Here is a 41,711-nt window from a genome sequence, read left to right as displayed (position 1 = left end):
CTCCCCGTCCCGACCTCTCAGCGACCACCCTCCACGTCCACCCCGTTCGCCGCGTCCGCCCCCTGTGGGCACCCCCCACCGAGGAGGCCCGATGGGCTCGTCCGAAACCGAACCGCTGCTGGAGATGCGCGGCATCGTCAAGCAGTTCCCCGGCGTCCGCGCGCTGGACGGCGTCGACCTCGACGTGCGTCCGGGCGAGGTGCACTGCCTGCTCGGGCAGAACGGCGCCGGGAAGTCGACGCTGATCAAGGTTCTCGCCGGCGCGCACCAGCCGGACCAGGGCGAGATCGTGTTCGCCGGGGAGCCCGTCCGGCTCGCCGGGCCCACCGCCGCGATGCGGGCCGGCATCGCGACCATCTACCAGGAACTCGACCTCGTCGACGGGCTGTCGGTCGCGGAGAACATCTTCCTCGGCCACGAGAAGGCCACGTTCGGCTTCACCCGGCGCGGCGACGACGAGCGGGCGGCGCGCGAGCTGCTCGGCCGCCTCGGGCACGCCGAGATCCCGCCGCGCCGCGAGGTGGGGCGGCTCCCGGCGGCGGGCAAGCAGGTCGTCAGCATGGCCCGCGCCCTGTCGCACGAGGCGCGCCTCCTGGTGATGGACGAGCCGTCCGCCGCACTCGCCCACGACGAGGTGGACAACCTCTTCCGCATCATCCGGGAGCTGACCGCCGCCGGCGTCGCGGTCGTCTACATCTCGCACCGCCTGGAGGAGATCCGCGAGATCGGCGACCGGGTGACCGTCCTCAAGGACGGCAGGGCCGTCGCCGTCGGGCTGCCCGCCCGGACCACGCCGACCGGCAGGATCGTGTCGCTGATGACCGGGCGGGACGTCGAGTACGTCTTCCCCGAACGCCCCGGGCCCGCACCGGACGACGACCGGCCCGAGGTGCTCCGCGTCGAGAACCTGACGCTCCCCGGCGCCTTCGAGGACGTGTCGCTCACCGTCCGCGCCGGGGAGATCGTCGGGCTGGCCGGGCTGGTCGGCTCCGGCCGCTCGGAGATCCTGGAGACCGTCTACGGGGCGCGGCGTCCCGCGCGGGGACGGGTGCTCGTCGACGGCCGCCCCGTCCGTCCCGGAGACACCGGCGCGGCGGTGCGGCGCGGCATGGGCATGGCGCCGGAGGAGCGCAAGAGCCAGGCGCTGCTGATGAACGAGACCGTCGCCGGGAACGTCAGCGTCGCGGGCCTGTCCCGGTACGCCTCGTTCGGCTGGCTCAGCCGCCGCCGGGAGCTCGCCGACGTGCTCGACCAGATCAAGGCGCTCGACATCCGCCCGCCCGATCCGGGACGCCCGGTCGCGACGCTGTCGGGCGGCAACCAGCAGAAGGTGGTGCTGGCGCGCTGGCTGGCCGGCGCCGCCGGCCTGCGGCTGCTGATCCTGGACGAGCCCACCCGCGGCGTGGACGTCGGCGCCCGCGCCGAGCTGTACGCGGTGATCCGCGAGCTGGCCGGGCGCGGGATCGGGGTGCTGCTGGTGTCCAGCGAGGTCCCCGAGGTGCTCGGGCTCGCGGACCGGGTCCTGGTCGTCCGCGAGGGACGGATCGTGCACACCGCCGGCGCCGGCGACCTCGACGAGGAGGCCGTGCTCAACATGATCATGGAAGGGAGTGCCCTGTGACAGGGTCGCTGACCAAGCACGTCTCGCTGGGGAAGGCGGACGGCGGCGGGCCGTGGCGGCCGTTCGGCAAGGGCGGCGCCACCGCGCGGGGGCCGGGGGAGATCCGGCACCTCGGGCTGGTCGTCGCGCTGCTGCTGCTCGCGGGCGTCGGCCTGGTGACCGAGCCGGACAACTTCGCCACCTCCGGGAACCTGGTCGCCATCCTGGTGCTCGCCGCCACCATCGGCGTCATCACCGTCGGCCAGACCTTCGTGATCATCGGTGGCGGGATCGACCTGTCCGTCGGGTCGGTGATGGCGCTGGCCTCGGTGTGGGCGACGACCGTGGCGACGCAGTCGTACGGCCCGGTGGTGATGGCGATGTGCGCGATCCTCGTCGGGACCGGCACGGGCGTCGTGACCGGGCTGCTGATCTCCTACGGGCGGCTCGTCCCGTTCATCGCCACGCTCGCGATGCTCGTCGCCGCACGCGGCCTCGCGCAGCGGATGTCGGACCGCAAGACCCAGCTCGTCAGCGCGGAGAACGACTCCATCGTGGCGCTGTCCACGACCAAGGTGCTCGGGCTGCCGCTCGTCGTGTACCTCTTCGCGGCCGTCGCGCTCGCCGGCTGGCTGCTGCTCAACCGCACCACGTTCGGCCGCCGGACGTTCGCGGTCGGCGGCAACGCCGAGGCGGCGCGGCTGGCCGGCATCGACGTCCGCCGGCACACCCTGATGCTGTACGCGCTGTCGGGGTTCTGCTGCGGCATCGCCGCGCTCATCATCATGGCGCGCACCACCACGGGCTCCAGCACCCACGGCGACCTGTACGAGCTGGACGCGATCGCCGCCGTGATCATCGGCGGCACGCTGCTCACCGGAGGGCGCGGCACCATCGTCGGGTCGATCCTCGGCGTCCTGGCGTTCACCCTCATCACCAACCTGTTCATCCTGAACGGCCTGCAGACCAGCGACCAGCTGATCGCCAAGGGCGCGATCATCGTCGTCGCCGTGCTGCTGCAGCGCCGCGGGCTCCGCTCGCCCACCTGACCCCGCTCGCCCACCCGACCCCGCCAGTCCACCTGTTCCGTGCCAGCCACCCCCTCAACCAGGAGCACGTCATGCGTGAACAGCGCCCGAATCAGCAGGGCCCCCGTCCCACCCGCAGAGGCATCCTGCTCGGCGGCGCCGTCGTCGCGGCCGGCAGCCTCGCCGCGGCCTGCACCAGCAACACCGAGGACGACCCGGAGCCCGCCGCCGGGGGCGGCACGCTCGCCGGTGACAACGACAAGGCGGGCAAGCAGGTCACCCTCGGGTTCTCCGCGCCCGCCGCGGACCACGGCTGGATCGCGGCGATCGCCAAGAACGCCGAGGAGCAGGCCAAGAAGTACTCCGACGTGACGTTCAAGCCGGTGGAGCCGACCAACGACATCAACCAGCAGATCTCCGCCGTCGAGTCGCTGATCAGCGCGAAGGTCAACGTGCTGGTGATCCTGCCCAACGACGGCGAGCAGCTCAACCAGGTCGGCCGCAAGGCGATGGACGCCGGCATCCCCGTCGTCAACCTCGACCGCGTCTTCCCCGACAACCTGTCGTACCGGACGTGGATCGGCGGCGACAACTACGGCATGGGCGTCTCCGCCGGCAACTACATCGGCAAGAAGCTCAAGGACAAGGGCGTCGCCGACCCGGTGATCGTCGAGATCCAGGGCATCGCGACGCTGCCGCTGACGCAGGACCGCAGCAAGGGCTTCGAGGACGCGCTGAAGTCCCACGGCTTCTCCGTCACGGCCAAGCAGGACGCGAAGTTCACCGTCGAGTCCGGCAACCAGGTCGCCTCGAACCTGCTCCAGGCGCACAACAAGATCGACGCCATGTGGAACCACGACGACGACCAGGGCGTCGGCGTGCTCGCCGCGATCAAGCAGTCCGGGCGCGACGAGTTCTTCATGGTCGGCGGCGCGGGGTCCGCCAACGCGATGCGCGAGATCAAGGGCGGCGGCGTGCTGGAGGCGACCGTCACCTACTCGCCGTCGATGGCCGCGTCCGCGATCAAGCTGGCCCGGCTGATCGCGCAGGGCAAGGGCATGACCGACCTGGTCGAGCTGCAGGTCCCGCAGTCGATCACACTGGCGTCCGAGACGATCACCAAGGACAACGTCGACCGCTACATGCCGCTCGGCTTCGAGTCCTGAGCGACGGGGGCGCCGGCGCGCCCGCCCCGCGCGGGCGGGCGCGCCGGCCAGACAGAGAGGTGAGCAGAACATGACGACCGTCGGAGTCGGGATGGTCGGGCACGCGTTCATGGGACGCGCCCACTCCCAGGCGTGGCGCAGCGTCGGGCCGTTCTTCGGGCCGCCGCTGACCCCGGTCATGACCGCGCTGGCCGGCCGCTCCGCCGAGCGCGCCGGCGCCGCCGCCGCGTCGCTCGGCTGGGCGTCGGTGGAGACCGACTGGAAGGAGCTGCTCCGCCGCGACGACGTCCAGCTCGTCGACATCTGCACGCCGGGCGACGGCCACGCCGAGATCGCGGTCGCCGCGCTCGACGCGGGCAAGCACGTGCTGTGCGAGAAGCCCCTGGCCAACTCCGTCGCGGAGGCCGAGGCGATGGCGGCCGCCGCGGACCGCGCCCGGGAGCGCGGCGTCCGGTCGATGGTCGGGTTCAACTACCGGCGCGTCCCGGCGGTCACCCTCGCCCGGCGGCTGGTCGCCGAGGGGCGGATCGGGACCGTCCGGCACATCCGGGCCCAGTACCTCCAGGACTGGCTTGCCGACCCGGAGGCCCAGTTCAACTGGAGGATGGACCGTGACAGGGCCGGGTCGGGCGCGCTCGGCGACATCGCCTCGCACATCGTCGACACCGCGCAGTTCATCACCGGGCACACGCTGACCGAAGTGTCGGCGACGCTGGAGACCTTCGTCCCGGAACGCCCGGCGCCCGGGGGCGGCACCGCCCAGGTGACCGTGGACGACGCCGCCCTGTTCATCGGGCGCACCGACGCCGGCGCGCTCGCCTCGTTCGAGGCCACCCGCGCCGCCACCGGACGCAAGAACGCGCTGCGGATCGAGGTCAGCGGCTCGTCCGGCGCCCTGTACTTCGACCTGGAGTCCCTGAACGAACTGTGGTTCCACGACGTGGCCGAGGACGCGGCGACCGCGGGCTTCCGGCGCATCGTCGTCACCGAACCCGACCACCCCTACATGGGGCGGTGGTGGCCGCCCGGCCACATGCTCGGCTACGAGCACACCTTCACCCACCAGATGGCCGACCTGCTCACGGCGATCGCGGACGGCACCGACCCCCGCCCCTCGTTCGCCGACGGCCTCCAGATCCAGCGCGTCCTCGCCGCCGTCGCCGACAGCGCGGCGTCCCGGAGCTGGGTCGACGTCGAAGGGAGCGACTGACATGGCACGACCGATCACCCTGTTCACCGGCCAGTGGGCGGACCTGCCGTTCGAGGAGGTCTGCCGGCTGGCGTCGGGCTGGGGCTACGAGGGCCTGGAGATCGCCTGCTGGGGCGACCACTTCGAGGTCGACAAGGCCCTCGCCGACGACGCCTACATCCCGCGCAAGCTGGAGACCCTCGCCAAGCACGACCTCAAGGTCTGGGCCATCTCCAACCACCTCGTGGGCCAGGCCGTCTGCGACATCCCGGACGAGCGCCACCAGGCGATCCTGCCCGAGCGGATCTGGGGCGACGGCGAGGCCGAGGGCGTCCGGCGGCGCGCCGCCGCCGAGATCGAGGACACCGCCCGCGCCGCCGCGAAACTCGGCGTCGACACCGTCATCGGCTTCACCGGCTCCTCGATCTGGCACACGGTCGCGATGTTCCCCCCGACCCCCGACTCGATGGTCGAGCGCGGCTACGCCGACTTCGCCGAACGCTGGAACCCGATCCTGGACGTCTTCGACGAGGCCGGCGTCCGGTTCGCGCACGAGGTCCACCCCAGCGAGATCGCCTACGACTACTGGACGACCGTCCGGACGCTGGAGGCGATCGGGCACCGTCCCGCGTTCGGCCTCAACTTCGACCCGTCGCACTTCGTCTGGCAGGAACTCGACCCGGTCGGCTTCCTGTTCGACTTCCGCGACCGGATCTACCACGTCGACTGCAAGGACACCAAGGTCAGGACGGGCGACGGCCGCCGCGGGCGCCTCTCGTCCCACCTGCCGTGGGCGGACCTGCGGCGCGGCTGGGACTTCATCTCCACCGGCCGCGGCGACGTCCCCTGGGAGGACTGCTTCCGCGCCCTCAACTCGATCGGCTACGACGGCCCGATCTCGATCGAGTGGGAGGACGCCGGCATGGACCGCCTCCAGGGAGCCCCGGAGGCACTGGAGTTCGTCCGCGCCCTCAACGCCATGGAACTCCCCACGGCCTCCTTCGACTCCGCCTTCTCCTCCGAGTGACCTGCGGCGTGCCGCCCGGTGGGGCCACGCACCGGGCGGCACGCCGTACCTTCACCGGGCGGACCGGGCACCGAGCCTGCCGGGTGCGTGCTCTTCGACGAAGCGCTCCAGCTCGGACGCCGCCACACCCATGGGCGGGACGACGACGAGCCGGTCCACCACTCCGGCTCCAGGTATCCGGCGGCCGTGCCGAAGATCAGCCGTCCCTCGCTGAGCACGCTCAGCACGTCCGAGACGCTGTCGCAGCCGGAGATGGCCGGCTACCTGCTGCTCGACCCCACGCTGATGGTCGGTCTCTTCGACGACCTGGAGGCGGACGGCCTCTGCGAGCGCACCCGCGACCCGCGCGACCGGCGGCGCCATCGCGTTCGCATCACCGAGAAGGGGCGCGAACTGCACCGGCGCGCCCGCACCCTCGCCGACGAGGTGGGGGCGGACGTGTTCGGGCCGCTGTCGGACGACGAACCGCGCGTCGTCGTCCGGGCGATCGGCCGGGTCATGGACCCGTTCTGGGCAGAGCAGAAGGTGCGCCCGCGCCGCAAGCCGGTGCGCTGAGCCCGGCGGGTCAGGGGAGGGTGCGGAAGTCGGTGAAGTCGAAGCCGGGGGAGACGACGCAGCTGACCAGGACCTCCTCGTCGCCGGACGGATGGGCCGCCTGCCACACGCCCGCTGGGACGACGGCCTGGGGGACCTGGCCGTCGGTCACGTCGGGGCCGAGCGTGACCGGTTCCTGCGTCTCGGACGGCCGTTCCCCGTCCCCGCCGAGGTAGAGCGTCAGCGGGCCTCCCCGGTGCCACAGCCATACTTCGGCGGACCGGACGACATGCCACATCGACTCCTCGCCGGGCGGCAGCAGGAAGTAGATCGCGGTGGCGCTGGCCCGCTCGCCCAGGTAGCCGTCCGGCGCGAACGCCACGTCCGACCGCCACGTCTCCCGGAACCACCCGCCCTCGGGATGCGGCAGCAGACCGAGCGCCTCCGCCGTCGCGGGCCGGTCCAGGATCGCGACATGCCGTCCATCCGGCCCGCGCCGCGCGTATCGGACGCGGACCGCCGTCGTCCGGTCGATCACCCCGCGCCCCGGTACCGCACCGGGCGCGGGGTCGAGCGTGACGGCGACGACCTGCCCCTCCTTGAACACGTCGTCGGCGACGGCGAGCGCGGCGGTGTCGTCGGGCGCCCACACGGCGCCCGCCTCGGACAGGACGAACCGTGGGCCGGGCTGGGCCTGCCAGGCATCGAGAGTCGTGAGCAGCAGCACACGTCGAGCCTAGAGAAGGATCCGGCCGGCCGTGACGGCGGATCAGTCCATTTCGGAGAGCCGGGCCGGGTCGAAGGTGATGGGGTACGGGCGTTTGAGGGTGACGGTCTCGCCGGAGCGGGCCTTGGCGGCGACCTCGTAGCGGCCGTCCCGGAGTTCCATCATGGTGATGGTGGGACGGGGCTCCAGGTCGACCAGCCAGTAGTTGGGGATGCCGGTCACGGCGTACTCGTCCACCTTGCGGACGCGGTCGATCTGCTCGTTGACGGTGCGTGGGGTGACGACCTCGGCGACCAGGATGAGGTCGGGGCCGTAGTAGGTGCGGGTCTGGCGTTCCAGGGCGGTGCGGGCGACGTCCCGGGTCACGGCGAAGACGTCCGGCTTGCGGATGCCGGCGGGGGTCGTCACGTCCTGCGGGGCCCCGGCGACGTGGACGTCGGCGTCCGCCTGGCGGGCGGCGTCCTTGAGGACGCCCTTGAGCTGTTCGGCGGCGTGGTCGTGCCACAGATCGCCCGGCAGCTCGTTCAGCCAGCCGTCCGCCAGCTCGTAGCGGCGGCCCTCCTCGGGCAGCGCGTCCAGGTCGTACAGCGTGTACGGACCGTGCGCGCGGCCGAGCGTTCCGCCCATGGATCATCCCCCTCACCTCGGCTTCCTTGAATTTAGCGGACGCAGGCGCGGTGGCGGCGCAGGCATGATCGCGCGTCGGGATGCGGCCAATGTCTCGAAAACCGAGGGGCGGAGGGTTAAGATACATCTCGTCTTGGACTTGACCCTCCACCCGGGGGAGGGACCAGTCTGCGGCTCCCGGCCAGTGGAGGCAGACCGTCCCGAAGGAGAGATGCGATGAGCGTCGAGCAGTTTCCCCAGACCATGCCCGCGCTGCGCGCCTCGGACCGCGACCGTGACGAGATGCTCGTCCGGCTGCACAAGGCCTTCGCCGAGGGGCGGCTGAGCGAGGCCGAACTCGATGAGCGCATAGACCTCGTCCTGGCCGCGCGCACCCACGGGGAACTCGGCGCCGTGGCCGCCGACCTGCCCCGTGAAGGGGGCAAGGCGGTTCCGGAGTGCCCCGGGCCCGCGGGACGGTTCCAGGTCGCCTACAAGAGCTCGGTGACGCGCGCCGGACGCTGGCGGCCGCCCGAACGGTTCACCACCGTCGTCTACAAGGGGACCGGGCTGCTCGACCTGCGGGCCGCCGAACTGCACGGGCCCGTCACCACGCTGAGGGTCCTGGCCTACAAGTCCTCGGTGGAGGTCATCGTGCCTCCTGGTGTCCGCGTGGAGGCGGAGGGTGTGGGCGTCTCCGCCGAGGTTCACGGCGTCCCGCCCGCCGACGCGCCGGTCGTTCATGTCCGGGGATATGCCTACAAGGGAACGATCGAGGCGAAAGATCGGATACGCCGCTGCTGAAGTGATAGAACGCTCCCGCGGCCCCATTGGCCGCCGTTCACGTGGATGTCCGTACAGACATCGACGTGGCGCGATTTGATGGTGGTCCTACAGGACCGTGAAGGAGCGCGAGTGACGGCGAGGACCCCGGAGCAGGACGAGGCCCGGCGGGCGGCCGACGAGGAGGCCGCCGGCTCCCGGCAGGTCCGGCGGCGGCTGACGTTCGGTGTCGCCGGCGATCTCGCCGACATGCGGGCGTCGCTGTCGCCCTGGCAGCGCGCTTACGAGGCGTGGCGGTCCGTCGGGCTGAGCTGGGGCCACGGCGCTCCGCCCCGGGAGGGGCCCGGCCTCGGCACCGCGAGCGTGAACAAGGTCCGCCGGGAAGCGGTGGACGCTGCGGCCGAGCGGGACGGGACGGACGGGGAAGCGGCGAAGGCCGAGCCCGCCGAATCCGCTGATCCCGTCTCCGAGAAGCCCGTGCCCGCCCCCGAGAAGGCCGCGTCCAAGAAGCCCGCACCTGAGAAGCCCGCGTCCAAGAAGCCTGCGTCCAAGAAGCCTGCGTCCAAGAAGCCTGCGTCCAAGAAGCCTGCGTCCAGGAAGGCAGCTGCCGACCCGGACGATGTGCTGGTGGCGGGGCCCAGCATGCCCGCGCCGAAGAAGGCGGCGGCGTCCTCCCCGCAACCGGTGCGCCGGCTGCGTTCCCGCCTGGCGGTCGCGGCCGGGCTCGTGCTGGTCGCCGGTGGCGCGATCGTCGCGGTGTCCCAGGGGGAGAGCGACTCGGACGAGCCGCGCCTCGCGGGCGCGGTGGCGGCGGGCGCGCTGTTCGCCGCCGACCCGGCGGCCCGGACCGACGGGCTCGTCCAGGAGCTCGGCACCGTCGCCTCCGCGGGCGGGACGCTCGTCGCCCTGGGCACCGAGGGCGGGGGCGTCCCGGGACGGGAGCGGTCCCGGTTCCTGTTCTCCGTCGACGCGGGCCGGGCCTGGTCGGTGGCGCGGGTCCGCACCCCGGACGGCTCGGTGGCCCCGCTCGGCGACAGCCCGGACATGGTCACCGGCGGAAGCGGCCGGTGGGTGGCGCTCGGCGGTGCGTCCGGCGGCGGCACGGTGGCGTGGACGAGCGAGAACGCGCAGACCTGGACGCGGCATGCCCTGGGCGCCGTGTTCAAGCCGTCCGACGAGGTGGAGGACGTGGCCCGCGTCGGCGCCGGGTTCGTCGCGGTGGGCGGCGGAGGCGGCCGGGCCGTCGCCTGGATCTCGCCGGACGGGCAGAGGTGGCAGCGCATCGCGGGCATCGAGGGGATCACGGGCTTCGACCGCGTGGTGTCGTCCGGGAGCGTCCTGGTGGCCCACGGCACCTACCCCAGGAAGATCACCCAGAAGCGCGGCAGGAGGAAGGTCACCCGTACCGTGCCGAGCCACGGCGTCTGGCGCTCCACGGACGGCGGGCGGACGTGGGGCCGCGTGAGCATCCCGCAGGGGCAGGGGTCGTACGGGTCCACCAAGGGCCTGGCGTTCGGCCCCGGCGGGTTCGCGACCGTCCGCGAGGGCAAGCACACGTCCGGCCGCAAGAACCGCCGCAGGACGACGCGGTTCGGGGTCCTGTTCACCTCGGCGGACGGGCGGACCTGGCGGGCGGCGAGCCGCTTCAAGGGCTACGGCATCGAGCGCTTCGGCGGGACTCCCCAGGGCCTGGCGGTCCTCGTGCAGGGCGCGAACGGCACCCACGGCATCCTGAGCACCGCTGACGGCCGCTCCTGGAAGGCCGGCGGCACGGTCGCCGCGCCGGTCGAGAGCAGCGGGCTGACGGTCGCCTCAGGAGGCGCGGTAGCGATCTCCGGGAGCCAGGGAGACGACGCCTACCTGCACGGCGTGGATCTGCGGACCGTGCCGGGGGCCGTCCGCCCGGAACGCGCCGTCAGGTCGCTCGCGGCCTCTCCGGGACGCTCGGTCGCGGCGGGCAGCACCAACGGCGGCGCGGCGATCTGGACGGCGGTGGACGGCCGCGCCTGGCAGCGGGCCCGGTTCCCCGGCGCCGGCGGGCGGCTCTCGGACGTCGTCCACGGCGGCAAGGGCTGGCTCGCGGTGGGCCGCACGTCCGGCGAGTCTCCGGCCCCCCTGGCGATGACCTCGCAGGACGGGGTGACCTGGCAGAAGGCCGCGTTCCCCGGCGGCCCACCGCCCGTGGCCGCCGCCACCGGCCCGTCCGGCTACGTCGCGGCCGGGACGGGCGCGATCTGGCGGTCGGCCGACCTCAAGACGTGGAAGCGCACCGATCTCGACGGCGCCCCGTCCGATGTGACGGCGGCGGCCGGGAAGTACGTGGCGGTCGGCGGCCGGGGGACGGCACCGGCCGTGTGGACGTCCCCGGACGGCGCGGAGTGGACGGCCGCCGAGCTGCCGGCCGGCCTCCCCGCCGGGCCGCTCGCCCAGGTCGCCGCCCGCGGGAACGTCCTGGTGGCGATCGGCGCGGACGGCGCCGCGCTGGTCTCCGCCGACGGCGGGAAGACCTGGGCCGCGCACGGCCTCGGCGGCGACCTCAACGCCACCGCGATCACGGCGGCGGCGGACGGCTTCGTGGCGGCCGCGGTCACCTCGCGGCAGGACGGGGCCGTCCTGGCGTCCGCGGACGGCGTCACCTGGCGGCGGCTGGAGGTCCCCGGCCTGGCCGGGAAGGGCGAGCGGCGGCTCACCGCGATGACCGCCATGGGCCCCGCCGTCCTGGCCACCGGCACGATCGTCGACGCGTACTCGGAGACCCCTCTCCTGTGGAAGGCCACCGTGCCTGAATAACACCGTGCCGGAGTAACAGGGGTGCGGGTGTCAGCCGTTACAGCCGCAGGAGCATCCCTTCGGGCACGAGCATCCGCCGCCATGTCCGCAACTGCAGTTCTTTGTCGTCATGAGCGGAAAGTAACCTCCGCTCCACTATGCGGTCTATGACCGTGGGCGCGATGTACATCTGTCGTGAGGGGTGCATCGGCCGTGGAGGGCACGGGCCGTCCCGCGGCGGGGAAACTCGGGACGGCCCGTACCCGGCCGGGGGGCTCAGAAATCGATGTGGAAGTCGACGCCGAGCAGGACGAGGACCCAGAGGAAGACGGCCAGCAGCGCGCTGATGACACGCTCGACCAGGCCCTCGTTGATATAGCCGCGGTCCCAGGCGATGAACACGCCGATGATGATGTAGATGAGGCCGACCAGGCTGATGTGCGGCCGGTATCGGGTCGCCATGTAGGGCGTCTCCTCCCGTGGGGGTGTGACGATCGCTCGCTGCCCTGCCGGACGGGGAGAAAACACCGGCGGTATTCAGGGCCGTCCCCTGACGATCTTTTTGGCACCTCCCTAATTGGGGGAGCGCCTACTTCCGGGGCATCGCGATGCGGACGACGGCGGGGTCGCGGTCGTCGGGGTGGCCGGCGAACTCGGCGTTGCGGTGCACCACGTCGAACTCGTGCTTGTTCCGCCGCAGGGACGGGCTGAGCAGGATGTGGTCGAGGACCTCGGAGTTGCCGTCCGAGATCGCCGTGTAGCGGTCGCCCGGGGGCAGCCCCGCCGCGAGGGCCTTGAGCCCGGTGCCCTCGGAGAGGGTGCGGACGGGGGCGGAGGTCTCGGGATCGTTCAGCTCGCCCGCGACGATCACCTTGGCGTTCCGGTCCACCTTCTGGACCGACCGCACGAATCCGGCCACCACGCGGGCCTGGGCGTCGCGGCGCCACAGGGTGGGCCTGGACGGCGGCTGGTTCCGGCCGAAGAACGGCTGGTCCTGGGTGGTGCGGGGGAACCACTGGTTCGCGATCACGATGATGCGGTGGCCCTGCCAGGTGAGCTCCCCGGCGACGGGCTTGCGGGTGCCCGCCCACGCGGCGTCGCCGGGCGCGATCCGGCCGGGGCTGAGCGACAGGCCCGCGGTCCCGCCGCGCCGGACGGGCTCGACCGCCGTCACGGCCGGGTCCGGGCCCTCGGGCGGGTCTTCCGGGAGCGGGTCGGTGAGGGAGGGGCGGTCGACGAACGCGAGCCCGCGGTCGGTGCGGAACAGGAACCCGTTCCGCCGGTTGTCGCCCTCCTCGCCGCCGTCGGCGTTGTCGCGCGGGGTCACCGATCGCCAGTCGTAGGCGGGGCCGCCCGCCGCGCTGATCGAGGTGATCAGCTGGGCGACGGTCTGGTCGGCGGTGACGGTGCCGTCGTCGTCGGGCCCGCTGTTGTCGCCGAGGCCGCTGATCGTGATGAGGTCGGGGGAGCGCAGCCCGGTCACGATGTCGCCGGCGAGGTCGGTGAACCGCGCGGGCGGCGTGGCGGGGTTCAGCCCGTCGAGCCGGGCGGTGGCGACGGCGAGTTCGCCGCGCCTCTGCGGGCGGGTGGCCTCCCGGGCCAGCTCGCCCGCCTCGCGGCGCGGGGTCGCGGTGAGCAGCAGGTGGTAGGCGCCGTACCCGTAGTCGAGGACGCCGTGGTTCGCGCCGGGCAGCCGGTCGCCGACGTTCATCCCCGGCAGCGGGGCGAGGGCGTCGTCGAGGATGACCCGCTCGGGGTTGGCGTCGCCGACGCGTCGCCAGTCGCCGGGGCGGAGCAGGATGCCGCCGCGCTCCGTCCGGGGCCCGGCGCCCGCGCCGCCGGCGGGCAGCACCGGGATCTCGCCGTGGCGGGACGGGCCGACCGCGACGGCGTCGCGGATCTCGATCCGCATCCCTTCGAGGGACTCGTAGAAGTCGATGCCGTCGCGGCGGGGATCGAACGCGCCGCCCCTCTCGACGTTCCCGTGCGCCCGGTCGATCACCTGCCCCGGCGCCCGGCGGCCGCCCGCGCCGACCACGACCGGCGCCGGCAGCGGCGCGCCGTGCGCTTCGACGGTGATCCGGCCGGCGCCGATCTCCGTGCGGGTCAGCCCGCCGGAGGAGCCCCCGCCGGGACGGAACTCGGCGACCTCGCCGTCCACCCGGACGGAGTCGCCGACCGCCACGTCGGGCCGCGTGCGGGTGAAGACGAACACGCCCTCGGCCGTCGCGTCGTCCTTGTCGGGGCGGGGGTCCTGCATCCAGAACCCGTTGCCGGTCAGCGCGGTCACGACGCCGGGGACCCGGGCGACCGCGGACCCGTTCAGCGGCGAGATGTGCGCGGTCCCCTGGATGTCGCGGATGCGCACCGCCGGCGCCGCCGCGTGGGCGGCGCCGGCCATGGCCACCGGCGCGGCCAGCGGCGCGACGAGGACGGCCGCGGCAAGCAGCCTCCGGAGACCGTGCACCACCGCGCTCCATGATCGTCTAGGGGAGTCCGACCGGACGACAAGGATGATACGCGCGCCTCCGGGTGCGGCGTGCCCCGCTTTGTGACCGGGCGCGCGGCCCTACTCCTCCAGGCTCAGCGCTGCCTTGGGGCATGACCGGACCGCGTGCCGGACACGGTCCTGCTCGTCCTGCGGGACGTCCGGCTTGAGGATCTCCAGTTCGTCGTCGTCGTTGAGGTCGAAGACCTCGGGAGCGAGCCCGACGCACACGGCGTTCGCCTCGCACACCAGCGGGTCGACTCGTACTCTCATCGCCTTCTCCGTTTCCCAACGTGAGCGTGCAGGGGGCGGTTCCACTCTCGCCCGCCAACCTACCGAATCAGGTTCGGAGCGGTGGCCTCCGCCCCGAAAGTAGAACGTGTTCCAATATACGGCGGCGGGCGCGGGTATCGCCGGGCGGATCCCGGTATAGGGTGCCCGGACGGAGGAGATCGATGACCAACAGCAAGGCGTCCACCGGCCCCGGGACGACCGGCGACCCCGCCCCCTCGATGCCCGCGGAACTGCTGCGTGCCGCCCGCAACGCGAAGGGCTTCATGCCGGACGGCGAGGGCCTGGCGCTCTACGAGACGGCCCTCGACTACGGGACGCGCCTGGCCGCCACCGGACCGATCCTGGAGGTCGGCACGTACTGCGGCAAGTCCGCCGTCTATCTGGGGGCCGCGGCCAGGGCTGCGGGGACGATCGTCGTCACCGTCGACCACCACCACGGCTCGGAGGAGAACCAGGCAGGCTGGGAGCATCATGACCCGTCCCTCGTCGACCCGAGCACCGGGCGGATGGACACGCTTCCCAAGTTCCGGAAGACGATCGCCGCCGCCGGGCTGGAAGACGAGGTCGTCGCCGTCGTCGGGCAGTCCCGCACAGTGTCGGCCCTCTGGCGGGCACCGCTGGCGCTGCTCTTCATCGACGGCGGCCATGCCGAGGAGCACGCGCAAGCCGACTACGAGGGCTGGACGCCCCATGTCGCCGTCGGCGGAGCCCTCGTGATCCACGACGTCTTCTCAGACCCCGAGGACGGCGGGCAGGCCCCCTACCACCTTTACCTGCGCGCAATGGAGAGCGGCGCGTTCGAGGAGCGGCGCGCGGAAGGCTCGCTCCGCATCCTGGAACGCACCAACGACACCGACCCGGTGCGCTGACCCGCCGCGTGCCGCCCTGAAGCCCGGACAGGGGCGGCACGCCGCGGACCGGCGCTAGCGGGCCGCCGAGACCAGCGCGCAGCCGCACGCCAGCGGGTCGGACGCCTCGGACGGGCCCAGCGGCCGTCCCGCGATCTCCTTGAACAGCCGCGCGCCGGGGGAGGCGTCCGCCAGCGCGTCCGCCGCCAGGACCACCGCGGCCGCCGTGTAGGTGGAGCGGTCCCCGGGGAAGTGCCGCCGGTTCTCGAACTGCCAGCCCGTCCAGTACGAGCCGTCCTCGTGCCGCAGATGCTGGATGGTCGTGAACAGCTCCAGCGCCCGGTCGCGGTCGCCGGCCGCGTCCAGCGCCAGCACCAGCTCGCAGCTCTCCGCCGCCGTCACCCACGGCTGGTCGGACACGCAGCGGCAGCCGAGGCCCGGCACGACGAACGTGTCCCAGCCCTCCGCGAACCGGCGCGCCGCGGCCTCGCCGCGCACGGGGCCGCCGAGCACCGGGTAGTACCAGTCCATCGACCAGCGGCCCTTGTCGGCGAACGCCTCCGGATGCGCGGCCACCACGTGCCCGAGCTGGTCGGCGGCGAGCTCCCACTCCGGCTGGTGCTCGCCGAGATGCTCGGCCAGCGCGACCGCGCACCGCAGCGACTGGTGGATCGACGAACAGCCGGTCAGCAGGGCGTGGTCGGACGCCTCGCCGTTCTCGTGCCGCATCCAGATGATCTCCCCGCGGCGGGTCTGCAGGCCGAGGGTGAACTCGACCGCCCGCCGGACCGCGGGCCACATCCGCCGCGCGAACTCCTCGTCGCCGGTCATCAGCAGCTCGTGCCACACGCCCACCGCGACGTAGGCGGCCTGGTTGGACTCGCCGCCCGGCTCGGTGACCTCGCCCAGCACCCATTTGGCGGGCCACGACCCGTCCGGCCGCTGGACGTCGCGCAGCCACTCGTAGGCCCGCCTGGCCTCCTCGCCGAGCCCGGCGACGCTCAGCGCCATCGCGGCCTCGACGTGGTTCCAGGCGTCCACATGGCCGGGGACGCCGCCCGTGGGGGAGAACCAGGGGATCGCGCCGGACTCCTCCTGCTGCGCGGCGATGCTGCGTGCGGTCGCGGCGACGTCGTCGGGCGACAGGACTCCGGTCACTGAGGGCGGGCGGGTCTCAGACCGCATCCGCCGTCTCCTTCGCCGGGGCGGCAGGCGTGCCGGGCTTGGCGGGCTTCGCGAAGTAGACGACGACGCTCTTGCCGATCAGCGGGTTCATCACGCGCTCGGCCACCCGGGTGGCGAGCGGGCGCTTCATGATGTCCCACACGAGGATCTGGTGGTAGGCCTTGGCGAGCGGGTTGCCGTCGTTGTCCACGCCGACCGCGCACTTGATCCACCAGTACGGCGCGTGCAGCCCGTGCGCGTGGTGGTGGCCGCCGACCCGGAAGCCGATCGACTTCAGCTTGGCCTCCAGCTCGGCGCGCGTGTAGATCCGCACGTGCCCGCCGGGCGCCGTGTGGTAGTCCTCCGACAGGGCCCAGCACACCCGCTCGGGCAGCCAGCTCGGCACCGTCACCGCGAGCTTCCCGCCCGGCCTGAGGACGCGCAGCAGCTCCCGCATCGCCTTCATGTCGTCGGGGATGTGCTCCAGGACCTCCGACGCGACGATCGCGTCGAAGTGGTCGTCGGGGAACGGCAGGTCGAGCGCGTCACCCTGCACGGTCTCTGCGGTCGCGTCCTCGGGAACGTCGCCGTCGAGGCTCATCGCCCCGAACATCTTCTCGACGCTGGACAGCTCCTCGGCGTCCTGGTCGAAGGCCACGACGTGCGCACCCCGCCGGTACAGCTCGAAGGCGTGCCGTCCGGCGCCGCATCCCATGTCGAGGACGCGGTCTCCGGGGTCGACGCGGAACCGCTGGAAATCCACGGTCAGCAGGGTCGTGCTCCTTTCATGCGAGGGACGCCCGGATGGGCGCCCTTCAGCCCTTGCCCTTGCCCGCGGCGAGCCGCAGGTAGTTCTGCTGGGTGATGGCGGCCCGGTAGTGCTCGACCGTGGCCTTGGCCACCGCGGGCCAGGCGAAACGTTGCTGGACGCGGGCCAGGCCGGCGTCGCCGGCCCGCGCGCGCTCCTCGGCGGAGTCGTGCAGCCGGTGCAAGGTCGCGGCCAGCTCCTCCACGTCCCCGGGCGCGACGAGGACGCCCGCGTCGCCGACGACCTCGGGCAGCGCGCCGGCGCGGCTGGCGACCAGCGGCGTCCCGGACGCCATGTGCTCCACGGCGGGCAGCGAGAAGCCCTCGTAGCGGGACGGGACGACGGCGATCTCCGCGGACGCGAGCAGGTCGCCCAGCTCGTCGTCGCTGATGCCGCTGACGAACCGCACCCGGTCGCCGAGGGCCAGTTCCCGCACGAGCTTGTCGGTCGGGCCGTCCTTCTGCGGCTTGCTGACGACGATGACGTGCACGTCCCGCTCGGTGGCGAGCTTGGCGACCGCGCGCAGCAGCACGTCCACGCCCTTGATCGGCGCGTCCGCGCTGGCCATCGCGACGATCCGGCCGGGGACGCGCTCGCCGCGCGGGTGGAAGATGCGGGTGTCGACGCCGAGCGGCAGGATGTCGATGTCGCGCGGGTCGACCTTGAAGTCCTTGACGATGTCGACCTTGGACGACTCCGAGACCGTGAGCACCGGGCCGATCCGCCGCGACACCTGCGACTGCATCCCGACGAACCCGTACCAGCGGAACTTGCCGAGCTTCTGCTTGATGCCGCGCGCCGCCTCCAGCTCGATCCGCCGGTCGACGCTGATCGGGTGGTGGATGCTGGTCACCAGCGGCAGGCCGAGCCGGGCGATGCCGAGGTTGCCGAGACCGAGGACCTGGTTGTCGTGCACGACGTCGAAGTCGCGGCCGCGCCCCTTCAGCAGCCGCAGGGCGCGCAGGCTGAAGGTCAGCGGCTCGGGGAAGCCGCCCGTCTTCATGTGCGCGAACTCGAGGACGTCCACCCAGTCGCGGAACTCCTTCAGCGCCGGGTAGCGGAACGGGTCCTCGTCCCGGTACAGGTCCAGGCTCGGGATCTTCGTGAGGGCGATCTCCTCGCGGTCCAGCTCCGGATACGGCTGCCCGGACAGCACCTCGACGGTGTGCCCGAGATCGGCCAGTTCCCGGCTCAGATGCCGGAGGTAGACGCCCTGGCCGCCGCAGTGCGGTTTGCTCCGGTACGAGAGCAGAGCGACACGCAACGGACCGTCCGGGCGGGACGGAACGTCCGGCCCGCCTGCCTCACCCACGCCATCCCCTGCCCACGCACCACTCCCGTCACTCTCGCGAACCGCTTCACACCACGAAGGGCCACACCACGATGGGTCCCGCCACGAAGGGTCACACCGGCCGCACACGCACCGGCATCTCCTTGATGCCGTTGATGAAACTAGACCTTAGCCTCCTTACGTTACCGTTGAGTTCAATATTGGGCATGGCGTCCAAAAGTGTTTCGAAGAGCACACTGAGCTCGAGTCGGGCGAGGTGGGCACCGAGGCAGAAGTGCGGCCCTCCGCCGCCGAACCCGATGTGCGGGTTGGGGTCGCGTCCCACGTCGAAGGCGTACGGGTCGGCGAACACCGACTCGTCGCGGTTCGCGGAGGCGTAGAAGACCACGACCTTGTCGCCCTCGGCGATCCTGCGGCCGCCGAGCTCGGTGTCCCGGGCGGCCGTCCGCTTGAACAGGTTGACCGGGGTGACCCAGCGGACGATCTCGTCCGCCGCCGTCCGGACCAGGGACCGGTCGGCCCTGAGCCGCTCCCACTGCTCCGGATGCTCCAGCAGCGCCAGCATGCCGCCGCTCGCCGCGTTGCGGGTCGTCTCGTTGCCCGCGACCGACAGCAGCATCACGAACAGTTCGAACTCGTCCCCGCTCAGCACCTCCCCGTCGTTGCCCGGCTGGAGCAGCCTGGTGACGATGTCCTCGCGCGGGTTCTCGCGCCGGTCGGCGGCCAGGACGTTCGCGTACGCGTACAGCTCCGTCGCGGCGGCCTGGCCCTCCTCCGGCGTCCGCTGGAACTCCGGGTCGTCCCCGCCGATCAGCGTGTTCGACCAGTTGAAGATCTTCTCCCGGTCCTCCGGCGGGGCGCCCAGCAGCTCGCAGATCACGTACAGCGGCAGCGGAGCCGCCAGGTCCCGGACGAAGTCGGCCTCGTCCCCCCGCTCCGCCGTCTCGGCGACCAGTTTCCGGCAGATCTCCCTGATGTGCTCCTCCAGCGCGCCTATGGCGCGCGGGGTGAAGCCCCGGTTGACGATGCTCCGCTTGCGCGAGTGCTCCGGCGGGTCCTGGTTGAGCATCATCATCCGCTGCAGGACGAGATGCTCCTCCTCCGGTTCCTCGAACAGCGCGAGCCGCCGCCACGACGAGAACACCTCCGGATGCCGTGACACGTGGACCACGTCCTCGTGCCGGGTGACCGCCCAGAAGGGCGGGAACTCCCGGTCCGGGTCGCCGTGGTGCCGGTGCACCGGATCGTGCTCGCGCAGCCACGCCAGCTGCCCGTGCGGGACGCCGCCGTGCTCGTACGCGCCCGGGTCGACCAGCTCGATGTCGGGGGCGGCGTCGGGGGTGTTCGTGTCGTAGGTGGCGGTCACCGGAACCTCCTCGGGTCAGGACGGGGTGAAGCGCACCGGCAGGTCCTTGAGCCCGTTGACGAAGTTCGACCGGAGCCGGCGCGGTTCGCCGGCCGGCGCGATGTCGGGCATCCTGTCCAGGATGGTCTCGAAGATGATCTTCAGGTTCATCCGGGCCAGGTGGGTGCCGAGGCAGAAGTGCGGGCCGCCGCCCCCGAACCCGATGTGCGGGTTGGGGTCGCGGCCCACATCGAACGCGAACGGGTCGTCGAACACCCGCTCGTCGCGGTTCGCCGATCCGTAGAACAGGACGACCTTGTCGCCCGCCTTGATCTCCTTGCCGCCCAGTTCGACGTCGCTGAGGGCGGTCCGGCGGAACTGGTTGATCGGGCTGACCCAGCGGACGATCTCCTCTACCGCGGTCGGCAGCAGGCTGCGGTCGGCCTTCAGCCGCTCCCACTGGTCGGGCCGCTCGAAGAACGCCTGCATGCCGCCCGCCGTCGCCGTCCGCGTCGTCTCGTTCCCGGCGATCGACAGCATGATCACGAAGAGCTGGAACTCCTCCTCGCTGATCCGCGACCCGTCGGCGTCGGGGGTGAGCAGCTTGGTCACGATGTCGTCGCGCGGTGTCGACTCCCGGCTGCGCGCCAGCTCCCCGGCCCAGCCGGCGAACTCGGCGGCGAACTGCGCCGACTCGTCCCGGTCGCCGCAGAACTCGGGGTCGTTGAACGCGACCAGCTTGTTGGACCAGTTGAAGATCTTCTCCCGGTCCTCCAGCGGTGCGCCGAGCAGCTCGCAGATCGTGTAGAGGGGCAGCGGCGCGGCGAAGTACTCCACGAAGTCACACTCGCCCATGGGAGCCGCCTTGTCGATCAGCTGGTGGCAGATTTCCCGGATGTGGTCCTGCAGCCCCCCGATCATGCGCGGTGTGAAGCCCTTGTTCACCATGGAGCGGAGCTTCGTGTGGTCCGGGGGATCCTGGAACAGCATCATCTGCCCGTAGAGGGCGATGTCCTCGTCGCTGAACTCCTCGAACATCGCCGAACGGGCCTGGGACGAGTACGGGTCGGCGCGCCGGGACACCTGTACGACGTCCTCGTGCCGAGTCACCGCCCAGAACCCCGGCACCCCGTCGTTCGGGTCCTGGTGCCAGTGGACGGGGTCGTTGTCGCGCAGCCACGCGAACTGCTGGTGCGGGATGCCTCCGCGCTCGTACACCCCGGGGTCGATGATGTCGATCTCGGGGGCGCGGAACGGCCGAGTGGCCGATGCGATGGACGTCTCAAGTGCCATGGGCAAGACCCTTCATGCGGAGTGGGGAACTCGACTCGACGGCGTGGGACGGGCCGTGCGACCGGGCGCTTGCCCGGCCGCAGACTTAGAACAGGTTCTAACATGAGACTCCAGTCTCATCAAGAGTCCAGCCTCTAGGAGTGACGCGCATCGCACCGCACCGTCACCCCGCCCGGCACCGCGTTCAGGCCGCGCTCGTCCAGCAGACGCAGGAACCGGGCGATGCCGTCGGCGCCGCCGCACCCCTGCGGCCCCGGCTCGGAAAACGGGTTGTGAGGCACCTGGGCACGGTTGGTAGCGTCGATCCCGTGCAACGCCTGTTCTTCCTCTGATCCCTCTCCGGACGGCCCGTCCCTCGCCCCGAGCGAGCCACGGGCGGTCTGATGCTGCCCTGAGTCAGCTCGAAGGCGCGCCTCTCTACACGTGTCTCCACGTGCGCGCCTCCGTCCGGAGGAAGAATGACCATCTCCATCACCCTGCCCGCGCGCGCCCGGGCACAGCTCACAGCCGAGAACATCCGCGTCGTCCGTGGCGGGCGAACCGTCCTGGACGGCGTGAACCTGACGGTCTCCCCGCAAGCGCGCTGGGGCGTCGTCGGCGAGAACGGCCGGGGAAAGACGACCCTGCTTCACGTCCTCAGCGGGGCGCTGGTCCCCGACGAGGGCGACGTCCAGCTCGTTGGGACCTACGGGATCGCCGAGCAGGCCCTGTCCTACGACCGGCTGGCCGCTGGAACCGGCGCCACGGTCGGCGAGGCCATCGACATGGAGCTCGCGGACGCCCGCGCGGCCCTGAAGGCGTTCGACGGCGCCGCGCAAGCCCTGGCCGAGGGACGGCCCGGCGCGGAGCAGGACTACGCCACCGCGCTGGACGCGGCGGAGGCGCTCGACGCCTGGGACGCCGACCGGCGCGTCGACCTCGCCCTGGAGAACCTGGGCGCGGTCACCGACCGGAGCAGGCGGCTGGCAGAACTGTCGGTCGGGCAGCGCTACCGGGTCCGGCTCGCGTGCCTGCTCGGCGCCGAGCACGACTTCCTGCTCCTGGACGAGCCGACGAACCACCTGGACGCGGCGGGCCTGGAGTTCCTCACCGCGAGGCTGCGGGCCCATCCCGGCGGCGTCGTGCTGGTCAGCCACGACCGGGCGCTGCTCTCGGACGTCGCGACGACGGTCCTCGACCTCGATCCGAGCCGGGACGGGCGGCCGAACGTCTACGGGGACGGGTTCGCCGGCTACCGGGAGGGCCGCGAGGCGGAACTCCGGCGCTGGGAGGACGAGTACGAGCAGCAGCGGGCCGAGCACGCGCGGCTGACCCGCGACCTGTCGGAGGCGCAGAACCGGCTTGTCACCGGCTGGCGTCCGGACAAGGGGACGGGGAAGCACCAGCGCGCCACCCGCGCCCCCGGCGTCGTCCGGGCCGTGCACCGGCGCCGCGACGACCTGGAGAGGCACGCGGTGACCGCTCCGGTGCCGCCGCGGCGCTTCAGGATGCCGGACCTGCCGGCCCGTCCCGGCGTCTCGCTGCTGAGCGCCGACGGCGTGCGCGTGGACTCCCGGCTGCACCAGGAGGTGTCCGTGTCCCTGGAGCCGGGGTCACGCCTCGTCGTCACAGGCCCGAACGGGGCCGGGAAGTCGACGCTCCTGGCGGTGCTCGCGGGACACCTGCCCCCGACGAGCGGGACGGTGCGGCGGGCGCGCGAAGCGCGCGTGCGGCTGCTCGCCCAGGAATCGCCGCATGCCGACGGCAGGCGCGCCCACGACGTGTTCTCCGCGCATACCGGACGCCTGATCACCTCGGGCGTCCTCGGCGAGGACGAGGCGGTCTCCCTCTCCGCCCTCGGCCTGCTGCCGCCGGCCGACCTGGGCAAGCCGGTGGGCGAGCTGTCGATGGGGCAGCAGCGCCGCCTCGACCTGGCGATGGCGCTGGCGGCGCGCCCGCACGTGCTGCTGCTGGACGAGCCGACCAACCACCTGTCGATCGCCCTGGTGGACGAGCTGACCGACGCCCTGCACGCCACGGCGGCGGCCGTGGTCCTGGCGACGCATGATCGGCAGCTCCAGCGCGACACCGCCGCCTGGCCCCGCCTGGCGCTCGCCCCCGCGCGCCCGCCCAGCGGGAACGCGGCTCAGCGGAGCACGTAGCGGATGGGGTCGTCCGTCCCTTCGCGGCGGGCGACCCCCCTGGTCTCCAGGGTCCGGATGTGGGCGGCGGCCTCGGCCGCGGCCATGCGGCGGGAGCCCTGCGCCATGTCGGCCCAGGCGTGGCGCCAGGTCAGTCCCGCCGTGAGGTCCCACAGGGTGGTCGGACGCGACGACAGCAGGGCGGTCACCTCGGTCAGCCGCTCCTCGTGGTGCTCGATGATCTCCCGAGCGCGGCCGGACAGGCCGTTGAAGCGGTACTGGTGGGCCGGCAGGACCTGGTCCACCGACATCGCGGAGACCTTGTCGAGCGAGCCGAGGAACTGGCCGAGGGGGTCGACGTCCGGGATGTCGTAGGGGTAGAGGCCGACGTGCGGGGTGATGCGGGGGAGCACGTGGTCGCCGGTGAAGATGCGGTCGCCGTCCTCAAGGTGCAGGCAGATGTGCCCCGGGGAGTGTCCCGGCGTCCAGATGGTCCGCAGGCTGCGGCCCGGCAGGTCGACGAGCTCGCGGTCGGACAGCTCGCGGTCCGGGATGGCGGGCGGGTCGACCTGGCCGCCCTGGGGCGGATCGGTCAGCTCCGAGTCCGCCGCTCCGGCGCGGCGCAGCGAGTCCAGCTCGATGGTGCGCCGGTGGGCCCGGTCGGTGGTGTGGAACATCCGGACGAACTCCGCGTCCGCGTGGTGCATCGCGATCCAGGCGCCGGACGTGTCGCGGACGCGCCCGGCCAGCCCCGCGTGGTCGGGGTGGAAGTGCGTGACGACCACGCCGTGGACGTCGGCGACGTCGATCCCGAACGTGCCGAGGCCGTCGCGGAGGGCCGCCCAGGCGTCCTCGTGCTGCCAGCCCGCATCGATCAGGACGGGACCCTGGGGACTCTCCAGCGCGTACACGAGCGTGTAGGCGAGCGGATTGTCCGGGATCGGGACTGGAACGCTCCAGACTCCCGCGCCCAGGTCTTCGGGTTCCGGCTGCAAAGGAGAACCGCCTTTCGCGCCTGTGAGGGCCCCGGCCGTCGAGGCCGGGGCCCGTGATGGAGATCCGTTCAGATCCGTTCGAGGATGGTCGCCGTGGACAGGGCGCCGCCGCAGCACATGGTCACCAGGGCCGTTCCGGCGTCGCGGCGTTCCAGCTCGTGCAGCGCCGTCGTGATCAGCCGCGCCCCGGTCGCGCCGACCGGGTGGCCGATCGCGATCGCGCCGCCGTTGACGTTGACCCTGTCCATGTCGGGCTTGTGGACCGACGCCCAGGACAGCACGATCGACGCGAACGCCTCGTTGATCTCGGTGATGTCGATGTCGCCCATCGCCATGCCGGACTTCTGGAGGACGCGCTCGGTCGACTGGACCGGGCCGTCCAGATGGTAGTACGGCTCCGAGCCGACCAGCGCCTGGGTCTTGACGCGGGCGCGGGGACGCAGGCCCAGGGCCTTCGCCTTCTCCTCCGACATCAGCAGGACGGCGGCGGCGCCGTCGGAGATCTGCGACGAGGTGCCCGCCGTGTGCCGCCCTTCCGGGCCGAGGACGGGCTTGAGCTTGGCGAGGCCGTCGGCGGTGGTCTCGCGCAGGCCCTGGTCGCGGGTGACCTCGCGGGTCTCGCCGGTGACGTTGCCCTCGGCGTCCAGGACGGGCGCCGTGATCGGGGCGATCTCGCGGTCGAAGCGGCCGTCGGCCCAGGCCTTGGCGCCGAGCTGCTGCGAGCGGGCGCCGAACGCGTCCAGGTCGCCGCGGGTGATCCCGCGGCGGGCGGCGATCCGCTCGGCGGCCTCGAACTGGTTCGGCATGTCGATCGACCAGTCGTCCGGCCGCGGGTTCGCCGGCAGGACGTTGCTGCCGAGCGGCGCGCGGCTCATCACCTCGACGCCGCAGCCGATCGCGACGTCCACGACGCCGGCGGCGATCTGCGACGCGGCGAGGTGGACGGCCTGCTGCGCCGACCCGCACTGGGCGTCGATCGTGGTGACCCCGGTCTGCCAGGGCAGGCCCGCGTACAGCCAGGCGTAGCGGCCGACGTGCCCGCCCTGCTCGCCGGCCTGGGTCACGCAGCCCGCGAAGACCTGTTCGACCTCGGCTGCGTCGATTCCGGAGCGCCCGACGGCGGCGTCCAGCGCGTGCGCCAGGACGGCCTGGGCCTTGAGGCCCGCGAGCCAGCCGTTGCGCTTTCCGAGCGGCGTGCGCACCGCCTCGACGATCACCGGGGTACCCATATGGTCTCCTTCTAGAACGCGATTCGCATTCAACTGTAACCGGTTCTAGATTTCCTGGAAGGACCGTCCCACGGAGTAGGACGCCCGGCTCGGACGGGCTGATCGCGCGAGGTGTCGACTAGCCTGGGTTGCGGACCGCCCCCGGCGCCGGAGAGAACCTCATGGCCGCAGACTTCGACGAGCCCGTGTTCGACGACGACTTCATCAGGGGCGCCACGTTCACCGAGCCGAGCGCCCGGGAACGGCTCCAGCCGCCGAGCAGGCGCGAGCAGCGGCGGACACGCCGCGCCGCCAAGCGCGCCCGGCGGGCCGGCCGCACCCCCCTCCTGCGGCGCCGCCGCCGCGCCGGCGACCCGAGCCACCGCAAGGCCGTGGTCCAGCTGCTCGGCATCATCGCCGTGCTGTTCGCGATCTCGTTCGCCCTCTGGTGGTGGAACAAGCCGCCCGCGGAACCCGAGCCCGGCTACCAGATCGTCCCGACGGCCCCCGAGGCCCCGCCTCCGGAGCCTGAGGCGCCGGCCCCGGCGCCCTCCACCGAGCTCCCGAGCAGCATTCCCGAGGTCTGAGCCCGAGATCCAGGTCCCCGGGGGCCAGGCCCTGGTCTAAGAGAGCCGCACCCGCAGTTCGGCGTACGCGGGGACGAGGACGCGGCGGGCGGCGCGGCGGGAGACCACCCGGTACGGGCGGCCGCCGGACAGCAGCGTCTCCAGCATCCGGGCCACCTGCGTGCGGGCCACGGCGGCGCCGAGGCAGAGGTGGCGGCCGCCGCCGAACCACAGCTGGCGGGTCTCGGGCACGTACGCGCGGTGGACGTCGAACGGCCCGGCGCCGTTGGTCGCGCGGTAGGCCAGCAGCAGGACCCGGTCGCCCGCGCGGAGCCTGCGTCCCGCGACGGTCGCGTCCCGGGCCACGTGCCGCCCGATCACCGGCGCGGGGGTGGAGACGCGCAGGCCCTCGCGCACCGCGTTGTGCAGGAGCGAAGGGGCGGCGAGCAGGGCACGCTGCCGCCCGGTGTCGTGCAGCAGCGCCGCCGTGCGGACCGTCCCGGACGCGCCCGTCTCGGTGCCGGCGATCACCAGCAGGGTCGCCAGCCCGCGGGCGAGCGGCAGCCCGAGGCCCATCTCGCGGCAGCGGCCGAGGAGCGTGTCCGGCCCGGCCGTCCGGTAGGCGTGCGGGACGCCGGCGGTGATCTCGTCCACGATCGCGCGGGCGCCGGCGAGGACCGCCGGGTCGAGTTCGGTGGAGGCGGTCGTGCCCATCGCCAGCCCGGCCAGCCGCTCCCCGGCCGCGAAGATCTCCCGGTAGCGGCCGTCCGCCCGCCCGGCGGGCAGCCCGAGCAGGTCGGCGACCATCCGCCCGGCCAGGACGCGGGCGGCGTCGGCGACGTCGACGGTCCGGCCGGCGGCGAGACGGCGGGCCAGCACGGCGTGGGACGCGCCTTGGGAACGTTCCACCAGCGCACGCGCGGAATCCTCGGTGAACAGGTCGCGGGCACGGGCGCGGACCTCGGCGTGCCCGGCGCCGCCGAAGAACCGCGCCATCCCGTCCCCGAACAACTGTGTCCACAGGTGGCCGACGCCGCCCTCGCCGTTCATGCCGAACCGGTCGTGGTCGTTGAGGACGCGGCGGGCGATGACCGGGTCCGTCACCACCCAGCCGAGCTTCGGCACCCGCGCGATGGGGCCGGTGTGGCGCGCCGCCTCCAGCAGCGCGAACAGCCCGGGGTTCGCCGCCCACAGCAGCCGCGCCTCGTGGCGCGCGGCCGCGCCGATCTCCGCGCCGGTCTCGCCGGGGGACGCCGCGCCGGTCTCGCCGGGGAACTCTGTGCTGGTCACGCCGCAGATTCTGCCGGGTGGCGGAGCCGGGGGGAAACGCGGTAGTACTCAATCCGGATGAGTGGCGGTACTCACGGCGAACCGGGGTACAACGCCCACCCCTGTTCCGTAGGGTCGCTCTGTCCGGGAGCGTCCGGGGTCGGCGAGTCTGATCGTCCACGGAGCACGAGGAACCGGGGGAACCCCAGCCCATGAGAGCCCGCATCACCGCCGTCGCGGCGCATCTGCCCGAGCGGACGGTCACCAGCGCCGAGGTCGAGGCACGGGTCGCGGCCGAGAGCGCCACCGCGGACGGCGGGTACCGGCCGCATCCCACGATCGTCGAGCGGATGACCGGGATCCGCACCCGGCACGTCATGCGCGACGACGAGCAGGCGTCCGACCTTGCCGTCGCCGCCGCCCGCGACGTCCTCGCCCGGCGCGGCGTCCAGGCGGCGGGCATCGACCTGCTGGTGTTCGGGTCGGCCTCGCAGGACCTGATCGAGCCGGCCACCGCGCACATCGTCGCCGCCAAGCTCGGCGCCACGTGCCCGGTCTTCGACGTCAAGAACGCCTGCAACAGCTTCCTGAACGGCCTGCAGACGGCGGACGCGCTGATCCGCACCGGGCAGCACGAGCGGGTGCTGGTCTGCACGGGGGAGAGCCCGTCGCGCGCGATCCGCTGGAGGGTCCGCGACCGCGCCCAGTTCGTGGACGCCTTCGCCGGCTACACTCTCTCCGACGGCGGCGCCGCGATGCTCGTCGAGGCGGCCCCCGACGGCGGGATCTTCTACCGCGGCTTCGCCGCCGTCTCCAGCGCGTGGCGGATCGGGACGCTCCCGGCCGGCGGGTCGATGCACCCCCGCGACCCCGACCGCACCTACTTCAGCGGCGACGGGCGGCGGCTCAAGGACGCGTTCGTGGCCAACGGCGCGGAGATCTTCACGACCGCCCTGCAGAAGACCGGCCTGACGTGGGACGACTTCGCCGTCATCGCCGTCCACCAGGTGACGCTGCCGTATCTGGAGGTGCTCCGGTCGATCCTCGGCATCCCGTCCGAGCGGCTCGTCGTCACCCTTCCCGGCCATGGCAACGTCGCGTCCGCGAGCCTCCCGCTGCAGATCGCCACCGCCCTCGACGGGGGGCGCTGCGGACCCGGCGACCGCGTCGCGCTCATCGGCCTCGCCGGCGGCGTCAGCCTCGGCGTCATGTTCGCGGAGCTCTGATCATGAATCTGTGGGTCGTCGTCCCCGCCTATGACGAGGAGCGTTCGATCGGCGCGACGCTGCGCCGGCTCGCCCGGCAGACCGACACCGGCTTCACGCTCGTCGTCGTCGACAACGGCAGCACGGACGGGACGGCCCAGGTCGTCAAGGAGTTCGCCGCCGGGAACACGGCGTTCGACGTCCGGATCGTCCACGAGCCGGAGAAGGGGACCGGGGCCGCCGCCGACACCGGCGTCCGGCACGCCATCAGCGCCGGCGCCACGCACGTCGCCCGCACCGACGCCGACTGCCTGCCCCATCTCGGCTGGGTCGCCGCCGTGCGGCGCGCGTTCGGCGAGGGGCTGGAGATGGTCAGCGGGCCGCTGCTGCCCCGGACCGACGAGTTCCCGCTGAAGTTCTGGGAGCGGCGCCTGCTCCCGGCCGTCATCGACCTCGCCGCCCTCTTCGGACGCTTCCGCCCCGGCAACCAGGACCCTCTCTACCTCGGCCCCTACGTGATGATGCCGGGCTGCAACCTGGCCATCACCGCCGACCTGTACGAGCGGGCCGGCGGCTTCCCGCGCACCCGCATCGAGGACGTCCACGAGGACCGCGAGCTGGTCAACCGCGTCCGCCGCGTGACCGACGCCTACGGGCTGCGCAAGGACGTCGTGATGTACGGCTCGGTACGGCGGCTGCGGGCGTTCGGCCTCGTCCGGACGCTCGGCTGGTACGCCGACCACCGCTACACGCCACCCGTCGTCGACATCAGATGAACGTGGACAGCAGATGAACTGGGAACGGCGTCTCTACCTGACCGCGCATCCGTTCGCGTACCCGCTGCTGCGCGGGGTCGCGCGGCGCGGCCCGGCCGTCCGGGTGCCGGGGGTCGGCGTGGTCGTGAACGACGCCTCGGCGGCCCGCGAGGTCCTCATGGACGGCGAGACGTTCCGCAAGGACGGCCCAGGCTCGCCGGGCGAGCTGTGGACGCCGGTCCTGGGGCCGTCGGTCCTGCTCAACATGGAGGGGGAGGCGCACCGGGCCCTGCGCCGCCGCCTCACCGACCTGTTCGTCCCGTCCTATACCGAGGCCCTGTGCGCCCGCGTCCTGGCCGAGCCCCTCGACCGGCTCACCGGCCGTCTCGGACGCGGCGCGACCGTCGACCTGGTGGACGCCGCGCGGGTCATGGCCGGCGCGGTGATCGGCGAGGTCATCGGCCTGGACGCCAGGACCGAGGCGGCCTACCGGGACCTGTTCGAGCAGGGCGAGCGCATCGTCTCCATGATCTCGCTGCGGACCCGGCGGCTCTCCCCGTCCCAGGTGCGGCGGGCCCGCACCGTGCTCGACCCGCTCGGGGACATCGCGGCCAAGTCGTACCTGACGGGGGACGAGTCGACCGTGATGGGGCGGATGCGGGCCCTCGGCCTCTCCGAGGACGAGGCGAGAGGCGCCGCCGGCGCGTTCTTCCTGACCGGCACGGAGACGGTGGCCACGCTGCTGCCCCGGCTGGTCGCCCTCCTCGCCGACCACGGGCAGCTCGCCCGGGTCGCCGCTGACGGGGCGCTGCTCGACCCTGCCATCGAGGAGGCCATGCGGGTGACGACCCCGACGCCGGTCATGCTGCGCAGCGTGCACCGTCCCGCCACGGTCGGCGGCGTCGCGATCCGTCCCGGCGACCGGGTCCTGATCGCCACGCACAACTGCTGCCGCGCGCTCGGCCCGTTCGACCTCGACCGCCCCCACCCGCCCGAGCTGCGGCGGCTCTGGTTCGGCGCGGGACCGCACTTCTGCATCGGCTATCCGCTGGCCATGGCACAGATCCGGCTCGTCGCCCGCGCGCTCCTCGACGCCGGCCCGCTCAAGATCACGCGACGGTCGGCGGCGCGCGGCGTGCTGATCCCCACGTACCGGTACCTGGCCGTCCGCGCGGAACGGGACACGCGATGACCCTGGTCCCGCGGCTGCTCGACCAGGCCGCCCGGACGCCCGGCGAGGTCGCGCTCGTCGCCGGGGACGGCACGCACCTCACCTACGGCGACCTGCGGCGGCAGGTGCTGGCCGTCCGGCACGGCCTGCTGTCGCGCGGGCTCGCGGCGGGCGACGGGGTGCTGTTCTCCGTCCGGCCGTCGCCCGAGTCGCTCGTCCTCGCGCTGGGCGTGGTCGCGGCCGGGGGAGTGGTCGTGTTCGCCGATCCGGGAGCCGGACCGGAGATGTTCACCGCGCGGCTGCGGCTGGCGCGCCCGCGCTGGTCGGCGGCCGAGTCGGTCCTGTACGCGGGGAGCCGGCTGCGTCCCGTCCGGGCGTACGCGCGGCGCCGCGGGCTGCTCCTGCCGAACCTCGCCGACCTGCGGATCCCGGGCGAGGGCCCGATGCGGCACATCCACGTCGGCCGCCGCCTTCCAGGCGTCCCGCGCGGCGCGCTGTCGTTCGAGCGCCTGACCGGGGGAGCCGCACCCGAACCCGGCACCGGCGGCGACCCGGACGCGCCCGCCGCCGTGATCTTCACCTCGGGGACGACGGCCGATCCGCGCGCCGTCGTCCACACCCAGGCGTCCCTCGCCGCGGCCCTCGATCTCTTCCGGGCCCGGCTGCCGCTGGGGCCCGGCGACGTCGTCCACACCGACCAGCTCATGCTCGGGCTCCCGACGCTGATCGCGGGGGCGCGCTGGTCGATGCCGCCGCTGTTCTGCGCGCCCGCCGACTTCGCCCGGCTGATGCGGGAGCGGGAGGCCACGCACACGTTCTGCGTCCCCGTGCACCTGGCCGAGGTACTGGACGCGGCTCCCGAGCTGCCGCCGTCCCTCCGGTACGTGCTGCTGGGGGCGGCGCCCGCGCCCGCGGCGATCCTGCGGCGGGCCGTCGCGGCGGCGCCGTCCGCCGAGGTCCTGTCCGTCTACGCGATGACCGAGGTCCTGCCGGTGGCGATCGCGTCGGCGCGGGAGAAACTCGCCCACACCGGATCGGGCGACCTCCTGGGAGCGCCGCTGCCCGGTGTCGGCGCGCGGCTCGCGGACGACGGCGAGCTGCTGCTGTCCGGCCCCAGCCTGTGCCGCGGCTACCTCGGCGGGGACCCCCTCACCGAACTGCCGACCGGCGACCTCGCGCGCCTGGACGGCGGCCGCCTCGTGCTCACGGGACGCAAGAAGGACATGCTGATCCGCGGCAAGTTCAACCTCTACCCGGGCCTGTACGAGCCGTCGATCGCCGCGCTCCCCGGTGTGGCCGAAGCAGCCATCGTGGGCGTGCCCGATCCCGGAACCGGGGACGAGGAGGTCGTCCTGGCCGTGGTCGGCCCCGGCGACCTGCCCGCCCGGCTGCGGCGCAGCCTCCCGGACGTCATCGACCACGACGCCCTGCCCGACCGGATCGTCGTCCTGGACGCACTGCCCCGTTCCGGCAGGACGCGCAAGCTCGACCGCGACCGCCTCCGCGAGCTGGTGACCGCGTGAGGGTCGCGGTGACGGGGGCGTCGGGGTTCGTCGGCGGCGCGGTGTGCCGGGCGCTCGCCTCCGAGGGCATCACGACGTACGCCTACGGCCGCCGTCCCTCCGTGGCCGCGCCGCATCTGGGCGGCGCGGCCTACCGGTCGTGGGACCTCACGCACGGCCCGCTCGCGGACGCGCCCGGTGTCGACGCGGTCGTCCACTGCGCGGGCAGCGCCACCGACTGGGGACCTGCCGCCGGCCTGTTCGCCGCCAACCTCACCGGTACCCGCACCGCCCTCGCGGCCTTCCCCGGAGCCCGGTTCGTGCACGTCAGCACCGCCAGCGTGTACGACCCGTTCCGCCCGAGCGCCATGGCCACCGAGGACGAGGCGCCGGTCGGGCGCTACATGAACGCCTACGGCGCCTCGAAGGCCGCCGCCGAGCGCGCGGTCCTGTCCGCCGGCCGTGACGCGATCGTCCTGCGCCCGCACGCGGTCTACGGCCCCGGCGACACGACCCTGCTGCCGCGCGTCCTGTCCGCCGTGCGCGGCCCGGTCCTGCCCGCCGCCGGGACGGGACGCCAGCGCATCAGCCTCACCTCGATCGCCAACCTCGTCCAGGCGTGCCTCCTGGCCGCGACCGGCCCGGTGACCTCGGGCGTCTTCAACATCGCGGACGCCGCCCCGGTGACGATCGACGACGCGTTCCGGGAGATCCTCCGCGAGCGGGGGATACGGGCGAGGCCCGTCTACGTCCCGGCGTCCCTCGCCCGCCCCCTGGCCGCCGTGGCCGAGGGCGCGTTCCTTCTGGCCGGCCGCCCCGAACCGCCGCGCCTCACCCGTTACGCCATCAGCCATCTGGCCGTCGAGCGCACCCTCGACATCACCGCCGCCCGCGCGGACCTCGGCTACGACCCGCACGAGACGACCTTCACCGGCGCCGCCGGCTGGTAGTCGTCAACCTTGGGTTGACGTTCCTCGATCGTCAACCTAGGGTTGACGTATGACCGAACCCACGCAGCCCATCGGCCGGATCCGCCTCGACGACCTGATCGACGGCATCAAGAAGGTCCACACCGACACACTCGAACAGCTCAGCAGCGCGGTGATCGCCGCCGAGCACCTCGGCGACGTCGCCGACCACCTCATCGGCCACTTCGTCGACCAGGCCCGCCGCTCCGGGGCGTCCTGGACCGACATCGGCACGAGCATGGGGGTCAGCAAGCAGGCCGCCCAGAAACGCTTCGTCCCCAAGGGCCAGGCATCCGACCTCGACCCGCAGGAGGCCTTCTCCCGGTTCACCCCGCGCGCCCGCAACGTCGTCATGGCGTCGATGAACGAGGCACGCGCGGCGGGCAACGACCAGATCCGTCCCGTGCACCTCGTCCTCGGCCTGCTGTCCGAACCCGAGGCGCTCGCCGCGAAGGCGATCACGGCGCAGGACGTCCTGCTCGACTCGGTGCGCCAGGCCGCGACGGCCGCGCTGCCGCCGGAGTCCGAGAACGTCCCCGACCTCATCCCCTACGACGCGGACAGCAAGAAGGCCCTGGAACTCACCTTCCGGGAGGCACTGCGCCTCGGCCACAACTACATCGGCACGGAGCACATGCTGCTGGCCCTCCTCGAATTCGAGGACGGCACGGGCGTCCTGTCGGATCTCGGCATCGGCAAGGCGAAGGCCGAGACGCAGATCACCAGCGCTCTGACCGCCATCGCCGCGCAGCAGGGATGAGTTTCGAGCTTCCGGCTGGTCTGACCCGCCATGGAGAATCTCATCAAGGCCAACGGGATGGAACTGTGCACCGAGACGTTCGGCGACCCGGCTGACACACCGATCCTGCTGGTGGGCAACACGATGCTCACCTGGCCCGACGACCTCTGCACACGCCTGGCGACCCTGCGCCGCCACGTCATCCGCTACGACCTGCGCGACACCGGACGGTCCACGGCCGCCGACCCCGAGGCCCCCGAGTACACCCTGCGCGATCTGGTCGCCGACGCCGCCGGCGTCCTGGACGCCTTCGGCCTGCCCGCCGCGCACATCGCCGGCTTCGGCGCCGGCGGCTGGATCGCCCAGCTCCTCGCCCTCGACCACCCCGCCCGCGTCACGACCCTGACCCTGATCGCCACACGGCCGACCGCACCCGGCCCCAGCGACTCCGACCTGCCCGACCACGCACCGGAGCTGATGGAGCACTTCATGAACGGGCCCGAAGTCGACTGGACGGACCGCGCGTCCATCGTCGCCGCCATGCTGGAGGGCGCCCGCCACGTCGCCGGCCCCGCATTCGACGAGGCCGAGGCGCGCGAGGACATCGAGCGGATCCACGACCGCACGCCCGCCGCCGCCGACCCCGGCAAGGCGCACCGCGCCAACCAGATGGCGACCGCCTTCGCCGCTCTCGACAGCGGCCCCCGCTGGCGCGAACGCCTGGGTGACATCACCGCGCCGACCATGGTGATCCACGGCGAGGACGACCCGTTCTTCCCGCTCGGAAACGGCCAGGCCCTCGCCACCGAGATCCCCGGCGCCGAACTGATCACCCTCCCCGGGACCGGCAACGAACTCCCACGCCGCACCTGGGACACGGTCGTCCCCGCAATCCTCCGCCACACCTCCTGACGGAACTAATCGGGCATCAGGCGGAGGGCCAGGAAGAAGTCGACTCGGTCTTCCAGGCGGGAGAGGTCGCGGCCGGTGAGGTCCTGGATGCGCTGGATGCGGTAGCGGACGGAGTTGACGTGGAGGTGCAGCTGCTCGGCGCAGCGCGTCCATGAGCCGGAGTTCTGGAGGAAGGCCTCAAGGGTGTGGACGAGGTCGGCCCCGTGGGTCTCGTCGTAGGCGTGCAGCGGGTCGAGGAGCCGGACCCTGAACATCTGGCGGACGTCGTCGGGGACGCTGGCGAGCAGCAGGACGTGGGTGGCCAGCTCGTCGTGACGCACGACGCGGACGGGAGAGTGCGACTCCGGCGTCCGGGAGATGCGGATCCGGGTCGCGGCCAGGCGGCGCGCGTAGCGGGCCTCTTCGACGGCGCCGCGCAGCCCGGTCGCCGGCGCGATGCCGCTGACGCCCACGGCGATGCCGTCGGCGGAAAGGCCGGACGCCAGCGTGTGAAGGGCCTCCTGGACCGCGGCGGCGATGTCGCGCCCGGTCGCCGGGGCGAGGGCGAGCGCCTCGTCGTCCAGGAGGCCGACGAGGGGTCCGGTGTCCGGCAGGATCTCGGCGAGGACGGTGCGCAGCTCGCCGGGACGCAGGGTGCCGTGGGCGGACGCCGCGACGGCCACGAACTCGGCGGAGGGGGCCATGCCCGCCCGCTCCAGCAGCGGGACGATCCCGGTGCCGGTGGCGGCGGCCGTCACGGCCTCCTGCGCGACGCGGTGCTCGGTGTGCCGGCGGGCCCGTTCCAGGGCGACGATCGCGGCGAGTTCGGTGGCGATGGCGCGGCGCTCGGCCGGCCAGTCGGCGAAGTCGCCCTCGCAGGCGACGAACCAGTCGGCCACGCGGGACGTGGTGTCCGCCGCGACCGCGAAGATCGACGTGTCCAGCGCGGGGACATGGCATGGCAGGCGCGGTGCGGTGAGGAAGGCCCGGGCCAGGGCGGCGGGCTCGTCCGGCCGCGGGCCGGCGACGGCGCGTCCGGTCGGGGTGAGCACGTGGCAGCGCATGCCGAGGTCGCGTCCGACCAGATCGAGGACGGCGCCGAGCCCGGTGCCCTCGACGAGCCGCCGGTGCCGGTCCAGGACGGCGGTCAGGTCGGCGGCGCGGGCGCCGGAGAGATGGCGGACGACCTCCTCGGTGACCGTCGCGAACGCGACGTCCTCGGGCACCTTGAACAGCGGGAGCCGGTGCCGCCGGCAGGCCTCGACGAGGTCGTCCGGGACGGTCCCCAGCGCGAGGTCCCAGGCGGCGAGGCCCGAGACGCCCGCGCCGGCGAGGGCCCGCACGAAGGCCTCCGAGTCGGCCGGCCGCGACCGCCAGACGAGCCCGGTCAGCACCAGTTCCCGTCCGCGCAGGTAGCGGCCGGGGTTGAGGAGGTCGGTCGTGACGACCCATCTGATCGTCCGGTCCAGCTCCTCCTCCCCGGTGAGGATCTCCAGCCGCAACGCGGGCATCCCGAGCAGGGAACGCAGCCTCATATGTAGCAACCTACAAACGCCCGCGTGTCCGGGGCGGCACAGTTCGGACGTCCTGTGCCTCGACCGGCCTGCGGGAGCCTGTGTGTACTGCAGGCGGTGAGGGGAGGAGCGGGTGCTGTTCACCGAGACGGAGCTGTCGGCGTGCTGCGCGTCGCGCCGGTGGGTCGCGGCGGTCGCCGGGCGGCCCTACCGCGATGCGGCGGAGCTGCGGGCGGCCGGGGCGAGCGCCCTGGACGGGCTTGAGTGGGCCGACGTGCAGGAGGCGCTCGCCGATCACCCGCGTATCGGGGAGCGGGTAAAGAAGGGCACCTGGTCGCGGGGCGAGCAGTCGGGCATGGACGCCGCGGAGGCGGAGGTGCGTGCCGCCCTGGTCGCGGGGAACCGTGCATATGAGGAGCGTTTCGGGCATGTGTTCCTGGTCTGCGCTTCCGGCCGCGGCGCCGGCGAGATGCTCGGTGACCTCCGGGAACGGCTGGGGAACGATACCGGTACCGAGCGGGCGGTCGTGCGGAGGGAGCTGGCCAAGATCGTCGATCTGCGGTTGGCGAAGCTGACGGAGGAGGAGCCTTGAGCCTGTCGACGCACGTGCTGGACGCCGCGAAGGGCCTGCCGGCGGCGGGCCTGGCCGTCCGGCTGGACCGGCGTTCGGCGGACGGCGGCTGGACGGCCCTGGCCGAGGCCCGCACCGACACCGACGGCCGGATCAAGGAATGGGGGGCCGCGCTGGAGAGCGGCGTGCACCGCCTCACGTTCGACACGGCGGGCCTGTCGGACTTCTACCCCGAGGTCACGGTGGCGTTCACCGTCACCGATCCCGGACGGCACCTGCACGTGCCGCTGCTGATCAGCCCGTTCGCCTACTCGACCTACCGAGGGAGCTAGGAACTCCGGACATGGACTTTTTGCGACCGGTGACCTGGGAGGACGCCCTCGCCGCGAAGGCCGGGCGGCCGGGCGCGCTGCCCCTCCAGGGCGGCACCGACGTCATGGTCGAGATCAACTTCGATGCGCGCCGGCCGGAGGCGCTGCTCGACCTGACCCGGATCCGCGACCTGGCCGGATGGGACACGGTGGACGGGCGGCTCCGCGTCGGCGCCGGCGTCACCTACACCCGGCTGATCGAGGAGCTGGGGGACCGGCTGCCCGGCCTCGCGCAGGCGTCCCGGACGGTCGGGTCGCCGCAGATCCGCAACCGTGGCACGGTCGGCGGCAACCTCGGCGCGGCCTCGCCCGCCGGGGACGGCCACCCGCCGCTGCTGGCGGGCGGCGCGGTGATCGAGGCCGAGTCGGCGGCCCGCGGCGTCCGGATGATCCCGGCGGCGGACTTCTTCACCGGGGTGAAGCGCAACGCGCTGGAGCCGGACGAGCTGATCCGCGCGTTCTGGACGGCCCCCGCGCCCGCCCCGCAGTACTTCTCCAAGATCGGCACCAGGAACGCCATGGTGATCGCGGTCTGCTCGTTCGCGGTCGCGCTGCACCCGGCGGAGCGGCGCGTCGGGACCGGCCTCGGGTCGGCCGCCCCGACGCCGCGCCGCGCCCCCGCCGCCGAGGCGTTCGCCTCCGGCGAGCTGGACTGGGACGGCCGGGGCCCGCTCGCCGAATCGGCGGCGCGGCGCTTCGGGGAACTGGTGACCGGGGCGGCGTCGCCGATCGACGACGTCCGGGGGACGGGCGGCTACCGGGGGCACGCCCTGTCGGTGATGGCGCGCCGCACGCTGACCTGGGCCTGGAACGACCACCGGACCGCCGGAAGGGAGGACCGCTGATGCGCGTCAACGTCACGGTGAACGGCTCGGCGGAGGCCGTGGACGATGTGTGGGAGGGCGAGAGCCTGCTCTACATGCTGCGGGAGCGGATGGGGCTCCCCGGCTCGAAGAACGCCTGCGAACAGGGCGAATGCGGCTCCTGCACCGTCTACCTGGACGGTGTCCCGGCGTGCGCGTGCCTGGTCGCGGCCGGCCAGGCGGAGGGACGGGACGTCCGCACGGTCGAGGGCCTCGCCGGGGGCGGGCCCGGCGAGGAGCGGCTCGACCCCGTCCAGGAGGCGTTCGCCGAGACCGGCGCCGTCCAGTGCGGGTTCTGCACGCCCGGCCTGATCGTCCAGTCGCACGACCTGATCGAGCGGAACCCCGCGCCGACCGACGCCGAGATCCGCGAGGCGCTCGCCGGCAACCTGTGCCGGTGCACCGGCTACGAGAAGATCCTGGACGCGGTGCGGCTCGCCGCCGAACGAAGGGCCGCCGAGCGGAAGGCCGCCGCGCAATGACGATCGTCATCGAGAACGCCCACGTCGTCACCGTCTCCGGCGGCGAGCACCCGGGCGGCCACATCGTGATCGACGGAGACCGCATCACCGCCGTCGGCCCCGGCCCGGCCCCCGCCGCACCGGCCGGAGGCACCGAGAGGATCGACGGGACCGGATGCCTCGCGACCCCCGGCCTGGTCAACACGCACCACCACCTCTACCAGTGGGCCAGCCAGGGCCTCGCCGTCGACAGCACGCTGTTCGAGTGGCTGACGACGCTCTACAGGCCGTGGTCGAAGATGGACGCCGAGGTCGTGGCCGGCGCGGCGAGCGCGGCCCTCGGATGGCTCGCCAAGTCGGGCTGCACCACCGCTTCCGACCACCACTACCTGTTCCCGAAGGGACGCGGCGACCTGTTCGCGGCGGAGATCGACGCCGCCCGGGAGGTGGGCGTCCGGTTCCATCCGTGCCGCGGGTCGATGGACCGGGGCGAGTCGCAGGGCGGGCTGCCGCCCGACGAGGTCGTCGAAGACCTCGACACGATCCTCGCCGAGACCGAGGCCGCGATCGACCGGTACCACGACCCGTCGCCCGGTTCCATGCTCCGCGTCGCCGTCGCGCCCTGCTCGCCGTTCACCGTCACCCGGGACCTGCTGGTCGGGTCGGCCGAGCTGGCGCGGGCGAAGGGCGTCCGGCTGCACACCCACCTCGCCGAGACGCTGGACGAGGAGGAGCACACGGCGGAGCAGTTCGGCATGACCCCGACCGAGTACATGGACTCGCTCGGCTGGCTCGGCCCCGACGTGTGGTTCGCGCACTGCGTCCACCTGCACGACACCGACATCAAGCGGCTCGCCGAGACCCGCACGGGCACCGCGCACTGCCCCAGTTCCAACGCCCGCCTCGGCGCCGGGATCGCCCGCGTGTCCCGCCTGCTGGAGGAGGGCGCGGCCGTCGGCCTCGGCGTGGACGGGTCGGCGTCGGCGGAACTCGTCCCCCTCGCCGGGGAGATCCGGCAGGCGATCTACATGCAGCGCGCCCGGTACGGGCCGACCGCGCTGACGTCCCGGCAGGCCCTGGAGATGGCGACGCTCGGCGGCGCCCGCTGCCTCGGCCGCGAGGACGACATCGGCACGCTCGAACCGGGCAAGCTCGCCGACATCGCGCTGTGGCGGGTGGACGGCTTCCACGCCGCGGTCGCCGACCCGGTCGTCGCCTTCTCGTTCGGGAAGACCCCGCCGCTGCGGCGGCTCCTCGTCGGCGGCCGCACCGTCGTCGACGACGACACGCTCGTCACCGTCCCCCAGGACGAGGCCGGGCGCCGCGGCGCCGACGCGCACCGCCGGCTGATGAGGCTCGCGCAGGAGGTGCTCTGATGGCGGCACCGGTGAGAACCCCCGGACACGTCGCCGCGCCGGGGCTGGGCGGCGTCGGCGAGAGCCCGCTGCGACCCGACGGCACGCTCAAGGTCGCGGGCGAGTTCGCCTACGCGTCCGACCTGTGGATGGACGGGATGCTGTGGGGCGCGACGCTGCGCAGCCCCCACCCCCGCGCGCTGATCAGGTCGATCGACATCGCGGCGGCGCTCGCGGTGCCCGGCGTCCGCGCCGTCCTCACCCACGAGGACGTGCCGGGACGCAAGGTGTTCGGCATCGACCTCACCGAGGACCAGCCCGTCCTGGCCGTCGACCAGGTCCGCCACGAGGGCGAGCCGGTCGCGCTCGTCGCCGCCGACCATCCGGAGACCGCCCGGCGCGCGATGGACAGGATCGCGGTCGGCTACGACGTCCTGACGCCGGTCACCGACCCGCGCGCCGTGCTCGCCGACCCGGAGGGGCGGAAGGTCCAGGACCGCGGCGGCATCACCCGCCACCAGCCGGTCCGCGCCGGAGACGTCGGCGCCGCCAGGGCGGAGGCGGACTTCGTCGTGTCGGGAGAGTACGAGGTCGGCATCCAGGACCAGGCGTTCCTCGGCCCCGAGGCGGGCCTGGCGGTCCCCGCCGAGGACGGCGGCGTCGACCTCTACGTCTCGACCCAGTGGATCCACAACGACCTCAAGCAGATCGCGCCCTGCCTCGGCCTCGCCGAGGACCAGATCCACATGACGCTCGCGGGCGTCGGCGGCGCGTTCGGCGGGCGCGAGGACCTGTCGATGCAGATCCACGCGGGGATGCTCGCCCTGCACACCGGCAGGCCCGTCAAGATGTCGTACAACCGGTACGAGTCGTTCTTCGGGCACGTCCACCGGCATCCCGCCCAGATGCGCTACGAGTACGGCGCCACGGCGGACGGGCGGCTCCTGTACGCCGACGTCGAGATCGTCCTGGACGGCGGCGCGTACACCTCGTCCACGATGAACGTCACCGGGAACGCGGCGTCCCTCGGCGTCGGCCCCTACGAGATCCCCAACATCAGGATCGACGCGTACGGCGTCTACACCAACAACCCGCCGTGCGGCGCGATGCGCGGGTTCGGCGCGGTGCAGGCGTGCTTCGCCTACGAGTCGATGATGGACAGGCTCGGCGCGGCCACCGGGCTCGGCCCGGTCGAGATCCGCCGCCGCAACGCCGTCTCGCAGGGCTCCAGGCTTGCGACCGGTCAGGTCATCGACTCGCCGGCGCCGCTCGCCGGGATGCTGGACCGGCTGGAGGCGATGCCGATGCCGCCGCCGCTCGACCCGTCCGACCTCAGGAACCTGCCGGGCGGCGTATCGCAGACGACCCGCGGCGAGGGCGTCGTGCGGGGCGTCGGGTACGGCGTCGGGATCAAGAACATCTGCTTCTCCGAGGGGTTCGACGACTACTCCACCGCCCGCGTCCGGCTGGAGGTCATCGGCGGCGAGGCGACCGTCCTCGTGCACACCGCCGCGGCCGAGGTCGGGCAGGGGCTCGTCACGATCCAGGCGCAGATCGCCCGGACCGAGCTGGGCGTGCAGAAGGTCGTCATCGCCCCGGCGGACGACCGGGCCGGCGACGCGGGTTCGTCCAGCGCGTCCCGCCAGTCCTACATGTCGGGCGGCGCGGTCAAGACGGCCTGCGAGGCGGTGCGCGCCGAGCTGCTCGCCCTGGCCGCGCGCCGCCTGGCCCGCCACGACCTCTCCACCGCCGGCGGCAAGATCGTCTCTCGCGCGGACGGGGTGCTCGGCACCATCGAGGACGTCCTCGGCGACACCGTCATCGAGGAGACCCGCGAATACCGCCACCGCCCCACGACCGCCCTGGACCCGATCACAGGCCAGGGCGACAGCCACACCCAGCTGGCCCTCTGCGTCCACCGCGCCGTAGTGGACGTGGACGTCGACCTGGGCCTGGTCAAGGTCGTCGAAATGGCCGCCGTCCAGGACGTAGGGAAGATCATCAACCGGACCGGGGTGGAGGGCCAGATCCACGGCGGCTCGGCCCAGGGCCTGGGCCTCGCCCTGATGGAGGAGATCGTCGTGACGGACGGCCTCGTCAGGAACCCGTCCTTCACCGACTACCTGATCCCGACGATCCTCGACATGCCACCGATGCGCCTGGACATCCTGGAGAACCCGGACCCCGCCGCCCCCTACGGCCTGCGAGGCGCCGGAGAACCCCCGAC

General features: G+C 73.1%; 39 protein-coding genes. 24 read left to right on the top strand and 15 right to left on the bottom strand.

The genetic code is table 11. The features are described from left to right. Positions 1-91: 91 nt before the first annotated feature. The 6 genes from E1285_RS16905 (at position 92) to E1285_RS46640 (ending at position 6,565) form a co-directional block, all read left to right on the top strand. Positions 92-1,621, top strand: coding sequence for a sugar ABC transporter ATP-binding protein (locus E1285_RS16905; protein ID WP_132153063.1), 1,530 nt, complete (start codon positions 92-94; stop codon positions 1,619-1,621). After that, entirely contained in the window at positions 1,618-2,649 is a 1,032-nt protein-coding gene (locus E1285_RS16900; protein WP_132153061.1) for an ABC transporter permease, read from the top strand. Before E1285_RS16905 ends, E1285_RS16900 begins: the two co-directional genes overlap by 4 nt. 71 nt (positions 2,650-2,720) lie before the next feature. After that, on the top strand, positions 2,721-3,794 hold the full coding sequence (locus tag E1285_RS16895) for an ABC transporter substrate-binding protein (RefSeq protein ID WP_132153059.1): 1,074 nt from the start codon (positions 2,721-2,723) through the stop codon (positions 3,792-3,794). A gap of 70 nt (positions 3,795-3,864) precedes the next feature. Next, entirely contained in the window at positions 3,865-5,004 is a 1,140-nt protein-coding gene (locus E1285_RS16890; RefSeq protein WP_132153057.1) for a Gfo/Idh/MocA family oxidoreductase, read from the top strand. Position 5,005: 1 nt separating this feature from the next. Then, positions 5,006-6,010 carry a sugar phosphate isomerase/epimerase family protein gene (locus E1285_RS16885; RefSeq protein ID WP_132153055.1) on the top strand — a complete coding sequence of 335 codons (1,005 nt, stop codon included), beginning with the start codon at positions 5,006-5,008 and terminating at the stop codon, positions 6,008-6,010. 87 nt (positions 6,011-6,097) lie between these two features. After that, on the top strand, positions 6,098-6,565 hold the full coding sequence (locus E1285_RS46640) for a MarR family winged helix-turn-helix transcriptional regulator (RefSeq protein WP_207946628.1): 468 nt from the start codon (positions 6,098-6,100) through the stop codon (positions 6,563-6,565). A gap of 10 nt (positions 6,566-6,575) precedes the next feature. Here E1285_RS46640 and E1285_RS16875 read toward each other — a convergent pair whose 3' ends face one another. Together E1285_RS16875 and E1285_RS16870 are read right to left on the bottom strand one after the other, a co-directional pair. Next, complete coding sequence (locus tag E1285_RS16875) at positions 6,576-7,271, bottom strand: cupin domain-containing protein (protein WP_243722839.1); 696 nt, start codon at positions 7,269-7,271, stop codon at positions 6,576-6,578. 42 nt (positions 7,272-7,313) lie between these two features. Next, positions 7,314-7,898, bottom strand: coding sequence for a Uma2 family endonuclease (locus E1285_RS16870; protein ID WP_132153053.1), 585 nt, complete (start codon positions 7,896-7,898; stop codon positions 7,314-7,316). A 216-nt stretch (positions 7,899-8,114) separates the two neighbouring features. Here E1285_RS16870 and E1285_RS16865 point away from each other — a divergent pair, with 216 nt between their 5' ends. Continuing rightward, complete coding sequence (locus E1285_RS16865) at positions 8,115-8,681, top strand: DUF1707 domain-containing protein (protein WP_132153052.1); 567 nt, start codon at positions 8,115-8,117, stop codon at positions 8,679-8,681. 111 nt (positions 8,682-8,792) lie between these two features. Next, entirely contained in the window at positions 8,793-11,450 is a 2,658-nt protein-coding gene (locus E1285_RS16860; RefSeq protein ID WP_132153050.1) for a hypothetical protein, read from the top strand. 255 nt (positions 11,451-11,705) lie between these two features. Here the strand turns inward: E1285_RS16860 and E1285_RS16855 are convergent, their stop codons facing one another. From E1285_RS16855 to E1285_RS16845, 3 genes are all read right to left on the bottom strand, one after another. Next, positions 11,706-11,891, bottom strand: coding sequence for a hypothetical protein (locus tag E1285_RS16855; protein ID WP_132153048.1), 186 nt, complete (start codon positions 11,889-11,891; stop codon positions 11,706-11,708). A gap of 127 nt (positions 11,892-12,018) precedes the next feature. Continuing rightward, on the bottom strand, positions 12,019-13,896 hold the full coding sequence (locus E1285_RS16850) for an endonuclease/exonuclease/phosphatase (RefSeq protein ID WP_132153046.1): 1,878 nt from the start codon (positions 13,894-13,896) through the stop codon (positions 12,019-12,021). A 102-nt stretch (positions 13,897-13,998) separates the two neighbouring features. After that, positions 13,999-14,190 (bottom strand): ferredoxin, encoded by a 192-nt coding sequence (locus E1285_RS16845; protein ID WP_132153044.1) that lies wholly within the window; start codon positions 14,188-14,190, stop codon positions 13,999-14,001. Positions 14,191-14,372: 182 nt separating this feature from the next. Between E1285_RS16845 and E1285_RS16840 the strand changes: the two genes are divergently transcribed. Continuing rightward, positions 14,373-15,080, top strand: a complete 708-nt coding sequence (locus tag E1285_RS16840; RefSeq protein ID WP_243722838.1) for a class I SAM-dependent methyltransferase — start codon at positions 14,373-14,375, stop codon at positions 15,078-15,080. Between the two features lie 54 nt (positions 15,081-15,134). Here the strand turns inward: E1285_RS16840 and E1285_RS16835 are convergent, their stop codons facing one another. The 6 genes from E1285_RS16835 to E1285_RS16810 form a co-directional block, all read right to left on the bottom strand. Continuing rightward, complete coding sequence (locus tag E1285_RS16835; RefSeq protein WP_132153042.1) at positions 15,135-16,244, bottom strand: prenyltransferase; 1,110 nt, start codon at positions 16,242-16,244, stop codon at positions 15,135-15,137. Beyond that, the gene (locus E1285_RS16830; protein ID WP_207946629.1) at positions 16,234-16,995 is read right to left on the bottom strand and encodes a class I SAM-dependent methyltransferase; all 762 of its coding nucleotides are present in this window, start codon (positions 16,993-16,995) and stop codon (positions 16,234-16,236) included. Before E1285_RS16830 ends, E1285_RS16835 begins: the two co-directional genes overlap by 11 nt. A 43-nt stretch (positions 16,996-17,038) precedes the next feature. Next, complete coding sequence (locus E1285_RS16825; protein WP_132153038.1) at positions 17,039-18,343, bottom strand: glycosyltransferase family 4 protein; 1,305 nt, start codon at positions 18,341-18,343, stop codon at positions 17,039-17,041. A 91-nt stretch (positions 18,344-18,434) separates the two neighbouring features. Continuing rightward, positions 18,435-19,688 carry a cytochrome P450 gene (locus tag E1285_RS16820; protein WP_132153036.1) on the bottom strand — a complete coding sequence of 418 codons (1,254 nt, stop codon included), beginning with the start codon at positions 19,686-19,688 and terminating at the stop codon, positions 18,435-18,437. Between the two features lie 15 nt (positions 19,689-19,703). After that, a complete protein-coding gene (locus E1285_RS16815; protein ID WP_132153034.1) occupies positions 19,704-20,960 on the bottom strand; it encodes a cytochrome P450 in 1,257 nt (418 codons plus the stop codon). 134 nt (positions 20,961-21,094) lie between these two features. Beyond that, complete coding sequence (locus E1285_RS16810; RefSeq protein ID WP_132153032.1) at positions 21,095-21,274, bottom strand: hypothetical protein; 180 nt, start codon at positions 21,272-21,274, stop codon at positions 21,095-21,097. A 144-nt stretch (positions 21,275-21,418) separates the two neighbouring features. Between E1285_RS16810 and E1285_RS16805 the strand changes: the two genes are divergently transcribed. Beyond that, on the top strand, positions 21,419-23,101 hold the full coding sequence (locus E1285_RS16805; protein ID WP_132153030.1) for an ABC-F family ATP-binding cassette domain-containing protein: 1,683 nt from the start codon (positions 21,419-21,421) through the stop codon (positions 23,099-23,101). Here the strand turns inward: E1285_RS16805 and E1285_RS16800 are convergent. Both E1285_RS16800 and E1285_RS16795 read right to left on the bottom strand, forming a co-directional pair. Beyond that, on the bottom strand, positions 23,086-24,075 hold the full coding sequence (locus tag E1285_RS16800) for an MBL fold metallo-hydrolase (RefSeq protein WP_132153028.1): 990 nt from the start codon (positions 24,073-24,075) through the stop codon (positions 23,086-23,088). The genes E1285_RS16805 and E1285_RS16800 overlap by 16 nt on opposite strands. A gap of 68 nt (positions 24,076-24,143) precedes the next feature. After that, positions 24,144-25,304: a steroid 3-ketoacyl-CoA thiolase gene (locus tag E1285_RS16795; RefSeq protein ID WP_132153026.1), complete on the bottom strand. Its 1,161-nt coding sequence runs from the start codon at positions 25,302-25,304 to the stop codon at positions 24,144-24,146. A gap of 161 nt (positions 25,305-25,465) precedes the next feature. Here E1285_RS16795 and E1285_RS16790 point away from each other — a divergent pair, with 161 nt between their 5' ends. Beyond that, positions 25,466-25,870 carry a hypothetical protein gene (locus tag E1285_RS16790; RefSeq protein WP_132153024.1) on the top strand — a complete coding sequence of 135 codons (405 nt, stop codon included), beginning with the start codon at positions 25,466-25,468 and terminating at the stop codon, positions 25,868-25,870. Between the two features lie 36 nt (positions 25,871-25,906). Here E1285_RS16790 and E1285_RS16785 read toward each other — a convergent pair whose 3' ends face one another. After that, positions 25,907-27,139, bottom strand: coding sequence for a cytochrome P450 (locus E1285_RS16785; protein WP_243722837.1), 1,233 nt, complete (start codon positions 27,137-27,139; stop codon positions 25,907-25,909). A gap of 191 nt (positions 27,140-27,330) precedes the next feature. Between E1285_RS16785 and E1285_RS16780 the strand changes: the two genes are divergently transcribed. From E1285_RS16780 to E1285_RS16750, 7 genes are read left to right on the top strand one after another with little or no spacing between them, the layout of a single operon-like run. Beyond that, positions 27,331-28,344 carry a ketoacyl-ACP synthase III gene (locus tag E1285_RS16780; RefSeq protein ID WP_132153022.1) on the top strand — a complete coding sequence of 338 codons (1,014 nt, stop codon included), beginning with the start codon at positions 27,331-27,333 and terminating at the stop codon, positions 28,342-28,344. 2 nt (positions 28,345-28,346) lie between these two features. After that, entirely contained in the window at positions 28,347-29,099 is a 753-nt protein-coding gene (locus E1285_RS16775) for a glycosyltransferase family A protein (RefSeq protein WP_132153020.1), read from the top strand. 13 nt (positions 29,100-29,112) lie between these two features. Continuing rightward, positions 29,113-30,270, top strand: a complete 1,158-nt coding sequence (locus E1285_RS16770; RefSeq protein ID WP_132153018.1) for a cytochrome P450 — start codon at positions 29,113-29,115, stop codon at positions 30,268-30,270. After that, complete coding sequence (locus tag E1285_RS16765) at positions 30,267-31,772, top strand: class I adenylate-forming enzyme family protein (protein ID WP_132153016.1); 1,506 nt, start codon at positions 30,267-30,269, stop codon at positions 31,770-31,772. Before E1285_RS16770 ends, E1285_RS16765 begins: the two co-directional genes overlap by 4 nt. Further along, positions 31,769-32,701, top strand: a complete 933-nt coding sequence (locus E1285_RS16760; RefSeq protein ID WP_132153014.1) for an NAD(P)-dependent oxidoreductase — start codon at positions 31,769-31,771, stop codon at positions 32,699-32,701. Before E1285_RS16765 ends, E1285_RS16760 begins: the two co-directional genes overlap by 4 nt. A gap of 49 nt (positions 32,702-32,750) precedes the next feature. After that, positions 32,751-33,479: a Clp protease N-terminal domain-containing protein gene (locus E1285_RS16755; RefSeq protein ID WP_132153012.1), complete on the top strand. Its 729-nt coding sequence runs from the start codon at positions 32,751-32,753 to the stop codon at positions 33,477-33,479. A gap of 30 nt (positions 33,480-33,509) precedes the next feature. Continuing rightward, positions 33,510-34,370: an alpha/beta hydrolase gene (locus tag E1285_RS16750; protein WP_132153010.1), complete on the top strand. Its 861-nt coding sequence runs from the start codon at positions 33,510-33,512 to the stop codon at positions 34,368-34,370. A gap of 5 nt (positions 34,371-34,375) precedes the next feature. On the opposite strand, the gene E1285_RS16745 is transcribed toward E1285_RS16750, so the two are convergent. Then, positions 34,376-35,884, bottom strand: a complete 1,509-nt coding sequence (locus E1285_RS16745) for a PucR family transcriptional regulator (protein WP_132153009.1) — start codon at positions 35,882-35,884, stop codon at positions 34,376-34,378. Positions 35,885-35,996: 112 nt separating this feature from the next. Between E1285_RS16745 and uraD the strand changes: the two genes are divergently transcribed. The 6 genes from uraD to E1285_RS16715 form a co-directional block, all read left to right on the top strand. Beyond that, the gene (gene uraD, locus E1285_RS16740) at positions 35,997-36,455 is read left to right on the top strand and encodes a 2-oxo-4-hydroxy-4-carboxy-5-ureidoimidazoline decarboxylase (RefSeq protein ID WP_132153007.1); all 459 of its coding nucleotides are present in this window, start codon (positions 35,997-35,999) and stop codon (positions 36,453-36,455) included. Then, positions 36,452-36,766, top strand: a complete 315-nt coding sequence (gene uraH, locus E1285_RS16735) for a hydroxyisourate hydrolase (protein WP_132153005.1) — start codon at positions 36,452-36,454, stop codon at positions 36,764-36,766. The genes uraD and uraH overlap by 4 nt, the downstream gene beginning before the upstream one ends. An 11-nt stretch (positions 36,767-36,777) precedes the next feature. Continuing rightward, the gene (locus E1285_RS16730; RefSeq protein ID WP_132153003.1) at positions 36,778-37,650 is read left to right on the top strand and encodes an FAD binding domain-containing protein; all 873 of its coding nucleotides are present in this window, start codon (positions 36,778-36,780) and stop codon (positions 37,648-37,650) included. Next, a complete protein-coding gene (locus tag E1285_RS16725) occupies positions 37,650-38,150 on the top strand; it encodes a (2Fe-2S)-binding protein (protein ID WP_132153001.1) in 501 nt (166 codons plus the stop codon). Before E1285_RS16730 ends, E1285_RS16725 begins: the two co-directional genes overlap by 1 nt. Beyond that, a complete protein-coding gene (locus tag E1285_RS16720; protein ID WP_132152999.1) occupies positions 38,147-39,505 on the top strand; it encodes an 8-oxoguanine deaminase in 1,359 nt (452 codons plus the stop codon). Before E1285_RS16725 ends, E1285_RS16720 begins: the two co-directional genes overlap by 4 nt. Continuing rightward, a partial coding sequence (locus tag E1285_RS16715) for a molybdopterin cofactor-binding domain-containing protein (protein ID WP_207946627.1) occupies positions 39,505-41,711 on the top strand: 2,207 nt, incomplete at its 3' end. The genes E1285_RS16720 and E1285_RS16715, both read left to right, overlap by 1 nt.

It is taken from the genome of Actinomadura sp. 7K507 (genome assembly GCF_004348425.1).
GTDB lineage: Bacteria > Actinomycetota > Actinomycetes > Streptosporangiales > Streptosporangiaceae > Spirillospora.
Note: the sequence above shows the minus strand (reverse complement) of the source record. Positions and strands in the feature narration are given on the sequence as shown.

Bases quoted from the DNA above. Each gene is read 5' to 3' on its own strand.
- E1285_RS16905 (WP_132153063.1), top strand. From the start codon at position 92: ATGGGCTCGTCCGAAACCGAACCGCTGCTGGAGATGCGCGGCATCGTC.
- E1285_RS16895 (WP_132153059.1), top strand. From the start codon at position 2,721: ATGCGTGAACAGCGCCCGAATCAGCAGGGCCCCCGTCCCACCCGCAGA.
- E1285_RS16890 (WP_132153057.1), top strand. From the start codon at position 3,865: ATGACGACCGTCGGAGTCGGGATGGTCGGGCACGCGTTCATGGGACGC.
- E1285_RS16885 (WP_132153055.1), top strand. From the start codon at position 5,006: ATGGCACGACCGATCACCCTGTTCACCGGCCAGTGGGCGGACCTGCCG.
- E1285_RS16870 (WP_132153053.1), bottom strand. From the start codon at position 7,898: ATGGGCGGAACGCTCGGCCGCGCGCACGGTCCGTACACGCTGTACGAC.
- E1285_RS16865 (WP_132153052.1), top strand. From the start codon at position 8,115: ATGAGCGTCGAGCAGTTTCCCCAGACCATGCCCGCGCTGCGCGCCTCG.
- E1285_RS16855 (WP_132153048.1), bottom strand. From the start codon at position 11,891: ATGGCGACCCGATACCGGCCGCACATCAGCCTGGTCGGCCTCATCTAC.
- E1285_RS16845 (WP_132153044.1), bottom strand. From the start codon at position 14,190: ATGAGAGTACGAGTCGACCCGCTGGTGTGCGAGGCGAACGCCGTGTGC.
- E1285_RS16840 (WP_243722838.1), top strand. From the start codon at position 14,373: ATGACCAACAGCAAGGCGTCCACCGGCCCCGGGACGACCGGCGACCCC.
- E1285_RS16835 (WP_132153042.1), bottom strand. From the start codon at position 16,244: ATGCGGTCTGAGACCCGCCCGCCCTCAGTGACCGGAGTCCTGTCGCCC.
- E1285_RS16815 (WP_132153034.1), bottom strand. From the start codon at position 20,960: ATGGCACTTGAGACGTCCATCGCATCGGCCACTCGGCCGTTCCGCGCC.
- E1285_RS16805 (WP_132153030.1), top strand. From the start codon at position 21,419: ATGACCATCTCCATCACCCTGCCCGCGCGCGCCCGGGCACAGCTCACA.
- E1285_RS16795 (WP_132153026.1), bottom strand. From the start codon at position 25,304: ATGGGTACCCCGGTGATCGTCGAGGCGGTGCGCACGCCGCTCGGAAAG.
- E1285_RS16790 (WP_132153024.1), top strand. From the start codon at position 25,466: ATGGCCGCAGACTTCGACGAGCCCGTGTTCGACGACGACTTCATCAGG.
- E1285_RS16780 (WP_132153022.1), top strand. From the start codon at position 27,331: ATGAGAGCCCGCATCACCGCCGTCGCGGCGCATCTGCCCGAGCGGACG.
- E1285_RS16775 (WP_132153020.1), top strand. From the start codon at position 28,347: ATGAATCTGTGGGTCGTCGTCCCCGCCTATGACGAGGAGCGTTCGATC.
- E1285_RS16770 (WP_132153018.1), top strand. From the start codon at position 29,113: ATGAACTGGGAACGGCGTCTCTACCTGACCGCGCATCCGTTCGCGTAC.
- E1285_RS16765 (WP_132153016.1), top strand. From the start codon at position 30,267: ATGACCCTGGTCCCGCGGCTGCTCGACCAGGCCGCCCGGACGCCCGGC.
- E1285_RS16755 (WP_132153012.1), top strand. From the start codon at position 32,751: ATGACCGAACCCACGCAGCCCATCGGCCGGATCCGCCTCGACGACCTG.
- E1285_RS16750 (WP_132153010.1), top strand. From the start codon at position 33,510: ATGGAGAATCTCATCAAGGCCAACGGGATGGAACTGTGCACCGAGACG.
- E1285_RS16745 (WP_132153009.1), bottom strand. From the start codon at position 35,884: ATGAGGCTGCGTTCCCTGCTCGGGATGCCCGCGTTGCGGCTGGAGATC.
- E1285_RS16730 (WP_132153003.1), top strand. From the start codon at position 36,778: ATGGACTTTTTGCGACCGGTGACCTGGGAGGACGCCCTCGCCGCGAAG.
- E1285_RS16725 (WP_132153001.1), top strand. From the start codon at position 37,650: ATGCGCGTCAACGTCACGGTGAACGGCTCGGCGGAGGCCGTGGACGAT.
- E1285_RS16720 (WP_132152999.1), top strand. From the start codon at position 38,147: ATGACGATCGTCATCGAGAACGCCCACGTCGTCACCGTCTCCGGCGGC.